This is a genomic window from Cupriavidus pauculus (assembly GCF_008693385.1).
Taxonomy (GTDB): domain Bacteria; phylum Pseudomonadota; class Gammaproteobacteria; order Burkholderiales; family Burkholderiaceae; genus Cupriavidus; species Cupriavidus pauculus_D.
This window is the reverse complement of sequence record NZ_CP044067.1, coordinates 1,299,864-1,357,534: the sequence shown is the minus strand read 5'-3', so window position 1 is coordinate 1,357,534 and position 57,671 is coordinate 1,299,864. Positions and strand designations below refer to the sequence as shown.

The 57,671-nt window shown below is 66.8% G+C and carries 24 protein-coding genes (2 of these 24 cut by a window edge); 11 read left to right on the top strand and 13 right to left on the bottom strand.

The annotated features are described in order from the left end of the window. The 3 genes in view from FOB72_RS24345 to FOB72_RS24335 are tightly spaced (at most 13 nt apart) and all read right to left on the bottom strand, a layout consistent with a single transcriptional unit that may run on beyond the window. Positions 1 to 424, bottom strand: the 5' portion of a protein-coding gene (locus FOB72_RS24345; protein WP_150375226.1) for a 4'-phosphopantetheinyl transferase family protein. The gene continues 329 nt to the left of window position 1, outside the view; only the first 424 of its 753 coding nucleotides appear in the window; it begins with the start codon at positions 422 to 424; its stop codon lies off the left edge, out of view. Continuing rightward, entirely contained in the window at positions 418 to 1,170 is a 753-nt protein-coding gene (locus FOB72_RS24340; protein ID WP_150375225.1) for a thioesterase II family protein, read from the bottom strand. Before FOB72_RS24340 ends, FOB72_RS24345 begins: the two co-directional genes overlap by 7 nt. A gap of 13 nt (positions 1,171 to 1,183) precedes the next feature. Continuing rightward, the gene (locus FOB72_RS24335) at positions 1,184 to 1,405 is read right to left on the bottom strand and encodes an MbtH family protein (RefSeq protein ID WP_150375224.1); all 222 of its coding nucleotides are present in this window, start codon (positions 1,403 to 1,405) and stop codon (positions 1,184 to 1,186) included. Between the two features lie 143 nt (positions 1,406 to 1,548). Between FOB72_RS24335 and FOB72_RS24330 the strand changes: the two genes are divergently transcribed. Beyond that, positions 1,549 to 2,937 carry a lysine N(6)-hydroxylase/L-ornithine N(5)-oxygenase family protein gene (locus FOB72_RS24330; RefSeq protein ID WP_223851785.1) on the top strand — a complete coding sequence of 463 codons (1,389 nt, stop codon included), beginning with the start codon at positions 1,549 to 1,551 and terminating at the stop codon, positions 2,935 to 2,937. A 57-nt stretch (positions 2,938 to 2,994) separates the two neighbouring features. On the opposite strand, the gene FOB72_RS24325 is transcribed toward FOB72_RS24330, so the two are convergent. After that, positions 2,995 to 4,053 (bottom strand): GNAT family N-acetyltransferase, encoded by a 1,059-nt coding sequence (locus tag FOB72_RS24325; RefSeq protein WP_150375223.1) that lies wholly within the window; start codon positions 4,051 to 4,053, stop codon positions 2,995 to 2,997. Positions 4,054 to 4,193: 140 nt separating this feature from the next. Here FOB72_RS24325 and FOB72_RS24320 point away from each other — a divergent pair, with 140 nt between their 5' ends. Together FOB72_RS24320 and FOB72_RS24315 are read left to right on the top strand one after the other, a co-directional pair. After that, entirely contained in the window at positions 4,194 to 5,354 is a 1,161-nt protein-coding gene (locus tag FOB72_RS24320) for a PepSY-associated TM helix domain-containing protein (RefSeq protein WP_150375222.1), read from the top strand. Further along, on the top strand, positions 5,351 to 5,617 hold the full coding sequence (locus tag FOB72_RS24315) for a hypothetical protein (RefSeq protein ID WP_150375221.1): 267 nt from the start codon (positions 5,351 to 5,353) through the stop codon (positions 5,615 to 5,617). Before FOB72_RS24320 ends, FOB72_RS24315 begins: the two co-directional genes overlap by 4 nt. Before the next feature lie 378 nt (positions 5,618 to 5,995). Here the strand turns inward: FOB72_RS24315 and FOB72_RS24310 are convergent, their stop codons facing one another. Genes FOB72_RS24310 through fhuF form a run of 5 tightly spaced genes read right to left on the bottom strand, consistent with a single transcriptional unit; the run spans position 5,996 to position 34,488 of the window. After that, positions 5,996 to 11,917, bottom strand: a complete 5,922-nt coding sequence (locus tag FOB72_RS24310; RefSeq protein ID WP_150375220.1) for a condensation domain-containing protein — start codon at positions 11,915 to 11,917, stop codon at positions 5,996 to 5,998. Between the two features lie 9 nt (positions 11,918 to 11,926). Next, the gene (locus FOB72_RS24305) at positions 11,927 to 16,495 is read right to left on the bottom strand and encodes a non-ribosomal peptide synthetase (RefSeq protein ID WP_150375219.1); all 4,569 of its coding nucleotides are present in this window, start codon (positions 16,493 to 16,495) and stop codon (positions 11,927 to 11,929) included. Beyond that, positions 16,492 to 24,273 (bottom strand): non-ribosomal peptide synthetase, encoded by a 7,782-nt coding sequence (locus FOB72_RS24300; protein WP_150375218.1) that lies wholly within the window; start codon positions 24,271 to 24,273, stop codon positions 16,492 to 16,494. Before FOB72_RS24300 ends, FOB72_RS24305 begins: the two co-directional genes overlap by 4 nt. Before the next feature lie 3 nt (positions 24,274 to 24,276). Continuing rightward, on the bottom strand, positions 24,277 to 33,690 hold the full coding sequence (locus FOB72_RS24295) for a non-ribosomal peptide synthetase (RefSeq protein ID WP_150375217.1): 9,414 nt from the start codon (positions 33,688 to 33,690) through the stop codon (positions 24,277 to 24,279). Between the two features lie 54 nt (positions 33,691 to 33,744). Continuing rightward, positions 33,745 to 34,488 carry a siderophore-iron reductase FhuF gene (fhuF, locus tag FOB72_RS24290; protein ID WP_150375216.1) on the bottom strand — a complete coding sequence of 248 codons (744 nt, stop codon included), beginning with the start codon at positions 34,486 to 34,488 and terminating at the stop codon, positions 33,745 to 33,747. Positions 34,489 to 34,728: 240 nt separating this feature from the next. On the opposite strand from fhuF, the gene FOB72_RS24285 reads away from it, so the two are divergent. The 4 genes from FOB72_RS24285 (at position 34,729) to FOB72_RS24270 (ending at position 40,037) form a co-directional block, all read left to right on the top strand. Further along, a complete protein-coding gene (locus FOB72_RS24285; RefSeq protein WP_150375215.1) occupies positions 34,729 to 36,966 on the top strand; it encodes a TonB-dependent siderophore receptor in 2,238 nt (745 codons plus the stop codon). Positions 36,967 to 37,096: 130 nt separating this feature from the next. After that, a complete protein-coding gene (locus FOB72_RS24280) occupies positions 37,097 to 38,854 on the top strand; it encodes a cyclic peptide export ABC transporter (RefSeq protein WP_150375214.1) in 1,758 nt (585 codons plus the stop codon). A gap of 117 nt (positions 38,855 to 38,971) precedes the next feature. Continuing rightward, the gene (locus tag FOB72_RS24275) at positions 38,972 to 39,229 is read left to right on the top strand and encodes a FecR/PupR family sigma factor regulator (protein ID WP_150375213.1); all 258 of its coding nucleotides are present in this window, start codon (positions 38,972 to 38,974) and stop codon (positions 39,227 to 39,229) included. 241 nt (positions 39,230 to 39,470) lie between these two features. Continuing rightward, positions 39,471 to 40,037, top strand: a complete 567-nt coding sequence (locus FOB72_RS24270; RefSeq protein ID WP_263364838.1) for an RNA polymerase factor sigma-70 — start codon at positions 39,471 to 39,473, stop codon at positions 40,035 to 40,037. Here FOB72_RS24270 and FOB72_RS24265 read toward each other — a convergent pair. From FOB72_RS24265 to FOB72_RS24250, 4 genes are all read right to left on the bottom strand, one after another. Then, on the bottom strand, positions 40,000 to 40,473 hold the full coding sequence (locus FOB72_RS24265; RefSeq protein ID WP_150377372.1) for a (2Fe-2S)-binding protein: 474 nt from the start codon (positions 40,471 to 40,473) through the stop codon (positions 40,000 to 40,002). The two genes, FOB72_RS24270 and FOB72_RS24265, sit on opposite strands and share 38 nt — an antisense overlap. Next, the gene (locus tag FOB72_RS24260; RefSeq protein ID WP_150375211.1) at positions 40,380 to 42,851 is read right to left on the bottom strand and encodes a xanthine dehydrogenase family protein molybdopterin-binding subunit; all 2,472 of its coding nucleotides are present in this window, start codon (positions 42,849 to 42,851) and stop codon (positions 40,380 to 40,382) included. Before FOB72_RS24260 ends, FOB72_RS24265 begins: the two co-directional genes overlap by 94 nt. An 88-nt stretch (positions 42,852 to 42,939) precedes the next feature. Continuing rightward, a complete protein-coding gene (locus FOB72_RS24255) occupies positions 42,940 to 44,214 on the bottom strand; it encodes an LLM class flavin-dependent oxidoreductase (RefSeq protein WP_150375210.1) in 1,275 nt (424 codons plus the stop codon). Between the two features lie 96 nt (positions 44,215 to 44,310). Further along, positions 44,311 to 45,315, bottom strand: a complete 1,005-nt coding sequence (locus FOB72_RS24250; protein ID WP_150375209.1) for a Bug family tripartite tricarboxylate transporter substrate binding protein — start codon at positions 45,313 to 45,315, stop codon at positions 44,311 to 44,313. Positions 45,316 to 45,482: 167 nt separating this feature from the next. Here FOB72_RS24250 and FOB72_RS24245 point away from each other — a divergent pair, with 167 nt between their 5' ends. The 4 genes from FOB72_RS24245 to FOB72_RS24230 all read left to right on the top strand — a co-directional run. After that, on the top strand, positions 45,483 to 46,754 hold the full coding sequence (locus FOB72_RS24245) for a DUF445 domain-containing protein (RefSeq protein WP_150377371.1): 1,272 nt from the start codon (positions 45,483 to 45,485) through the stop codon (positions 46,752 to 46,754). A gap of 364 nt (positions 46,755 to 47,118) precedes the next feature. Beyond that, entirely contained in the window at positions 47,119 to 56,580 is a 9,462-nt protein-coding gene (locus FOB72_RS24240) for a hemagglutinin repeat-containing protein (protein WP_150375208.1), read from the top strand. Positions 56,581 to 56,878: 298 nt separating this feature from the next. After that, on the top strand, positions 56,879 to 57,376 hold the full coding sequence (locus FOB72_RS24235; RefSeq protein WP_150375207.1) for a hypothetical protein: 498 nt from the start codon (positions 56,879 to 56,881) through the stop codon (positions 57,374 to 57,376). 216 nt (positions 57,377 to 57,592) lie between these two features. After that, positions 57,593 to 57,671, top strand: partial view of a hypothetical protein gene (locus tag FOB72_RS24230; protein WP_150375206.1) — the start only. 302 nt of this gene lie beyond the right edge of the window; 79 of the gene's 381 nt are visible here — the first part of the coding sequence; it begins with the start codon at positions 57,593 to 57,595; its stop codon lies beyond the right edge, outside the window.

The following is a 57,671-nucleotide window of genomic DNA, read 5'->3' as shown; positions in this document are numbered from 1 at the left end:
AGAACGTGACCTGCGCGAGCGGCAGCGGTGCAACGGGCGCGCACTGCTCGAGATCGATGCCCACGGCCTCGCATGCGGTGTCCGGCGCCATGGCAATCGCGCCCCATGCACCGCTGTGCGAGACGTTGAAGCACCATCCGCCCGCGCCGCGGCCGAGGCGTGGCTTGCCGCGCGCGCCGGTCTCGAATGGCACATCGCGCGGCGAGGTGCCGAGGCGGCTGGCCAGCAGCCTGCGCAACGTGCCGCGCACGGTGGCGAAGCGCGCGCGATCGGCGCGCTGCCGGTACTGGCGCAGACGCTGATGCTCCGCATCGCCGAGGTCGGCCAGCAGGTCGTCCGGCGGTTCGTGCGCGGTGGGAATATGCACGAGCCACCAACGCACCGCGTCTTCCTCCGTGCCTTGGAACGTGTTCTCGATCAGCATGGCGCGACGGCATCCGGCACGCGGCTGTCCGCAAGCAGGCGCGCCATGCGCGCGAGCAGGTCCGGCACGGCGTCGCGCACGAAGAAATGCCCGCCGTCGTACCACGTGACCGAGGTCGGCCCGGTGGACTCGCAACGCCAGCCGGTAATGGCCTGTCCGACCGCACGATCGTCGCGTCCGCCAAACGCATGCAGCGCGCACGCGAGTGGCGCCGTGGCACGCGGCCGATAGCTGGCGCACGCGCGATAGTCGGCGCGCAGGATCGGCAAGGCGATGGCCATCATCTCGGGATCGTCGAGCAGTTCGCGCGGCGTGCCGCCAAGCGCCCGCATCTGCGCGAGCAGGCTCGCGTCGTCGAGCGGCCCGGCAAACCGCGAGGGGTCGCGCAGCGCGGGTGCGGCGGCGCCCGCCACGAACAGCGCGCGCGGCGGATGCCGGTCACGCAGCCGGTGGGCGAGTTCGTGCGCGAGCAGCGCGCCCATGCTGTGCCCGAACAGTGCATAGGGCTGACCGGGCAAAAGCTGACGCGTCAGCGCGTGTTCGAGGTCGTCGCATAGCGCGCCGAAGTCCTCGCACAGCGGCTCGGCCGCGCGCGCGCCGCGTCCTGGCAACTCCAGCGGCGCAACCCGGAGCGCAGGCTCTGGCGGTTGCCCTGCCACGGCAGGCAGATGACGGCGCCAACCCGCGTAGAGCGCGGCACTGGCGCCCGCATTGGGCAGGCACCAGAGCGTCACGGGATCGTGCATCGTGCGGGGTCCGTCAGTGCGTGCCGGCGGCTGTGCCGTCCATCTGGGCGCGCAGGGTGGCCGGGCGCATGTCGGTCCAGTGCTCCTCGATATAGGCCAGGCACTGCGCGCGCGGCGCGGTGACGCCCACGGTCCGCCAGCCCGCGGGTACGGGGCGATAGGCGGGCCAGATCGAATATTGCTGCTCGTCGTTGATCACGACGTGGAAATCGATGGTGTCGCTGTCGATGCTCATGTTGTCGGTCTCCCGGTGTCGATATGGCATAGACGAACGGCCCCTGTGCGGATTTAGCACGGCGCCGGGGTAAATATCGCGCGCGCCGGTTCGTCACTGGGGGACAACCCCGTATCGGAACAGTCGGAGAAAGGTGCGACAGCATGAACAATCGAGCAATGGAATACGACTTTCTGGGCATCGGCTTCGGCCCGTCCAACGTGGCGCTCGCCATCGCCATGGAGGAGTACGCCGCCAGCCACGGCACGCGCGCCCAGTTCGCGTTCATCGAACGCAAGCCGTCGTTCGTCTGGCATGGGGGCATGCTGCTGGAAGACGCGGACATGCAGATCTCGTTCATGAAGGACCTCGTGACGCTGCGCAACCCGCGCAGTGCCTACTCGTTCATCAGTTATCTGCATGCGAAGGGGCGGCTGGAATCGTTCATCAACCTGAAGACGTTCTTTCCGTCGCGGCTCGAGTTCAATGACTACCTGTCGTGGGTGGCCGGTCATTTCGAGAACCGCTGCCATTACGGCGAAGACGTGGTCGAAATCCTCCCCGACTATGGCGTGGGGTCGGCCGCCGCCACGGCGGCCGGTACCGGTGGCGGGGTGCGCCGCCTGGTGGTGCGCTCGCGCGATGCGGATGGCCGTCTGCACGAGCGCTTTGCGCGGAACCTCGTCATCGGCGTGGGCGGGGAGCCTTTGGTGCCGGACGCGTTCGAGGGCGTGCGCGATGCGCGCATCGTCCATTCGTCACGTTACCTCGAGCATCTGCGCGCGAATCCGGGGCTGCGGCCGCGCCGCGTGGCGGTGATTGGCGGCGGGCAGAGCGCGGCCGAGGTCTATATGGACCTCGTGCAGCGCTTTGGCGAGGCGTCGGTCTCGCTGATCATGCGCGGCGGCGCGCTCAAGCCGTCCGACGACAGCCCGTTCGTGAACGAGATCTTCAACCCTGGCTTTACCGACTATATCTACTGGCAGCCCGACGAGCGCCGCCGCCGCATGCTCGAGGAGTTCCGCAACACCAACTATTCCGTGGTGGATCTGGATCTTATCGAACGCATCTATCAACTGCTGTACCAGCAGCGCGTACGCGGGCATGCCCAGCATGCGTTGCTGGCCAGCCGCGATATCGAGCTCGTGACGCCATCGGCCGACGGCATCGAATGTGTATTGCGCGATCGCGGGGAGGGCGGCACCGAGCGTCATGTCTATGACCTCGTCGTGGTGGCCACCGGCTATCGGCGCGATGCGTACCAGCGCATGCTCGCGCCGCTCGGCGCATTGCTGCCCGCGGAAGGGTTTGGCGTCGATCGGCGCTACCGGCTCAAGACGTGCGAGTCGTGCGAGCCGCAGATCTTCCTGCAGGGCGCCTGCGAGGACAGCCATGGGCTCAGCGATACGCTGCTGTCGGTGCTGTCGATCCGTTCGCAGGAGATCGTCGAGGCGCTGCATCAGGGCGCCGGCGACGGGGGGGCGCTGCCCGCGCTGGATGCCGTGTCCCGCGCGCAGGCATCGATGGCCGAACCGGTGCCGATGTCGCAATGACGATGCAGGCGGCCGGCTGTCGCCGGGCCGCCTGCTCGCGCGGCAATCAGGCGACGCTCAGGCCGCGGCCTCGGCGCGCGGCAGGTACAGGCCCTCGCCAAAGAAACGCTCGCGCAGCAGCATCACCAGCATCGCGCGCTTGTGCGGGAAATCGAACTCCTTGACCTTGGAGAAGCCGGCCTTGTCGAGGTTGGCGATCTGCCGGTGATGGTCGGCGCGCGGTTCGCCGACGATGCGTTGCGTGCGCGGATCGTCGAGGAACTGGAAATGCTGGATGGCCGGAAACCACGCGGTCAGGAACGACTTGCCGCGGAAGGCGGGCTCGCCGATCAGCACGTGCCAGCCACGGTCGTGATCGTGCGCGTCGTAGAACGGCGCCAGACGGTTCTCCTTGCCCCAGTAGATCTCGAAGTAGCCGAACGGAGAGTCGTCGAGGCTGACCACGAGCGGCAGCATGTGCGGGTCATCGACGAGCCCCTGCAGATAGCGGCGATGCTTGTCCTCGTCGCCTTCCTCCTGCCAGAAGTACGCCACGTCGGGATCGTTCATCCAGCGATGCAGCAGCGCGGTGTCGTCCTCTACCGTGGCGGCACGCAGCTTGAGCGTGCGGCCGAGCCAGGGAATGTAGCGCGCGTAGACGGTGCCGCCGGGTTTGGGGGCACGCACGGGATGCCGCTTCTCGCCGGTCATCGTGTAGCGCAGCGGATACGGCGTTTTCTCCGGCATCCACAGCGGCGCATGCTGCCACAGCATCTCGGCCCGGCATTGGTGCTGCGCGCGCGGCAGGCCATGTGCCGGTTCGGCGAGGCCCATGCGCGATAACGCATCGAGCGTGGCCGCGTGCTCGATATCGAGGCCGACCGTGCGCACGCCCCAGTGCGTCGTGATGGCCTCCAGTGCCGCGAGTGTGGCGTCGGTCAGCGGCTTGCCATCGAGGGTGGTGCTGGCCAGCCGCAGCACGGGCGTCTGCGCGGGCACGAGTACGAAGCTGGCCTCGGCTTCGGCGGCGCCCTGTGCGCGCACCGTCAGGCGGTCGGCGTCCGCGGCGACGAGGAGCGATCTGCCGCTGGCCTCGAAGGCGCGGAAGCCCTGGATGGGTGTGAATGCAGTCGACATGGTGTTTTCCCGGATCTGTTTGCACGGCCCCACACGGGGCCGATATCCGGGGAGACGCATTGGGCCGGGGCGAATTTAGGTAGCTGTTCGTCACCGCACTCGATTAAAATGCGAATCGTTCTCAAAACCGCCGGATCGCCATGCATATCCGCACGTTTCGAATCTGGTATCTGGTCCATAAATGGACCAGCCTCGTCTGCACCGTCTTCCTGCTCCTGCTGTGCCTGACCGGGCTGCCGCTCGTGTTCGGGCACGAGATCGACCATTGGTTCGGCAATGGCGTGGAAGCGCCGGAGATGCCCGCGGATACGGCGCGCATGCCGGTGGATCGCATCGTCGCTGACGCGCTCGAGCGGCGGCCGGGCTCGGCTGTGCGCTTTGTTACGGCGGACGACGAGGAGCCGGTGTGGTTCGTGTCGTTGTCCTCGCGCGAGTCGCCGCGCCAGGGCGGCGCGCTGCTGACCTACGACGCGCGCACGGGCGATCTGCTGCGCGATACGCCGCTGCGCTCGGGCTTCATGCTGATCATGGTCAAGCTCCATACCGATCTGTTCGCGGGGCTGCCGGGGACGCTGTTCCTCGGCTTCATGGGGCTGCTGTTCGTGGTGTCGATTGTGTCGGGCGTGGTCGTGTATGGCCCGCTGATGAAGAAGCTGCCGTTCGGCACGGTGCGCCGCGAACGTTCGCCGCGCCTCAAATGGCTCGACCTGCATAACGTGCTGGGCATGGCGACGCTCTCCTGGCTGACGGTGGTGGGCGTTACCGGTGTGCTGCTGACGCTGGCCAAGCCGACCTACGGCATCTGGCAATCGACGGAACTGAAGGCGATGGTCGCGCCGTTCGTGGGGCAGGGCGCGCCGCGCGCGCTGAGCTCGCTGGACAAGGCGATTGGCCTGGCACAGGCCGAGGAGCCGCATATGACGACGGCGTTTGTCGCGTTTCCGGGGACGCCGCTCGCGGGGCCGCGGCACTATGCGGTGTTCATGCGCGGCGATGCGCATATCACGTCGCGGCTGATCAAGCCGGTGCTCGTGGATGCGGAGTCTGGCGCGTTCGCCGCCAAGCGCGATATGCCGTGGTATGTGGCGGCGCTGCGGATCTCGGGGCCGCTGCATTTCGGGGATTATGGCGCGATGCCGCTCAAGGTGCTGTGGGCTGTGCTCGATGTGATTGCCATCGTGCTGCTTGGTAGTGGCCTGTATCTGTGGATTGGGCGCACACGGCAGATGCAGTCGCGCCTGCGCGATATCGAAGCCACGCATCGGGCGGCGGCACCGGCCAATGCGGGAGCCGCGCGATGAGCGGCGACCGCAAGGCGACGGGCACGTTTCTGTGGATCTACGGCGCACCGCTGTGGCTCGCGGCCATCGGCCTCGTGGGCCTGGCCGCGGCGCTGTTCGCCGATGGCATCTGGGACTGGATCTCGTGGATCGCGCTCGGGGCGATGACGGCGACGGGGCTCTGGTATGCGCTGAAGCCCGCCGCGAGGGCACGCGAGGCCGCGCCCAGTCGTGCGGCCACCCTGCCGGGCGCGGAGCGCGAGCCTCGTGCGGATGGGCGTTGATGGGGCGGGTGCGTGCCTCCCTTGCCCGGCGCGGCGCGCGAGCCTCGTGCGAGAGCGGTGCGCCGGCGATGGCCCGGCGCGAAGCACGAGCCTCGGACGAACGGTGCGCCGGCGATGACCCGGCGCGGCGCGCGAGCCCCGTGCGAACGGTGCGCCGGCGAGGGCCCGGCGCGGAGCACGAGCCCCGTGCGAACGGTGCGCCGGCGATGGCCCGGCGCGAAGCACGAGCCTCGGACGAACGGTGCGCCGGCGATGACCCGGCTTGGAGCGCGAGTCCCGTGCGAATGGTGCGCCGGCGATGGCCTGGCGCGGAGCGTGAGTCTCGGCCGAACGGTGCGCCGGCGATGGCCCAGCGCGGGGCAGGCGGCCGGCGCGGGATTAGCGTGCCAACGTCGCCACCTCGCCCTGCGCGACCTTTGCGCCGACCGCCGCGAGCCAGTCCGCCGCGCGGACGATGCCGAGGTGGGTCGCGTCGATACGCTGCGCCGCCGTGCACGACGGCAGTAGCGCGTGCATGCGGGCGATGTCGGTCGTCGCCCGGTCCGCGGTCCACCAGTTGTCCACCGCCACGCGTACAGGCGCGATCGTCACCGCACCAACCAGCGCGCGCAGGCGCGTCGCCGTGCCGAGCATACGCGTGACTTCCGCCTGAATGTCGGCATCCGGCGCACCGCCGGCCTGCGCGAACGCGGCGCGCACGATGCGTTCGACGCGCGCGGCCCCGTCGGCCTCCGCCCTCGCAGCTTCCACCTCTACCGCCAACGCGGCGCGGTCGAGCCCCGGCAATGCCTGCCCGAGATAATCGACCAGTTCCTCGATCGACCCGCGCGGCTGGCTCACGTGGTCCGCGGCCTTTGGCACATGACTGTCCACGAGACCAACGAAGGCAACCGTCTCGCCACGCTGTTCGAGCAGCGACGCGATGCGCGCCGCCAGCGCGCCACCGAGCGACCAGCCGAGCAGGTGATAGGGCCCGCGAGGCTGCGTACGGCATACAGCCTCGACATGGGCAAGCGCAAGTGCCTCGATGTCGTCGAAGCGTTCGACCGGCGGGCACGCCAGACCGTACACCGTGCGCTGCCCATCGAGCGCCTGTGCCAGCGCGGCATAGTCGGACACGGTACCGAACGAGGCATGCACGCAGAACAGCGGAGCAGCCCCGGCAACCGCGCGATTGAGCCGCACCGCATGGTCCCGCGCCTCGGGCTCCGCCTCGCCGCGCGAACGTCGATCGATGACCTCGCCAAGCGTGACGATCGACGGATACTGCATCAGATCGCGCAGTTCCACGTGCATGCCCGCAGCAGCGGAACGCAACTGCGCCAGCACCTGCAGGCACAGCAGCGAGTGCGCGCCAGCCTCGAACACATTGTCATGCACGCCGATGCGTGGCACGCCAAGCGCACGCGCCCACACATCCGCGAGCCAGCGCTGCGTCGGCGTACGCGGCGGGACATAGCCCGGCACCGAAGCCGGCCGCCCAGGCTCGGCCACCGGCGGCACCGCATCGGTAGCACCCAATGCCGCATCGGGCTGGCCGACCATGCGGGCGAGGATATCGAGATACAGATCGCGCCATTGCGCAATGGTCGCCGCATCGAACAGATCGGTGGCATAGCCCAGCATGCCCTGCAGCGCGCCGGTCTCGTCCTCCTGCGTGTCGAGCGACAGATCCATCTTGGTCCGCCGCGAGAGCCGTTCCACGGGTTCCACGGTCAGGCCGGCAATGCGCCGCGCCGCGCCGCGGTCGCGCCGCTGATGGTTCGCCATCGCCTGGAACAGCGGATTGCGCGACAGATCGCGCGCGGGCTGCAACGCTTCCACGAGCTGCTCGAACGGCAGGTCCTGATTGGCCTGCGCATCGGCCGCGGTCTGCCGCACCTGCGCAAGCAGTTCGCGATAGGTCATGGTGGGCGCCAGCCGCGCGCGCCACACCTGCGTATTGATAAACACCCCGACCACCTCCGCGGTTTCCGCGCGATGGCGATTGGCAATCGGCACGCCGATGCACGGCGACGTCTGCCCCGACACACGATAGAGCAGCGCCTGGAACGCGCCGAGCAGCACCGCGAACAGCGTCGTGTTGGACGACTGTGCAAGCCCCCGGAGTTGCGCGACCAGTGCCGGTGCGAAGTCAACGGGCACCACGTCGGCCCTATGCGACGGCGTGGCCGGACGCGCGCGATCGGTCGGCAGCGCCAGCACACGCGGCGCCCCATCCAGATGCGCGCGCCACCAGTCCAGCTGACGCGCGATGGCGGCCGTCTGCTCGGGACGCCGTTGCCACGCGGCGTGGTCCGCGTACTGCTGGGCCAGTGGCGCGAGGGTGACCGCATTGCCGGTGGCAAAGCCCGAATAGAGCCGCGCGAACTCGTCGATTACGATGCCCATCGACCAGCCGTCGGCGACGATATGGTGCAGCGTGACCAGCAGCACGTGATCGTCGTCGGCGAGCTGGAGCAGCCGCACGCGCAACAGCGGACCCTGGCGCAGATCGAATGGGGCCAGCGCCTCGGCATCGGCATGCACGGGCGCGGTGTCCGGCGCCGCGCGCAGATCGGTGATGGCGATATCGACGCGGGCGGGCGCGTGAATGCGTTGCCAGACCTCGCTGCCTTCCGCGTCGAACGTGGTGCGCAGCGCTTCGTGCCGCGCCACGAGCGCATCGAAGGTCCGTTGCAGCGCGTCGCGATCGAGCGTGCCGCGCAGACGGACCGCGCGCGGGATGTTGTAGGTGCCGCCCTGCGGATCGAGTTGCCACAGGAACCAGAGCCGCTGCTGCGTGAACGATAGCGCGAGCGGACGCGTGCGGTCGGCGAGGGAGACGGCTGCGGGCGCGGTCACCGCCTGAGTTGCCGCCGGCGTGGCAGCGGGTGTCGCGGCGTCGATGGCCGCGGCAAGGTCAGTCAGCACCGGAGACTCGAACACCTGCCTCGGCAGCAGACGCCGACCGCCCTTCTTGAGCCGCGCAATGATCTTGAGCGTCAGGATCGAATCGCCGCCCAGCGCAAAGAAATTGTCCGTGGCGCTGACCTGCGGCACACCGAGCACGTCCTGCCAGACCTGCGCGAGCGCAGTCTCCGTTTCGGTCCGCGGTGGAACGAACGCGTGGGCCGTCGCTTCGGGATCGGGCAATGCGTGGCGATCGAGCTTGCCATTGGCGGTTACCGGCAGCCTGTCCACCGGCACCACATGCGACGGCACCATATGGTCGGGCAGGGCACCCCGCAGCGCGGCACGCACGGCGTCCGCCGTCACGCCGTCGAGCACGCACCAGGCCACGAGCCGGCCATCGCGCACGAGCACGGCCGCATCGCGTACGCCCGCGATGGCGCGCACCGCATGCGCGACCTCGCCGGGCTCCACACGGTATCCGCGAATCTTGACCTGATCGTCGGCGCGGCCGATGTAGTGGATGCGGCCGGCTTCATCCTGCCGCACGCGATCGCCGGTGCGATACATGCGGCCGCCGGGCACGATCGGATCCGGCAAAAAGCGGCTCGCCGTGACGCCCGCCTGCCGCAGATAGCCACGCGCGACCTGCGGTCCGCCCACGTACAGCTCGCCGGCCACGCCGCGCGGCACGGGGTTTCCCGCGCGGTCGAGCACATGGACATGTGTGCCCGGCAGCGGCAGGCCCGTGGGCACGGCTGGGCCGCCGGCCGCGAACGCGTCAGCTTCCGCATGATGGGTCAGCACGCCGACCGTGGTCTCGGTGGGACCGTAGTGGTTGAACAGCTGCATCTCGGGACGCAGCGCATGCAGGCGCGCGGCAAGCTCCGCGGACGTGGCCTCGCCACCGAGCACGAGCGCGTGGGCCGGCAGCACATGGGCTGCGTCCTTCGCCTCCAGCAGTCCGCGCAGATGCGCGGGGACGATCTTGAGCGCGCCGACGCCGTGCAACGCCATGTATTCGGCGAACCGATCGGGATCGGTCGCGCGCCGCGCCGATATCAGGTGCAGCAGATGGCCGCCGCACAGTGCGCCGAACAGCATCGTATGACCGAGGTCGGCGGCCGGCGTCGAGACCATCGCCATGCTCGATGCCTGCGGGAGGGCGAGCCGCGCGAGAACGCCGGCCGTGTAGTGGGCGATTGCCCGATGGCTGACGACCACGCCCTTCGGTGCACCCGTCGATCCCGATGTGTAGATCAGGTAGGCGCCCTGATCGGGCCGCCACGGGTTGGCCGGCGCATCGGTCCGCGGCGTGGCCGTCATGGGATCGATGACGGGCAACGGCGTCGCGCCGACGGGTGTGCCCACGATGGCCATCGCCCCCGCATCGTGCGGCAATTGCCGAGGGCGCTCGGCGGGGGTGGCCGTCATGGGGTCGATGACGGGCAACGGCGTCGCGCCGACGGGTGTGCCCACGATGGCCATCGCCCCCGCATCGTGCGGCAATTGCCGAGGGCGCTCGGCAGGCGTGGCCGTCATGGGGTCGATGACGGACAACGGCGTCGCGCCGACGGGTGTGCCCACGATGGCGACCGCACCCGCATCGTGCAGCAATTGCCGAGGGCGCTCGGCAGGCGTGGCCGTCATGGGGTCGATGGCGGGCAACGGCGTCGCGCCGACGGGTGTGCCCACGATGGCCACCGCATCCGCATCGTGCAGCAACTGCCGAAGGCGCTCGGCGGGCTGGGCCGGATCGAGCGGCAGGCAGATGGCGCCCGCCTTCAGCACGCCGAGCCAGCCGACACCGAACGCCACCGATCGATCGATGCATAGCGCCACCACGCTTTCCGCGCCGACACCCTGTGCGCGCAGCGCATGGGCGATACCGTTGGCGAGCGCATCGGCCCGCGCGCGCGTAAGCACGGTGGCGTCGTCCTGCAGCGCCGGGGCGTCGGGATTGGCGGCCAGATGCTGTTGCCAGCGGTCCAGCACGCCGGGCGCCGGAGGCGCGGGTTCGCCGCGCACGATACCGTCCCGGTCCGAGGTGGGCAGCGCGAGGGCGCCCAACGGTTGCCCCGAGTCGTCGGCCATGGCCTGCAGCCCGGATTCCAGCTGACGCAGCAGCGTGGTCATGGCGTCGTCGTCGAACGCATCGCGCCGGTAGGCGAGCGTCAGATGCAGCTGCGCTTCGGCAACGGCGATCAGGCTCAGCGCGAAGTTGTTGCGGCCATGCGTGGTTACCGCCTCGCCGGTGCCCGTGGGCTGGCGCAGATCGAGCAGGCGGATCGCGAGGCCGTCGATCGGTTGCCGCAGCGCGGCATCGACCGGATAATTTTCGAACACCACGATGCTCTCGAACAGCGCGCCGCCGTCCGTACCGCCTTCGCGCAGACGCTGGATATCGGGCAAGGGCGTATGTTCATGCTGCTGATTGGAGACGGCCTGCCGCTGCACGGCCTGCCACCAATCGCGCACGGCCATATCGGCCGGCACCGGCACATACTGCGGCAGCGTGTTGATAAACAGGCCGACGGTCTGCTCGATGCCGGGCAACTCCCCCGAACGGCCCGAAACGGTCGTGCCGAACATCGCGCCATCGGTGCCGGCGTGGCGCGCGAGCAGCCAGCCCCATGCGGACTGAACGATCGTATTGAGCGTGACACCGGCGCCGCGCGCGCGATCGCGCAATGCGGCGCTGAGCGCGGGACCGCAACTGAGCTTCTGCTCCGCATAGCCCGCGCGTGCCGCGCGTTGCGCAATGCCCTCATACGGCATGGGCGTGCGCCCGTCGGCGAGATCGAGCACCGACTGCCAGTGCGCGAGCGAGCCGGCATGGTCGCGCTGGCCGAGCCATAGCAGATAGCTGCTGAACGGGCGCGACAGCGGTGGCAGCGCGTCGCCGCGATAGGCGCGCAGCACGTCGGACAGCGCAATGCCGACGCTCCAGCCATCCATCTGCACGTGGTGAAAGCTCCAGGCCAGCCACCATTGGTCCGCGCCGATCCGCATGAGCCGCAGCCGCAGATCGGCGGCACGGCGAAAGCCGAAGCCTTCCGCGCGTTGCACAGCGAGCCACGCCTCGAGCGCGGCACGCTGGCTCGTTGCATCCTGATCCCGCCAGTCGACCTGTTCGAGCGTGACGGGGCGGCGCTTGTAGATGACCTGCAGCGGGGTATCGCTTTCGCCGACGATATAGTCGGTGCGGAGGGCCTGATGGCGATCGGCGGCTTGCTGCCACGCCTGCTCGAAGCGCGGCACGGAGAGGTCGCCCTCCAGCACGAAGACGCGCTGGTAGTGATAGGGATCTTCGTGCCCGCGTTCGAGGGCGTGGAACAGTACCCCCTGTTGCAGCGGCGTGAGGGCCGCGATGGTTTCGATATCCTGCTTGCGTCGTTCCGAAGTCATGCGTATGTCCTACAACACGGTGTCGAGCAGCGCGTCCAGCGACGCCTGATCCATTGTCACGTTCACGAGGTCCGACGGCGTCATGCTCTGATGATGGGCGTCCGTGCCCTGCGCGACGCAGTGGTCGACCACGCCTTCGAGCGCGGCTTGCAACGCCTCTGCCAGCGGACGCAGGGTCGCGAACTGCGCCCGGCTGTAGCCGATGCGAAACTCCAGCACGCCGTCGAAGACCTGTCCGTTGATCGTGATCCAGTTGCCGAGCGGTGCATCGGGGCTGCGGCTGTCCCCCGATGGTTCGTTCGCACGCTCGAACAGCGCGCCCTGGTCCCGGGTGTTACCCTGATCGAACTGCCCCAGATAGTTGAACGTGATGCGGGGCAGCGTGCGGGCGGCCAATGCATGGCGAACGGCGTCAGGGCCGTCATGGCGCAGCAGGCCATAGCCGAGGCCTTGCGATGGCACGGCGCGCAGCGCCTCCTTGGCCTGGCGAATGCCGTCGCCGATGTCCGTGCCGACGGGCAGCACAAGCGGATAGATCGACGTGAACCAGCCAACGGTTCGCGACAAATCGACGTCCTCGAACAGCGACTCGCGTCCATGGCCTTCGAGCACGATGCCGATGCGCGAGTGGCCGGTCCACTGACCCGTGGCCGACGCGACCGCGGCAAGCAGGAGGTCGTTGATCCGCGTGCGATAGGCGGCGTGCGCGTCCTGTAGCAACTGCGCGGTGCGGTGGGGGTCGATCCGCACGGTCTCGTGCGCGGCATCGCGGGCGAGCGCGGGGACGTCGTGGTCGGGGACGGGTTGCGGGGCATCGGGCTGGCCGAGCCAGAATGCCGATTCGTCGGCCATCGTGGTGGATTGCGCGTGGTGCCGCAGCCTGCGGGACCACGCCTGATATGACGATGTTCGCGCGGGCAACGCTGCCTCGTCGCGGTACGCTTGCTGGAGGTCTTCCAGCAGGATGCGCCACGACACCCCATCGACCACGAGGTGGTGAATCGCAATGAGCAACCGTTGCGAGCCATCGGGCAACGTGAACAATGCCACGCGCAGCAGCGGGCCGTGTTCGAGGTTCAGTTCGTGTTGCGCGCGCGTGCAAGCGTCGGTCAGCGCGTCCTCGGTCACCGCATCGTGCGTCACGGTCGTGATCGCGGTGTCCGCATAGTGCTGCGTCCAGTCGCCGTCTCGCTCGGCAAACCGTAACCGCAACGCGTCGTGATGCGCGACGAGCCGATCGACCGCGGTTTGCAACCGTGCCACGTCGAGCGCTTGCGTCGGCCGCAGCAACACCGCCTGATTCCAGTGATGCCGGGAAGGAATCGGCGCTTCGAAGAACTCGCGCTGCACGGGTAGCAGCGGCACCTCGCCTGTGGGCATCGCCTCCCCGGCGCTCTGCGCGGACGTCACCACCTGTGCCAACGCCCGCACGGTCTGATGCAGAAACAGATCCTTCGGCGTAAAGCGCAGTCCTGCCTGCCGCGCGCGGCTGACCGCCTGAATCGAGAGGATCGAATCCCCACCGAGCTCGAAGAAGTTGTCGGTGACGCCCACACGCTCGACGCCGAGCACGTCCTGCCAGATCCGCACAAGCGCGGCTTCGATGTCGGTGGCAGCGGTCACATGCTCGGTCGCCTCGAAGACCGGTGCGGGCAGCGCGCGCCGGTCGAGCTTGCCGTTCGACGTAACGGGCAACCGGTCGAGCGCGACGATCTGCGCCGGGACCATATAGGCAGGCAGCGTGTCCTCGAGCAGGCGCCGCAACACCAGCGGGTCAGCCGCGCCAGAGACATACGCGACCAGTTGCGCGCCGATCGCGGTCTCCGCTGCGAGGACGGCGGCCTCCGCCACACCCGCACAGGCCCGTAGCCGAGCCTCGATCTCGCCCGGCTCGATCCGATACCCGCGAATCTTGACCTGATGATCGCGCCGCGAAACGTACTCGACATTGCCATCGGGCGCCTGCCTTACCAGATCGCCGGTACGGTACATGCGTGCACCGGCCACAAACGGATCGGGCAGGAACCGTTCAGCCGTCAGCGCGGGCCGATGGGCATACCCGCGTGCAAGCCCGAAGCCACCGATATACAGCTCGCCGATGGCGCCATACGGGACTGGGTTCAGATCGGCATCGAGCACATATGCATGCCGGGATCCCACCGGCCGGCCGATTGGCGCATAGGCCGCCGTGAATGGCGTGTCGGGATGGGCCACCCATGCCAGCGGCGACACCACGGCCTCGGTCGGTCCGTATCCATTGATGAGGGTCTTGACGCGGAATGCGCGACGAACATTGTTGAAGCTCTCACGCGAGATAGCCTCGCCGCCCATCGATAGCAACCGCAGCGTTGGGGGCTCGTCGGCGCTGGCCTGCGCGGCTTCGGCCAGGCGGGCCAGGTAGGCGGGCGGGAAGCCGCCGTTCGTGATGCGATGCGCGGCAAAGGCTTCGATGGTCCGCTCGGCGCTCCACAGTTCGTCATCGCGCAGCACGACCTCCGCGCCGGCAACGAGCGGCGCGAGCCAGCGCTCGTGCGCGCCATCGAAGCTGAAGGCAAGTAAGTGCAACTCGCGCTCGCCGGGGGCCATGCCGTATTGCTCGGCGGTCGCGTGGCAATGCATGGCGAGCGGGCCGTGCTCGACGGCGACGGCCTTGGGGGTGCCGGTCGAACCAGAGGTGTAGATCAGATAGGCTAGCTGGCCCGGCAGCACGGTGGGCAATGCTGCGTCGCTGTCGCCGACGCTCTCCATTTCCAGCACGGGCAGGGCAGTCTGCACACGCCCACGCAGCCGCTGCGAGGACAACAGTAGCTGCACGCGCGCGCCGTCGATCATCTCGGCAATACGGGCCGCTGGCAATTCCGGATCGATCGGCACATAGGCCGCCCCGGCCTTGAGCACGGCCAGCAGCCGGATGATCATGGCGGGGGTACGGTCGATGACGACACCGACTACTGGCTCGCCGCCCGCAAGGCGGTCGACCAGCGCGCGGGCGAGTCGGTCGGCCTCGCGGTCCAGTTGCGCGTAGGTCAGCGCAATCTCCCCGCATCGCACAGCAATCCCATCCGGCTGCACCGCCGCCTGCCAGGCAATCGCCGTATGTACCGGCACGGCATCGCGGAACCGAGGATCCTCATCCCGAGCCTCGGCATGCTCGAGCACGATGTCGGCCACCAATCCATCGGGCGCCCCCATCATCTGCCGCAACACCGCCACATAATGCCCCTGCAACCGCTCCACCGTCGCATGTTCGAACAGATCGCTCGCGTAGCCGAACACACCCTCGAGCCCGTCCTCATCCTCCTGTGTATCGAGCGCGAGATCCACCTTGGCCGCGCTGGCCGTGCGTGCCACGCGCTCTAGCGTGAGGCCCGGCAACTGCCGCAATGCCCGCAGATCCCGCCGCTGGTGGTTGAGCATGACCTGAAACAACGGGTTATGCGACAGGCTCCGCTCGGGCTGCAATGCCTCGACCAGTTGCTCGAACGGTAATTCCTGATGCGCCTGCGCCTGCTGCACGGACTCGCGTGCCTCGCCCAGCAAGCGCAACACACTACGCGAGCCATCGACGAGACCGCGCAACACCTGCGTGTTGACAAAGAACCCGACCGTACGAGCGGTCTCGGCACGATTGCGATTGGCGACTGGCACGCCGACGCGAATGTCCTGCTGCCCCGTATAGCGATAGAGCAGAATCTGGAACGCCGCGAGCAACACCGTGAACGTCGTGGTATCGGCCAGACGGGCCAGCTCGCCAAGCTGACGCACATCATCACGCCCAAGCGAGAACGAGACAAAGCCCCCGCGATGCGAAGGCACCGCAGGCCGAGCCCGATCGGCAGGGAGCTCGAGCACGACGGGGTCCGGACCCAGTGTCGCGTGCCAGTACGCGAGCTGCCGCTCCCGCTCCCCGGCCTCGAGCCAGTTCCGCTGCCACGCCGCATAGTCCGCATACTGCGCGTCCGGCAACGGCAGCGCCAAAGGCCGTCCTTGCGTGTGCGCGGTATAGAGCGCGGCAAACTCGTCGATGACCACGCCCATCGACCATCCGTCCGAGACGATATGGTGCATGGTCACGAGCAGCACGTGGTCATCGTCGGCCAGACGTAGCAGACGCACGCGCATCAGCGGCCCATGCTCGAGATCGAACGGTGCCTGGGCCTCCGCATCCACATGCGCGGTCAAGGAACCTTCCGTGACATCCACAACCGGAATCGTCACGGGCAGCACAGCATGGATCCGCTGCACCGCGACCCCGTCGCATTCATGAAACGTCGTCCGCAAACTCTCATGCCGTGCCACGAGCGCATCGAAGCTCGCCTGCAGCGCAACAAGATCGAGCCGACCCCGTAACCGCACCGCCCGCGGAATGTTGTAAAGCCCGGCGCCCCGGTCCATCTGCCACAAGAACCACAACCGCTGCTGCGCATACGACAACGCACTCTCCGCCTGCCCACGCGGCGGAATCGGCAGGCTGCCGAAGTCGAGCCCCCGCTGCCGCAGTTCGTAAAGAAAGCGTTCCTGCGCCGCCGGCGGCAGGCCGGCAAAACGTTGGGCAAGCCGCATCTTGTCAAGGCTCATGCCTGCGTCTCCAGATCATCCATCCAGTCTTCCATGTCCTGCCACGCCTCGGCATTGCCCGCGGCATCCGCGCTGCCGCCACCACGCGCGGCACGTTCGGCTTCGATATGCGCGGCCATCTCTGCAAGGTTCGCGGCGTCGAAATAGACCTTGAGCGGCAACGTCAGATCGAGCGCCACACCAAGCCGCCCGGCCAGGCGCGTAATCAGCAGCGAGTGCCCCCCGAGCGCAAAGAAGTTGTCGTGCACACCCACGCGCGGCACGTCGAGCAGCTCCTGCCAGAGCGTGGCCAGCATCGCCTCGGTGTCCGTGCGCGGCGCGACGTAGGACTCGGCATCGAATACCGGATCGGGCAGCGCGCGGCGGTCGAGCTTGCCATTGGCCGTGACGGGCACGCGATCGATCGCCACAATCTGCGCCGGCACCATGTAGTCGGGCAGCTGCGCCCTGGCCAGCGCCTTGAGCGTGTGGATATCGGTGCCGTCCAGCACGCACCACGCCACAAGTCGCTCCCCGCGCACGAGCACGACCGCATCGCGCACGCCTGGCTGCGCGCGCAGCCGCTCGGCCACTTCGCCGGGTTCGATGCGATAGCCGCGCACCTTCACCTGCTCGTCGGCACGCCCGAGGTAATGCAGCCGGCCTTCGCCATCGACATGCACGCGGTCGCCAGTGCGATACATGCGCTGACCGTCTGCGAACGGATCGGGCACAAAGCGCTCGGCCGTCATGCCGGGCTGCGCAAGATACCCGCGCGCGAGTTGCGCGCCGCGCAGGTAGAGATCGCCCGCAATGCCCGCCGGCAGCGGGTTCAGGTCGCTGTCCAGCACATGCGCGGTCATGCCAGGCAGCGGCCTGCCCAGCGGCAGGCCCCCTTGTTCGTCGGCGTGGCTCGCATGCGTCAGCACGCCAACCGTCGCCTCCGTCGGACCGTAATGGTTGAACAGGGCCATGTCGGGACGCAGCGCGCGGATCTGCGCGACGAGGTCCACCGGCGTGGGTTCGCCACCGACGATCAGCGCCGTATGCGGCAGGGCGTCAGCGGGTGTTGCCGCCTGCAACAGCGCCCGCAGATGACTGGGCACGATCTTGAGCACGCCCACGCGATGCGCGGCCATATACTCGGCAAAGCGATCGGGCGAGAAGCCACGCTCGCGCGACATCAGATGCAGCGTCCGGCCGCTGTAGAGCGCGCCGAACAACACGGTATGCCCAAGATCGGCCGCGGTGGTGGAGATCATGGCCATGCTGGCGTGCGCCGGCAACGCGAGCCGTGTCAGCACGCCATCGAGATACTGGCCGAGCGCACGGTGACTGACCAGCACACCTTTGGGCGTACCCGTGGAACCCGAGGTGAAAATGACATACGCGCCCTGGTCCGGATGCATCCGCACGTCCGGTGCCCGCGCGCACGGGGGCACCCGCGCGGGGTCGAGCGTGCCGACATCGGACAGCGTACCGATCGTCGCCCGCGCGTTGGCGGCATCGGCCAGTTGCCGCAGCCGGCCCTCGGGCTGCGACGCGTCGAGCGGAAGGCATACGGCGCCCGCCTTGAGAATGCCGAGCCAGCCGGCCACGAATGCGGGAGATCGCTCGAGGCAGAGCGCGACGACATCTTCGGTGCCGATGCCCTTGGCATGCAGGGCATGCGCAATGCCATTCGCTTGCGCATCGATCTCGGCCCGCGTCATGGCCTCCGCTTCGTACCGCACCGCGATTGCTTGCGGGTCGGCCTCGACATGCCGCGCCCATGCATCGAGCAGCAGCGTCGGCGTGCCCGGATCGCCGCCATCGATCGATGTCCCTGCCGTGCCGATCCCAAGCGTGCCGACATGGGCGTCGGGTGCGGCGGCCAGTTGCCCCAGCACCGCAACGAAGTGTTGCTGCAACTGGGCAATGCGGTCGGCCGAGAAGAGCCCGGTCGCATAGCTGAACGCAATGTCGAGCGTCTGGTTGCCCGCCACGACGAGCGTCAGCGGATAGTTCGTCGTGGCGGCATGGCGGATCTCGCCAATGTGCAGGCCGTGCTGCTCGCGCTCGCGCAGCGCGGCGTCGATCGGGTAGTTCTCGAACACGAGGATCGAATCGAACAGCGGCTGCCCGCCCTGATTGGCCCAGCGCTGGATCTCGTACAGGGGCACGTGTTCGTGCTCGCGCAGGGACAGGTTCTCCTGCTGCAATGCCTGCAACCACGCATCGATGCGCTGGTCGGGCGAAGGTGCCTGAATCACGGGCAATGTGTTAATAAACAGCCCGAGCATCGCATCGGCGCCGGGCAACGTCGCCGGGCGGCCCGCCACGGTGGCGCCGAATGCGACCGCACGCTGGCCCGTATAGCGTTGCAGCACGACGATCCATGCGGCCTGCAGCAACGTGTTCAAGGTCACGCGCTGCTGCTGTGCCGCGCGTTGCAGCGGCTGGGCATCGATGCGCACACGCTGCACGGCATGGCCCGTCATTGGCTCGGCCAGCGCGGGCAGCGCCTGCGCGAGCAGCGTGGGCGTCTCGAGCGCGGGCAGCCGTTGCTGCCAGAACGCCTCGCTGGCCGACGCATCCTGCGCCTGCAACCACGCGATATGGTCGCGATAGCGCGTGGCAACCGTCTCCACGGGCTGGCAGTGATACCGCTGCAGAACCTCGCCGATCAGCCGCGCGGTGCTCCAGCCATCGAGCAGCAGATGGTGGCTGGTCCAGATCATGCGGTGCCGTGACGCGCCCTGCGCGACCAGCCGCACGCGCATCAGCGGCGCCGTGTCGAGCGAGAACGGCCGCGTGCGATCCTGCAAGGCCAGTTCATCGGCATCGCCGGTCGCATCGATCCGCACAGGCGACGGCACATCACGGCGCACGACCTGCAAGGGCTCGCCATCGATATGGACAAATGCGGTACGCAGGATATCGTGCGCGGCAATCGTGTCGTTCCAGGCGCGGCGCATGCGCTCGGCGTCGAGTCCCGCCAGATCCACCGACATCTGGTTGATATACATGGCCGTGTCCGGCGCATAGAGCGCATGGAACAGCATCCCCTGCTGCATCGGCGCAAGCGGATAGATGTCCGCGATCTCCGCGCCCGGCAGTCGGTCGAGTTGAACCTGATCGAGCCCAGACAGCGGCACGTCCGATGGCGTGAGCGCGCCGGCCGGCATCGCGACACAATGCGCGACGACGGCTTCGAGCGCGCGCTGCAGCAGCGGCGCCAATGCCGAGTGGCCGGGCTCGGCAAACGCAAGATCGAACACGAGCGCGCCGTCGCGCACCATGCCATTGATGACGATGGCATTGCCAAGCCGGGCATCGGCACCGCGCGTCTCGCCCGCGGATTCCGCGGCGCGCGAGAACAGCGCGTTGGGTTGGCTGCCCTGCTCGAACTGCCCCAGGTAGTTGAACGTGATCGACGGTGGCGTCATGTCGCGCAGGCCGTCGCGTAGCAGGCCGAAGCCGATGCCATGCTGCGGCACGGCGCGCAGGGTTTCCTTGACGCGCTTGATATGCGTGCCGAGGTCGGCGTCGATGGGCAGCGCGACGGGGAACGTGCTCGTGAACCAGCCGATGGTGCGGGAGAGATCGATGTCGTCGAACAGCGCTTCCCGGCCGTGGCCTTCCAGAAGCACAGCGACGGTTTCGAAGCCTTGCCACTGGCCGACCGCGCGTGCGATGGCGGCCAACAGCAGATCGTTGATCTGCGTCCGGTAGGCGGCGTGCGCGTCGGTCAGCAACGCGCGGGTGGTCGCGGCGGGCAGCGATACCGTTGCTACCGTGGCGTTGCGCGCGGGCACGTCTTTCCGCGCGTTCAGCGTTGGACCCTGCTGGGTTCGCCAGAATGGCAGCTCGTGCGCGAGCGACGCGGCATGCTGTTGCAGTTTGCGCGCCCACGCTTGATACGACGATGTGCGCGCGGGCAGGGCTGCGTCATCGCGGTAGGCTTGCTGGAGGTCTTCCAGCAGGATGCGCCACGATACCCCATCGACCACGAGGTGGTGAATCGCAATGAGCAACCGTTGCGAGCCATCGGGCAGCGTGAACAATGCCACGCGCAGCAGCGGCCCGTGCTCGAGGTTCAGTCCCTGTTGCGCGCGCGTGCAGGCATCGGTCAGCGTGTCCTCTGTGATGGCATCGTGCGTCACGGTCGTGATTGCCGTGTCCGCGTAGTGCTGCGTCCAGTCGCCGTCACGCTCGGCGAACCGCAACCGCAACGCGTCATGATGCGCGACGAGCCGATCGACCGCGATCTGCAACCGTGCGACGTCGAGCGCTTGCGTCGGCCGCAGCAACACCGCCTGATTCCAGTGATGCCGGGAAGGAATCGGCGCTTCGAAGAACTCGCGCTGCACGGGTAGCAGCGGCACCTCGCCCGTGGGCATCGCTTCCCCGGCGCTCTGCGCGGACGTCACCACCTGTGCCAACGCCCGTACCGTCTGATGCAGGAACAGATCCTTCGGCGTAAAGCGCAGTCCCGCCTGCCGGGCCCGGCTCACGGCCTGAATCGAGAGGATCGAGTCCCCACCGAGCTCGAAGAAGTTGTCGGTGACGCCCACACGCTCGACGCCGAGCACGTCCTGCCAGATCCGCACAAGCGCGGCTTCGATGTCGGTGGCAGCGGCCACATGCTCGGTCGCCTCGAAGACCGGTGCGGGCAGCGCACGCCGGTCGAGCTTGCCGTTCGAGGTGACGGGCAACCGGTCGAGCGCGACGATCTGCGCCGGGACCATATAGGCGGGCAGCGTGTCCTCGAGCAGGCGCCGCAACACCAGCGGGTCAGCCGCGCCAGAGACATACGCGACCAGTTGCGCGCCGGTCGCGGTCTCCACTGCGAGTACGGCGGCCTCCGCCACACCCGCGCAGGCCCGAAGCCGCGCCTCGATCTCGCCCGGCTCGATACGATACCCGCGAATCTTGACCTGATGATCGCGCCGCGAGACGTACTCGACATTGCCATCGGGCGCCTGCCGCACGAGATCGCCGGTCCGGTACATGCGTGCACCGGCTGCAAACGGATCGGGCAGGAACCGTTCTGCGGTCAGCGCCGGCCGATGGGCATACCCGCGTGCAAGGCCGAAGCCACCGATATAGAGCTCGCCGATGGCGCCATACGGGACTGGGTTCAGATCGGCATCGAGCACGTACGCATGCCGCGAGCCCACGGGCCGGCCGATTGGCGCATAAGCTTGCCTGCAGTGCGCCTGCGCGTCCGTCACCCATGCCAGCGGCGTGACGACCGCTTCGGTCGGCCCATAGCCATTGATCAGCGTCTTCGCGCGGAAGGTATCCCGCACATGCGCAAAACTCTCGCGCGAGATGGCCTCGCCGCCGAAGGACAGCAGGCGCAATGCCGGGGCATTGCCACGGGCAGCCTCGACCAGGCGCATCAGATAGGCGGGCGGGAATCCGGCGTTGGTAATGCGGTAACGCGTGAATGCGTCCAGCGTTCGTTCCGCATCCCAGAGCTCGTCATCGCGCAGCACGACTTCGGCGCCGGCAACGAGGGGTGCGAGCCAGCGCTCGTGTGCGCCATCGAAGCTGAAGGCAAGGAAGTGCAACTCGCGCTCGCCGGGGGCCATGCCGTATTGCTCGGCGGTCGCGTGGCAATGCATGGCGAGCGGGCCGTGCTCGACGGCGACGGCCTTGGGCGCGCCGGTGGAACCCGAGGTGTAGATCAGGTAGGCGAGCTGGCCCGGCAGCACAGTGGGCAATGCTGCGTCGCTGTCGCCGACGCTCTCCATTTCCAGCACGGGCAGGGCAGTCTGCACGCGCCCACGCAGCCGCTGCGAGGAAAGCAGTAGCTGCACGCGCGCGCCGTCGGTCATCTCGGCAATACGGGCCGCCGGCAATTCCGGATCGATCGGCACATAGGCCGCCCCGGCCTTGAGCACGGCCAGCAGCCGGATGATCATGGCGGGGGTACGGTCGATGACGACCCCGACGACGGGCTCGCCACGCGTCTCGGGCGTCGTGCTCGCCCGGCCGGCGACCGGATCGTCGCCAGTCCCGCGCGTCGCGAGCGCGCGGCCGATGACCACGCCGTCCTCGGGCCCGCCACGAGCCGCGCGCGTCGCGAGCGCGCGGTCGATGGCCACGCCGTCCTCGAGCTCGTCACGAGCCGCGCGCGTCGCGGGCGCTACGCCGGGTCTAGTCTTGCCGCCCGTAAGGCGCGAGACCAACGTGCGGGCGAGCCGCTCGGCTTGGCCATCGAGCTCCCGATAGCTCAGCGTATCCACGCCGCATCGCACAGCAATCCCATCCGGCTGCACCACCGCCTGCCGGGCGATGGCCATATGCACAGGCATGGCCTCCCGGAACCGAGGATCCTCATCCCGAGCGTCGGCATGCTCGAGCACGATGTCGGCCACCAATCCATCGGGCGTTGCCATCATCTGCCGCAACACCGCCACATAATGCCCCTGCAACCGCTCCACCGTCGCATGCTCGAACAGATCGCTCGCGTAGCCGAACACACCCTCGATCCCGTCCTCATCCTCCTGTGTATCGAGCGCCAGATCCACCTTGGCCGCACTCGCCGTCCGCGCCACGCGCTCTAGCGTGAGGCCCGGCAACTGCCGCAATGCCCGCAGATCCCGTCGCTGGTGGTTGAGCATCACCTGAAACAGCGGGTTATGCGACAGGCTCCGCTCGGGCTGCAATGCCTCGACCAGTTGCTCGAACGGGAGCTCCTGATGCGCCTGCGCCTGCTGCACGGATTCACGTGCCTCGCCCAGCAAGCGCAACACACTACGCGAGCCATCGACGAGACCGCGCAACACCTGCGTGTTGACAAAGAACCCGACCGTCCGAGCGGTCTCGGCACGATTGCGATTGGCGACCGGCACGCCGACGCGAATATCCTGCTGCCCCGTATAGCGATAGAGCAGAATCTGGAACGCCGCGAGCAACACCGTGAACGTCGTGGTATCGGCCAGACGGGCCAGCTCGCCAAGCTGACGCACATCATCACGCCCAAGCGAGAACGAGACAAAGCCCCCGCGATGCGAAGGCACCGCAGGCCGAGCCCGATCGGCAGGGAGCTCGAGCACGACGGGGTCCGGACCCAGTGTCGCGTGCCAGTACGCGAGCTGCCGCTCCCGCTCCCCGGCCTCGAGCCAGTTCCGCTGCCACGCCGCATAGTCCGCATACTGCGCGTCCGGCAACGGCAGCGCCAAAGGCCGTCCTTGCGTGTGCGCGGTATAGAGCGCGGCAAACTCGTCGATGACCACGCCCATCGACCATCCGTCCGAGACGATATGGTGCATGGTCACGAGCAGCACGTGGTCGTCGTCGGCCAGACGTAGCAGCCGCACGCGCATCAGCGGCCCATGCTCGAGATCGAACGGTGCCTGGGCCTCCGCATCCACATGCGCGGTCAAGGAACCTTCCGTGACATCCACAACCGGAATCGTCACGGGCAGCACAGCATGGATCCGCTGCACCGCGACCCCGTCGGATTCATGAAACGTCGTCCGCAAACTCTCATGCCGTGCCACGAGCGCATCGAAGCTCGCCTGCAGCGCAACAAGATCGAGCCGACCTCGTAACCGCAACATCCCCGCCAGATGATAGGCACTCCCCAAAGGATCCAGCTTCCACAGAAACCACATCCGCTGCTGCGCGGCCGAAAGCGGTAGCGCCTGCGCATCCGCCGCCGTCCCACGCCAGTCCGCGGTAATCGGCAAAATCGAGAAATCGATGCCCTGCGCGCGCAGCCGTTCGAGCAGCACGCCCCGCTTGTCCCGCGGCAGCGCGACATAACGCCGGACGAGGTCACGGCCTTGTTGTGGATCGATCATCAATCAGGAAGCCTCCAAATCTGCCATCAGGTCGTCCAGCGCGGCAAGCTGCCGCGCGGTCTCTTGGCGTGCATCGGGACGCGCATCGATCCACGCGCCCAGCTGCGCGACCGTGGGATGTGCCATCGCGTCGCGCAGGCTCAGCGTGAGCCCCATCTCGCGATGTAGCCGCGAGACCAGCTGCGTCAGCAACAGCGAGTGCCCGCCAAGCTCGAAGAAGTTGTCGTGGATGCCGACGCGCTCGACGCCGAGCAGCGATTGCCAGATGCCAGCCAGCGCCTGTTCGCGTTCCGTGCGCGGTGCCACGTGGTCATGGCTCGCGAACACCGGCGCCGGCAGCGCGTGGCGATCGAGCTTGCCGTTGACCGTGACGGGCCACTGCGCCATGCCGACGATCTGCGCGGGCACCATATAGGGCGGGAGCGCGGCCGCGAGCATCGCGCGCAGGCTGTCCGTATCGGGCGTCGTGTCGCCGTCGCCCGCCACATAGGCAACGAGCTGAGATCCCTGCGGTGTCGGCACCGCCAGCACCGCCGCCGCATACACACCCGCCGCCGCACGCAGACGCGCCTCGATCTCGCCCGGCTCGATGCGATACCCGCGAATCTTGATCTGATGGTCGCGGCGCGACACATATTCGATGGCGCCATCGGGACCCTGGCGTACGAGATCGCCGGTGCGATACATGCGCGCGCCGGGCACGAACGGATCTGGCAGGAACAACTCGGCGGTGAGCCCCGGGCGCTGCGCATAGCCGCGCGCAAGGCCATAGCCCCCGATATAGAGCTCGCCAATCACCCCCTGCGGCACCCGATGCAGATCCGCGTCCAGCAGATACACATGGCGCGAGCCGACGGGCCGGCCGATCGGCGCGTAGGCGGGCGTGCAGGGCGTATCGGCGTCGGCCACCCACGCGAGCGGCGTGACCACGGCTTCGGTCGGACCGTAGCCATTGATCAGCGTGCGCGGGCGGAACGTCTTGCGTACGCGCGCAAAGCTCTCGCGCGAAATCGCCTCCCCGCCGAACGACAGCAGTCGCAGCGGCGGCGCATCCGGATCGGCCGCCTCGGTCAGCCGCATCAGATAGGCCGGCGGGAACCCCGCATTGGTAATGCCGTGGAGCGTAAAGGCGGCGAGCGTCCGTTCCGCGCTCCACAGTTCGTCGTCGCGCAGCACGACCTCCGCGCCGGCCACGAGCGGCACGATCCAGCGCTCGTGGGCACCGTCGAAGCTGAACGACAGGAAGTGCAGCTCGCGCTCGCCCGGCGCCATGCCGTATTGCTCGGCCGTTGCGTGGCAATGCATGGCCAACGGTCCGTGCTCGACGGCCACGGCCTTGGCCTTGCCGGTGGAGCCCGAGGTGTAGATCAGATAAGCCAGCTGCTGGCGCGAGACCTCGGGCAGCGACCCGGGGGAAGGCACAAGACACTCGGCGTCCTCCATGTCGAGCCATGGCACCTTCGCATCGAGGCGCGGACGCAGCGCCCGCGAGCCAAGCAGCAGCTGCACGCGGGCGCCGTCGATCATTTCGTCGATCCGTGCCTGCGGGAGTTCGGGATCGATCGGCAGATACGCGGCACCGGCCCTGAGCACGGCCAGCAGCCGCACGATCATGCCGGGCGTGCGATCGATCACGACGCCGATCACGGGTTCGTGCGCGGTCACCCGCGAGCGCAGTGCCAGCGCCAGCGCGCCCGATGCGGCATCGAGCCCGGCATAGGTCAGCGTCTGCTCGCCACAGCGCACGGCCACGGCGTCGGGCTGGCTGGCAGCCCGCATTGCGATGGCGACATGCACGGGCGGGGCGTCGCGAAAGCGATCGTCTTCGTCGGTGACGGCGTCCGGCTGTTCGAGCACCAGATCCGCGATGCGCTGGTCCGGCTGCGCGGCGATCCGCTCCAGCGTCGCGACGAAGTGCCGCTGCAACTGCGCGATGCGATCCGCCTCGAACAGCTCGGTCGCATAGTTGAACATCACGTCCAGCGTCTGGTTGCCCGTAATGACCAGCGTCAACGGATAGTTGGTCGTCGAGGCATGATCGACGTCGCCAATGCGCAGACCGTGCTGCTCCCGCTCGCGCAGCGCGGCGTCGATCGGGTAGTTCTCGAACACGAGGATCGAGTCGAACAGCGGCTGGCCACCCTGATGGGCCCAGCGCTGGATCTCGTACAGCGGCACGTGTTCGTGCTCGCGCAGCGAGAGGTTCTCCTGCTGCAAGGCCTGCAACCACGCGTCGATGCGCTGGTCGGGGGCCGGTGCCTGGATCACAGGCAGTGTGTTGATAAACAGCCCGAGCATCGTGTCGGCGCCGGACAACGTCGCCGGGCGGCCCGCCACGGTGGCGCCGAACGCGACCGCACGCTGGCCAGTATAGCGTTGCAGCACGACGATCCATGCGGACTGCAGCAGCGTGTTGAGCGTGACGCGCTGCTGCTGCGCGGCACGTTGCAGGGAGATGGCATCGATGCGCACACGCTGCACGGCATGGCCCGTCATAGGCTCGGCCGGCGCGGGCAGCGCCTGCGCAAGCAGCGTCGGCGTCTCGAGCGCGGGCAGCCGCTGCTGCCAGAACGCCTCGCTGGCCGACGCATCCTGCGCCTGCAACCAAGCGATATGGTCGCGATAGCGCGTAGCGACGGCCTCCACGGGCTGGCCGTGATACCGCTGCAGAACCTCGCCAATCAGCCGCGCCGTGCTCCAGCCATCGAGCAGCAGATGGTGGCTGGTCCAAATCATGCGGTGCCGCGACGCGCCCTGCGCGACCAGCCGCACGCGCATCAGCGGCGCCGTGTCGAGCGAGAACGGACGCGCGCGATCGTGCAGCGCCAGCGCTTCCACATCGCCGTGCGATTCGATCAGAACCGGTGACGGCACGCTGTGCATCACGGCCTGCAGCGGCTTGCCATCGACATGCAGGAAGGCCGTGCGCAGGATATCGTGCGCGGCAATCGTGTCGTTCCAGGCACGACGCATGCGGTCGGCATCGAGCCCCTCCAGATCCACCGCGATCTGGTTCACATACATCCCCGCATCGGGCGTGTAGAGGGCATGGAACAACATCCCCTGCTGCATCGACGTCAGCGGATAGATATCGGCGATGGCCGCGCCGGCGAGCGGATCGAGTTGAGCCTGCGTCAGACCGGACAGCGGTACGTCAGACGGCGTCAGCGCGCCGGCGGGTGCCTGCAGGCAATGCGCGACAATGTCTTCGAGCGCCCCGCGCAGCCGCCCGGCAAACGGCGTGAACGCAGGGTCCGCCAGCGTCAGCGTGAACGCCAGCTCGCCATCGCGGACCATGCCGTCGATGACGATCGCATTGCCGACCGGTGCATCGGGATCTCGGCTATCGCCGGCCGGTTCCTGCGCGTGGGCAAACATGCCGCCGTCACGCGCATCGAACTGCCCAAGATAGTTGAAGGTAATCGACGGCCGCGCCACGTCGTGCAATGCGTCGCGCAGCAGGCCAAAACCGATGCCGTTCCGCGGCACCGCACGCACGGCTTCCTTGACGCGCTTGATATGCACGCCGAGGTCGTCGTCGATGGGCAGCGCGACCGGGAACAGGCTTGTGAACCAGCCGACCGTGCGCGAGAGATCGATATCGTCGAACAGCGCTTCCCGGCCATGCCCTTCGAGCAGGACCGCGGCCGTATCGAATCCCTGCCATTGCCCGACCGCGCGTGCCACCGCGGCGAGCAGCAGGTCGTTGATCTGCGTCCGGTAGGCGCCATGCGCATCGGTCAGCAACGCACGCGTGGCCGCGGCGGGCAGCGATACCGTTGCCACGGTCGCGTCGCGCAGTCGCACATCGCGGGGCGCGGCAACGGCGGGCCCCTGCTGGGTGCGCCAGAATGAGAGCTCGTGTGCGAGCGAAGCGGCCTGGTGCTGCAACTTGCGGGACCATGTCTGGTACGACGAGGTGCGCGCGGGCAGGGCTGCGTCATCGCGGTAGGCTTGCTGGAGGTCTTCCAGCAGAATGCGCCACGACACGCCATCCACCACGAGGTGGTGAATCGCAATGAGCAACCGTTGCGAGCCATCGGGCAACGTGAACAAAGCCACGCGTAACAGCGGGCCGTGCTCCAGATCGAGGCCCCGTTGCGCGCGCGTGCAAGCGTCGGTCAGCGCGTCCTCGGTCACCGCGTCGTGCGTCACGGTCGTGATCGCTGTGTCCGCATACTGCTGGGTCCAGACCCCATCGCGCCCGGCAAACCGCAACCGCAACGCGTCATGATGCGCAACAAGCCGATCCACCGCCGTCTGGAGACGTACGACGTCGAGCGATTGCATTGGCCGCAATAGCACCGCCTGGTTCCAGTGATGCCGCGCGGGAACGTGCGTCTCGAAGAACGCGCGCTGCACCGGCAGTAGCGGCACCTCGCCGCCCGGCGCATCGGACTTCACGGGGGCGGACTGCACGCGGGTGACCACCGCGGCAAGCGCGCGTACCGTCTGATGCAGGAACAGATCCTTGGGCGTGAACCGTAGCCCCACACGCCGTGCACGACTGACGGCCTGGATCGACAGGATCGAATCGCCACCGAGTTCGAAGAAATTATCCGTCACGCCGACGCGTTCGATGCCAAGCACGTCCTGCCAGATCCGCGCGAGCGCCATCTCGGTCTCGTTCGCGGCTTCCGCATGTCCGGCGGCTTCGAACACGGGCGCCGGCAGCGCGCGGCGATCGAGCTTTCCATTCGACGTCACGGGCAGGCGATCCATCGCCACGACCTGCGCCGGCACCATATAGGCGGGCAGCCGCGCCGCGGCAATGCGCAGTACGTCGGTGCTCTCCATCGACGGTGCCAGCACGGCGTACGCGATCAGCCGCTCGTCGTGCACGATGACGGCGGCATCCATCACGCCTTCCATTGTCCGCAGCATCCGCGCCACCTCGGCGGGCTCGACGCGATAGCCCCGGATCTTGACCTGCTCGTCGGCGCGCCCAAGATAATGCAGCCGGCCATGCCGGCGCCGCACGCGATCGCCGGTGCGGTACATGCGCGCGCCGTGCACGTACGGATCGGGCAGAAAGCGTTCCGCGGTCTGCGCGGGCGCATCGCGATAACCGCGCGCGAGCTGCAAGCCGCCAATGTAGAGCTCGCCCGCGATGCCTTCGGGTAACGGCGACAGACCGGCGTCGAGCACATACGCACGCACGCCGGGCAGCGGCTCGCCGAGCGGCAGGATCGTTTCATCGTCGCCCAGCGCATGGGTCAGCACGCCAACCGTGGTCTCCGTCGGTCCATAGTGATTGAAGATGCGGCAACCCGGCCGCAGCGCCCGCACCTGCGCGATGAGCTCGGCCGGCGCGGCCTCGCCGCCGAGGATCAGTGCCGCATGCGGCAGCACGTCGGCGCCACGCTCGGCATGCAACAGGGCACGCAGATGGCTCGGCACGATCTTGAGCGCGCCGACGCGGTAGCGGGCCATGTATTCGGCAAAGCGGTCGCCGTCCGTCGCGCGCGACGGGGCGATCAGATGCAAGCAGTGCCCGGCATATAGCGCGCCGAAAAGTACGGTGTGGCCGAGATCGGCCCCGGGCGTCGATACCATCGCCATGCTGGTGCCGGCGGGCAGCGACAGACGCGACAGTACGCCAGCGACATAGTGTGCGAGCGCCTGCCGGCTGACGATCACGCCCTTTGGCGTGCCCGTGGAGCCCGAGGTAAAGATCTGGTATGCGCCCTGCTGCGGCAACACCGGTACGCCCGTGAAGCGTTCGCTTGGGGACACGGTCGCGATATCGAGGCCATCGACGCCGAGGTCCGCGTTGCCGATGACGACGCGCGCGTTGGCGGCATCGACGAGTTGCCGGCGGCGTTCCACCGGTTGCGCAATATCGAGCGGCAGCGCCACGGCACCGGCCTTGAGCGTGCCGATCAGCGCCACGACGAATGGCACCGACCGTTCGAGGTCGATGGCGACCACATCCTCGCGGCCGATGCCGCGTGCCTGCAAGGCGAGCGCCACGCCATTGGCCAGCGCATCGGCCTCGGCGCGGGTCAGCGTTCGCGTGTCGTCGCACAGCGCGACCGCCTGCGCATCGCGATGGAGCGCGGCGCTCCACGCGGCCATCACGTCCATGGGGGCGTCCGGCAGCGGCCCCGCAACCAGCGCGGGGGTATCGTCGCCGAGCGGCAGCAGCGCGATGGCCGTCTCGGGCGCCGCCGCCACGTGCGCAAGCACGGACAGATAGTGCCGCATCATGCGTTCGACGGTCGCGCGGTCGAACAGATCGGTGGCAAAGGCAAGACGTCCCGCCAGTGCATCGCTGCCATCGATGATATCCAGCGCGAGATCGAAACGCGTCACGTCGCCTTCGATCTGCATGGCCAGCAACGTGTCGCCCGCCAGTGTGGCCGGTGCCGCGACGGGAAGCCCCAGGTTGAACTTGACCTGGAACAGGGGATTGTGGGCAAGCGTGCGGTCGGGCTGCAGCGCGTCCACGACCTCTTCGAACGGCAACGCGAGGTAAGGCTGCACCGCGCGGACTGCGCCGCTCACCTGCCGCAGCAGCGCTTCGAACGGTTGCGCGCCCTCTACCGTGGCGCGAATCGTCTGCGTGCTGATGAAGTACCCGACCGCGCGCTCGGCCGCGACGCTGTCGCGCAGTGCAAACGGCACGCCGACGCGAATATCGCGTTGGCCGGCGTAGCGATGTAGCAGCGCGTGCCAGGCGGCCAGCAGCACCGTGAACAGCGTCGTCTGCTGCCGGGCCGCCATCTGCCGCAGCCCGGAGGCGAGCGTGGCGTCGATCGAGAAGTCCAGTGCGTCGCCGTGTCCGCTCGGTTGCGCCGGGCGCGGGCGGTCCGTTGGCAGTTCGAGTACCACGGGATCCTTGCCCAGCGTGCGCGTCCAGTAGTCGATGGCATCGGTCCGGCACGCGGCAAGCGCGCGTGCATGGCCGGCGGCGATCTCGGTATGTTGCGTCGCGGGCGGCAGCGCGCCGCGTCGCTCGTACAGCGCGCAGAACTCGTCGACCATCACGTTCATCGACCATCCGTCCACGAACAGATGGTGGACGCAGAGGGCAACCCACTCCGTGCCTTCCACGACGACACGCAGCACACGAAACGCGGCCTGCGCGGTCAGCGCAAAGGGCTGCTCGCTCCAGCGCCTCACGGCCTGCTCGGCTTCGGCGCGGGTCGCGCAATGCCGGACGTCGATCGGGACGGACGACGCGGGCAGCACGCGCTGCAACGGCTGCGAGCTGCGCTCGACGACGATCCGCGTGCGCAAGGCCACATGGCGTTCGGCGAGCGTATCGATGGCGGTCTGCAGGGCCGCGGTGTCGAAGGGGCCCGAGCGCTGCATGACGCCGCACACGTTGTAGGCGCCGCTTTCGGGGGCCAGGCACCAGAGCACCCATAGTCCGCGTTGGATCGGGGAGAGCGCTGCGTCGGCGTCCGCGCCGCCCACGACGCCCACGTCGGACCGCAGACTATCGGCCGCCGCCTCCATCGCATCGATCGCCCCGGCGCAAGCCGCGAGCGTGGGGTGCGCAAACAGCAGTGCCAGCGAGAAACCCGCGTGCAGCCGCTCCCGCACGCGCGCCACGATCTGCGCGGCCTGCACGGAATTGCCACCCAGTGCAAAGAGACTGTCATCGGCGCCGGGCCGCATGCCGAGCACTTCCCGCCAGATATCGGCAAGCCTGGCCTCCGTCGCCGTGAGGTCTCGCGTTTCGCCAGCGGGAGTGAGGAAGGCCGCGTCACCCTCGAACACCGCCCAGGTATCGAGGTCCCCGGCCCGCCATGCGGGCACGCATCGCGAACGCTGGAGCTTGCCGCTGGTCGTGCGCGGCAGTTCGCCGGGCTGAAGCAGCAGCACCAGTGCCGGCGGCTCGCCGCAGTCCTCGGCGACCACCGCACGGATGGCCTGGGCAATCGCCGCTGCCGAGGCGGCATCGTCGCCGCCGCGCATGGCAGTGCGCGCCACTTCCGCCGCAATGCCGATCGACTCGATGCCGTTGTACACATATGGAAACGCCGCGACGCGCCCGCGCCGCACGGCATCGACCGCACCCTCCACGGTCATCTCGACATCCTGCGGGTACACGTTGACGCCGCGCACGATGATCAGATCCTTGCGGCGCCCCGCGACATAGAGCCGGCCGTCGGCGCGGAAGCCCAGGTCGCCGCTGCGTAGCGCACCATCGGCGAAGAACGCCTCGGCGGTGGCATCGGGCCGCTGCCAGTAACCGCGCATGACGCTTGGGCCCTGAATGCAGATTTCGCCGACAGTGCCGTCGGGCAGAGACTGTCCGGTCGTCACGTCGCGGATGTCGACGAGATGGCGGGACGGCGCGAAGCCGCTGGCGACGAGCGCGCTCGCGTCCGCATCGGCGCCCGGCTGCGCGCGGCCCTGCGCCAGTGCGTCCGCATCGAATCGCGCGATATGCGCGCCCGAACCCGCGCGCGATCCCGTGACCAGCAGTGTCGCCTCCGCCATGCCATAGCACGGATACAGCGCGCCAGCCGCAAAACCGGAAGCAGCAAACCGCTCGGCGAACCGCGTCATCGTCTCGGCGCGAATCGGCTCGGCACCGCAGAACGCCAGACGCCAGCAGGACAGGTCCAGCGCGTCGCCGGGCGTCCGGCGAATGCGGTCGACGCACAGGCGGTACGCGAAATCGGGACCGCCGCTGATGGTCGCGCGAAAGCGCGAGATCGCGTCGAGCCAGCGGCGCGGATGGCGCAGGAAGTCACCGGGCGACATCAGCACGAGCCGCGTGCCCGTGTAGAGCGGGTGCATAAGGCCGCCGATCAGGCCCATGTCGTGATACAGCGGCAGCCAGCTCAGCATGACATCGTCGGCGCGCGTGCCGAACGATTCCGCAATCGCGGCCTCGTTGGCCATGATGTTCGCGTGCGAGACCATCACGCCCTTGGGCGTGGCGGTGGAGCCCGATGTGTACTGCAGGAAAGCGATGTCGTCGGCATGGATGGCGTCGAGCGCGTCGGGCAGCGTCGCCGCGACATCGGCGCTGCACGCCACGTCGAGCATGGCAAGCCGCGCGGATTGGCCAGCCCAGGCGTTGGCAAATTCGCCCTCGGTCACCGCCACCCGCGCATCGCAGTCGGCGAGTATGGCGTCGAGCCGCGCCAGATGCTGCGGGCGCAACGACTCGGGCGGAAACGCGGGCACCGCGATCATGCGCGCGAGCAGGCAGCCGAAGAATGCGCTGACGTAGTGGATGCCGGTGTCGAGCACGAGCATCACGCGGTCGCCCGGCTGTGCCATGCCCGCCAGGACGCGCGCGTGGCCTGCGGCGCGTTGCATCAGTTCGCGATAGCTGTAGTCGATGCCATCGGGGTTCGCGTCGTCCACGATCGTGAGCGCGGGCGCGTCGGGGCGCGTCGTCGCCAGATCCAGCAAATGATGAAGCAGCGTCTCGCGCGTCTTGCCAGCCATTGCAGCTCTTCCAGTGAATGCGTCATCTGGTAGACGAGGGAGGGCGGTTTGAATTTAGGCGGGATGCGTGTCTGTCGTGTTGGCGCGCGATTTGGCGCAGGTCAGCGGGCAGACGCCGCAATAGTCTTCGTCGGGCAGCCGGTAGTTGAGGCAGCAGACGCGGCGCACGCGGCGCGCATGGCCGTCGCCGCCATCGGCCACGGCAATCGGAGGCAGGTGCCGATAGGCCGGGCCGAGCGCGCCCGCGTTGGCCAGCCAGTGCGCAAGCGCCTCGCGCCGCGCAGGGTCCACGGCCGGGTGGCCACAGAGCACCTGTCCCACGGTCTGCACGAACTCGGCGGCATGGCTCCACAGCACGCGCGGCGACGCGCGCAGCGGCGCCATCGCCTGAAAGAGCGGGGCAAGGTTGTGACGGACCAGCAGGTCGATGGCTACCACAAAGTCATGGCCGACGACCGTACGCGCGTGCCCAATATGGATACGTTCTGCCCGATAGTCGCGCGCAAGCGACACCTCGATGTCGTCGAGCGCCACCGGCAATGCGCGTTCCAGCACCACCGCGGCGACGAGCACGGGCGGCACGATGGCGAGGCAGTAGCGACGCGTCCACCACGATGCCAGCGCCGGCATATCGGTGGCGCCAAGCACCTTGCCGTAGCCGCGCACGAGTTCGGCAATGCCGTCGATTTCCGCGAGACGCGCGCCAGGCGTGGCTTTCGGCGGCGCTGGCAATGCCGTCAGCCCCTCGCCATAGGCGCGGAGCGGGCCGGGAAAGAACGGTGCGAGTTCTGGCAGCAAGCAAATCTCCGGACGATTGGCGCGGCGCGCCACGCGCACGCACTACTGGTGACGTTTTGGCGCGCCGGAAATTTAGTTGCCGCTAAAAACCCCGCGTCTCCCAAGGGAAAGTGTGTTGCCTGTGCCTGACGCTATACGTAATAATGCGAATTATTCGTATTAACGTTTGCGTTTAGAAAATAATTGGCGCGTTTCTGGTCCTTTTCTAATTTTTCGCACAACAAAGCAGGGGAGCTTTTCATGGGAGCCAAGGTGTCTTGCGCGCGCCGGACGGAAGTCGGGCGCGCGGTCATCGTATTGTTCGCGCTGGCGGGCGGTGCCGCTCACGCGCAGGAAGCGGGCAATGCCGCCAATGCCGCCAATGCCGCCGGTGCGGCCGGGGCCGCGCCCGCCGCGAGCGTGCTGCCACAAGTCACGGTGCGCGCGCCGGTGGAAACGCCGACCGGCCCGCTGGCGGGTTACGTGGCCAAGCGCAGTGCCACGGCGACCAAGACGGACACCACCCTGCTGGAAACGCCGCAGTCCATCAGCGTGATCACGCGCGACCAGATGGAAGACCGTGGCGTGCAGAACCTGTCGGACGCCTTTGCGTACACGGCCGGCATCATCGGCGACAACGTTGCCGAGGGCCGCTACGACAAGCCGGTGATCCGCGGCTTTGCGGCGCGCCAGTATATGGACGGCCTGTACGTCAACTACTACGCCAGCGGCTACCTGATGCCGCGCGTGGAGACCTATGGCCTCGAGCGCGTGGAAATTCTGCGCGGGCCGAGCTCCGTGCTGTACGGCGCCAATGCGCCGGGCGGACTCGTGAACCTGGTCAGCAAGCGCCCGACCGCCGATCCGCTGCGCGAGATCAACCTCCAGTACGGCTCGTACGACCGCAAGCAGGCGAGTTTCGATATCGGCGGGGCGGTGGACGAGAACAAGACCGTCATGTATCGCCTGACCGGCCTGTTCCGCAAGTCCGATACGCAGGTGGACTGGGCCGACGACGATCGCATCTTCATCGCGCCGTCGCTGACCATCCGGCCGAGCGCCGACACCACGTTCACGCTGCTGACCCACTACCAGCACGACAAGCAGGGCACGGCCATCAACTTCCTGCCGCGGCAGGGTTCGGTCACGGATACGGTCGGCGGCCGCCGCATCTCCACGTCGTTCTTCACGGGCGAACCGTCGTTCAATACGTTCGACCGCGAGGAATATGCCATCGGCTACGAGTTCGAGCATCGCTTCAACGACACGTTCCGCGTGCGCCAGAGCGCGCGCTACATGCACTCGAACCTGTTCTACACCGGCGTGTATGCGGTGGGCTGGAACAACGCGGCCCAGACGCTGCTGAATCGCGGCTCGCTGAGCGCGGGCGGTTCGCTCGACACGATCGGCCTGGATACCAACCTCGAGGCCAAGTTCTCCACCGGTCCGATTCGCCATACCGCGATCGTCGGCGTGGACTACCAGCACGGCAGCTTCGACGACCGCCAGGGCTTCGGCACCGTCGGCACGCCGCCGCTGGGGCTGATCAATCCGTTCAATCCCGTCTACGGCGCGACGATCAACCCCATCGCCACCTACACGCTGGTGGACCAGTCGCAGCGCCAGCTCGGCCTCTATTTCCAGGACCAGATGAAGCTGACCGAGCGCCTGACCTTCGTGGCGGGCGGCCGCCAGGACTGGGCCAACGCGAGTACCAACACGCGCCGGCAGACCGCGGCCACGGGCGCGACCACCACGCCGACAAACGCCGGTATCGACCAGAACGACTTCACGTACCGCTTCGGCCTCGTCTATGAGACGCCGGTCGGCCTGGCGCCTTACGCGAGCTATTCCACGTCGTTCCAGCCGCAGGCCGGCGTGAGCGCGCAGGGCACGCCGTTCCAGCCGACCACCGGCAAGCAGACCGAAGTCGGCGTGAAGTTCCAGCCCACCGGCTTCAACAGCTTTGTCACCGCGTCGCTATACGACCTGCGCCAGCAGAACGTGCTGACGCGCGATCCGGCCAACACGCTGTTCCAGATCCAGACGGGCGAGATCCGTTCGCGCGGCTTCGAAATCGACGGTACGTTCGATTTCAACAATGGCTTCAAGGCACTGGCCGCGTACACGTACATGGATCAGGAAGTCACCAAGAGCAACAACACGGACCTCGGCAAGACGCCGACCAACCGTCCGCGCCATGTCGCCTCCCTGTGGGTGGACTACACCCAGCGCACGGGCTGGGCCAAGGGCCTGGGCGGCGGCGTCGGCGTGCGCTATATCGGCAAGAGCTACGGCGACGCGCTCAATACGTTCGAGGTGCCCGAGGTCTGGCTGATGGACGCCGCGCTCCATTACACGCTGGACCAGCACTGGCGCTTCTCGATCACCGCGAACAACCTGCTCGACAAGGAATATGTCGGCCAGTGCGGGAGCGCGACCACCTGCTACTACGGTTATCGCCGCAACGTGATCGGCACGGCGACCTATCGTTTCTGATGTTGCTGATCGTAATACGCTGAAATACGCGTCGTCAGGCGCGGAAATGGGAGGAAAGGGCAGGGAAGGGGTAATTCGCGGCCGGTGTCGTTCGTCATCCCAGATAACGAACGCCATCACGGACCCGCGCATGACCGCTTCCCCTGCTTCCGCCTCGTCGTCTCCGCCCTCCACCGCGCCGACCGCGCCCGCCGCGCCTGACGCCCCATCGGCATCGGCGCGATTGTCGCTCCGGCACGTGCTGTTCCAGGCGTCCGGCCGGCTGCTCGTGCTCGGCACCGTCGCCAGCCTCGGCGGCGGCGCGGCGGCCGTCGGACTGGTCGCGACCATCAACGCGGCATTGCGCACGCCGCCCGACGCGCTGGCCGCGCTGGGCCTGCGCTTCGCCGCGCTCGCGGTGCTCGTGCTGGTTTGCCGCACGGTCTCGCTGATGCTGTTCGTCCGACTGAACCAGACCGTGCTCGCGCGCCTGCGCGAACATGTCGGCGCGCGCCTGCTGGCCGCGCCGTATCGCGATCTGGAACGTCTGGGCGGCGGCAAGGGCATGGCGTTGCTGGGCGAGGACACCAATCAGGTGGCCACGCTGCTTGTTGCCATGCCATTCATCGTGATGAACGGCACCATCGTCGTGGGCTGCCTGAGCTACCTCGCATGGCTGTCGTGGCAGGTGTTCCTGCTGTCGCTGGTGGCCGTGTTCGGCGGGTCGCTGTGTTACCGCGCCAGCCGCAAGCGTTCCCAGCGCGCGCTGCGCGAAGCCGCGCAATGGCAGGATGTGCTGACCGGACATTTCAGCGCGATCTTCAGCGGTGCCAAGGAACTCAAGCTCAATCGCGCACGCGCCGCGGCGTTTCTGGGCGGCCCGCTGGCCGATGCCATCGACCGCGTGCGCGCGCATCGCACGGCGGGCCTGTCGCTGCTATATCTGTCGCTGACCATCGGCAGCACGCTGTTCTTCGTGGTCATCGGTATCATCCTGTTCGTGCTGCAACGCCCGCTGGGCGCCGATGCGGCCGTGGCCAGCGGCTACACGCTGGTGTTCCTCTACATGATGGCGCCGCTGGAAGGGCTGCTCAACAGCCTGCCGCAGATGAACCTGGCGCGCGTGGCGTGCCAGCGCATCGAGCAGGCCGCGGCATCGCTCGATGCCGATCATGCGGCGCCGATGCAGGCCACGGTGAATGGCGCCATCGAACCGTTCCGCGAGCTCGCCCTGCATGGCGTCACCCATCGCTATCACCGCGAAGCGGAGGACGCCTCGTTCCTGCTCGGCCCCATCGACATGTCGCTGCGCGCGGGCGAAGTGGTGTTTCTCGTCGGCGGCAATGGCAGCGGCAAGACCACGCTGGCGAAGCTGCTCGTAGGCCTGTACGCGCCCGAGGGCGGTCATGTCAGCGTGAACGGCCGAACGTTATCGGGCAGCGTCGGCGCCGCCATGCACCGTGAGCAATGCACGGCCGTGTTCTCCGACTTCCATCTGTTCGACAGCCTCGTCGGGCTTGCGGGCGAGGGCATCGACGCGCGCGCCAACCGGCTTATCGCGCGGCTGCAGCTGCAGCACAAGGTGTCGGTCGCCAACGGCATGTTCTCCACGCGGGCGCTCTCGCAGGGCCAGCGCAAGCGGCTCGCGCTCGTGGCGGCCTGCCTCGAGGACCGTCCGGTGATCGTGCTCGACGAATGGGCCGCCGACCAGGACCCCGCCTTCAAGGCCATCTTCTATCGCGAGATCCTTGGCGAACTGCGGGCGCAGGGCAAGGCCGTGCTCGTGATCTCGCACGACGACCGCTACTTCGACGCCGCGGACCGCATGGTCTGGATCGAGAACGGCCGGCTGACCGATACACCGCCCGCCACCGGCGCGGACACGCACGCGAACGCGCGTGTCGCCTGAACGAATGTTTGCAATCGCTAGCCGGATAAACGCCGCCACATCACGGCGTGTGAGTACAATGACACGACAAGTGCCAGCCTTGAGGCCGGTGTTGGAACGGGTAATTGGGAGTCATTCGTGGGAGAACTGCACAAGACGGGCAACGATCCCGTTTGGGATGCGGCGCTTGGCTGGGTCATGTTGATGCGTGACCAGCAACTGGACGCCACGGCCGAACAACGGCTGCTGGAATGGCTGGGGACATCGCCCCGCCATGCGGAGCAATTCAGGCAGGCCCTCGTGGTCTGGCAGGTCACGGGGAAGCTGTCGCCCGAACTGACCGCGGCCCTCGATCCGCAACGCCCCGCGCAGGGGAACGATGCCGCGGCGCGCTAGGCCGTCGCTCGGAAGTTTTCTGCCGCTTTTCCGATAAGCCGGGGCACGGTCAGCCCCGTTTCCGACGCTCTTTGCGCCGTCATACCCCCGTCATCGAAATGACCCTATGCTGCAAATGCATTGCGAATGATTCGCATTTCACGTAGCATATTTGACGAATTTCTCCCGGGGGTATCGCATGAGCGAGAAGTCGATGGAGCTAGGGAATGTCGCGGACGCAAGGGGTGCGGAGCCCGTGCGGATGAACCAGGAATTGTATGGGGTGTTCATCAGCTATCGCCGCGCGTTGATCGAGGCTGCGGCACGTATCGTGGGCTCTCGCGAGAGCGCCGAAGACGTGGTGCAGGACACGTTCGTCAAACTGTTCGACCAGGAAAAGGCCATCGTCGTGCGCTATCCGGTCAGCTATCTGTTTCAGACCGTTCGCAATCTTGCGATCGACAGGCATCGTCATAACGAGGTGGAAAACCGCCACGTCGGTGGCGAGGAAGAGGGCCTGCTCGTGACGAGCGAGGCCGCGTCGCCCGAGAACGTCATGCTGGGCCAGCAGGCGCTCGGCTCGGTCATGCAGGCGCTGGCATCGCTCCCGGAACGCACGCAATGGGCATTCGAGATGTATCGCTTTCGCGGGGTGCCGCAGAAGGACATCGCCGTCATGCTCAACGTGTCGCCGACGCTGGTGAACTTCATGATCCGCGACGCGCTGACCTGCTGTCGCGACGCGCTGTTCGGCGCGGACAACACCCTCGACGCCAGCGGCGCCACTGACGTCAGCGGCCGCGGCCCAGCTGGGTCACTGCCTGTCTGATCGCCTTGAGAATGCGCGGATACGTGCCGCAACGGCACAACACGCGGCTCATGGCCTCCTTGATGGCATCGTCCGAAGGATTGCGCGCATGCCCGAGCAGCTGCGCGGCCGCCATCAGTTGCGCACTCTGGCAGTAACCGCATTGCACGACATCGCAATCGATCCACGCCTGCCGCAGGGCGGCGGCAACGGGGCCGGACAGGCCCTCGATGGTCGTGATGTGCCGGGCGCCGCGTTGCCGCAGCTGACCGAGCGTCAACTGGCACGCATACTCGGCCTCGTCGTCGACGATCACCGTGCACGCGCCGCAGACGCTGACCCCGCAGCCGAACTTCGTGCCTGTCAGGTGCTTGTCGCACCGAAGGGCCCAAAGCAGGGGAGTGGCGGCTTCGGCGTGGAACTCGGTGGGTTGTCCGTTGAGATCGATCTGCACCACGTGCTCCATTTGTCTTCTCCCTCCGCAGGTTTCGGCGGCGCCAGCAGCGGCAGCGCGCGATGCCGTCTGCCTGTGAGTGCGAACAGCGCATTTGCGACGGCGGGTGCGATGGGCGGTGTGCCCGATTCCCCTACGCCTTCCGGCGGGGCGTCACTCGCAAGCACCTTGACGATGATCTCCGGGCATGTCGCCATGCAGACCATCGGGTAGTCGGTGTAGTAGCGCTGCTGCACTACGCCGTCACGCACGGTAATGGCCTGTCCCAACGCGGCCGACAGGCCGAAGACGATGCCGCTCTCCATCTGCTGTGCGACGAGGCTGGGGTTGATTGCCCGGCCGCAGTCGACGGCGCAGAACACGCGCGTTACGGTGAAACCTTCCTGTTGCCCGCGGCGTTCCCGCCGGATTTCCGCTACCTGCGCTACCACGCTGCCGAACGATTCGTGCAGCGCCACGCCGCGGGCGTAATCTTTGCCCCCCGCGTTGCCCCCCGCGTTGCTCCCCGCATCCGCACCCTCTCGCCAGCGATGCGGCGCGCGCCAGCCGGCCAGCGTCGCCACCGCGCGCAGCACGGCCGCGTGCCGCGCGTGCGCGCGCTGTGTCAGCATGCCGAGCCGAAACGCGATTGGATCCTTGCCGGCCGCCGTCGCCATCTCGTCGATAAAACTCTCGACGAAGAAGGCCTGGTGGGAATGCCCGACCGAACGCCAGTAACCCACGGGGAAGGGCAGGTCCACGCGATGATGCCTGACGGATATATTGCTGCATTCGTACGGCTGGTCGAACGCCCCTTCCGCCATCGACGCGTCCGGCATCAGCCGCGCGAACCACTCGGGCTGGCCAAACGCGCGCGGCAATACCTGCGCGGCGATCGACTGGCTTGCCGAAGCGCTACGCCACGCCACCAGTTCGCCGCGGGCATTGAGTCCACCCGTGAATCGCGCCACGCATGCGGGGCGATAGAAATCGTGCGTGGTGTCCTGCGCGCGCGACCAGATCGTTTGCACGGGCCGCGGCGTGGCGTGCCGCGCGATGACCGCGGCCTGCGCGATGAAATCGACTTCGAGCCGCCGGCCGAACGAACCGCCGAGCAGCTGCTCGTGGATATGCACATCGCGCTCGCGCAGGCGGAGCACATCGGCGACCGCGCGTCGGGCATCCATGGGCACCTGCGTGGAGACCCACACGTGTGCGACATCGCGCTCGACCTGCACCGTGCAGTTCACGGGCTCCAGCGCGCCGTGGGCGAGGTAGGGTACCTCGTATGTCATCTCCGCGACGGTCTTCAGCTGCTTCAGCGCCGCGTCGGGATAGCCCGTCTTGTAAAAGCTATGGACGTTGTCGTCATCGTCATCGAGCGACTTCAGCAACGTATCGCGAATGGCCGCGGTATCGAGTTCCGCGGCGGGGCCCGGATGCCATTCGACCGGCAGCTCGCTCAGCGCGCGCATGGCAATGAATGGATTGGCGGCAATCACGGCGATGCCGGCGGTGCCGCCGTTGTAGCCGTCGATGGGATAGAAACCCTGCACGCCTTCGGTATGGGTGACGGCCGACCTGTCGAATCGCTTCAGCGTGCCGCCGAGCGAGGGGTTCATCATCACGCTCGCGTACAGCATGTCGTCGAACTGCACGTCGATGCCGAACCGCGCGCAGCCGTTCAGCTTGGATTGCGCTTCGCGCGCGAGCCGATTGACGGGCTTGCCGATCAGCGTGAATCGGCCCTCGGTCCTCAATACCGGATCGCGCGGCGGCGTTTCGTCCTTCGCGGCCAGTGCCAGTTCGCCGAAGGTCAGCGAGCGGCCCGAGGTGTCGAAGACCTTGCCATCCTTCGTATCGCATTGGCCGACGGGAACGTCCCAGCGTCTGGCCGCCGCCGCGCACAGCATCGCGCGTGCGGACGCGCCCGCTTCGCGCATCGGCGTCCACAGGTCGGCGATGCTGGTCGAGCCGCCCGTCGCCATCGATCCCGCCAGCGGCGCCACGCGGCGCACCGTGCGTCTGAGTGTGCGGGCCACTACGCCGTTATCGTCGGGCCGGAACGGCAGGCTGGCGGGAAGGATCTCGCGATTGATGTACAGCGAATCGATGGGGGCCTGTATCACGCGGACGCGGGACCAGTCGGCGCCGAGCTCGTCGGCCAGGATCATGGCGGCACCGGTATGGATGCCCTGGCCCATCTCGGCCTTGCACATGACCACGGTGACGTTGTCGTCGGCGTCGATCATGACCCAGCCGTTGAGCGGCACGTCGCCACGCGCGGGTCTGGCGGGCGTGGCCTTGCCGGTCAGCCGGCGGTCCGGAGACCAGACCACCCAGCCGATGGCGAGCGCCACCGCTCCCGTGCTGCCCAGAACGAACGATCTGCGATTCAGCATGACATCGACAAGTCCCGTTGCCCTTGCAGTGACCTATATTAGTCAATGTCACTCCGGGGCGCGAGGAGGATTGTCGATGGCGTCGCGGTCAGCGGGGCAGAGGCAGCCCCAGGTTGCCGCGCAGCGTGTCGGCTTCGTACTCGCGGCGGAATTCGCCGCGTGTCTGCAGGATGGGGACGACCTCGTTCAGAAATTCCTCGAGGCCGCCCGGGAAGTACGCCGGCATGATGTTGAAGCCGTCGGCCGCGCCCGCGCGCACCCAGTCGATCATGTGCTGGGCGACCTGTTCCGCGGTGCCCACGACGATCTGATGGCCACGCGCGCTCGCGCACAGGTGGTAGAGCTGGCGCAGCGTGAGGTTGCGCGCGCGGGCCAGCTTGATCAGCAGCGCACTGCGGCTGTGCACGACGATGTCGGTGGGGAGCGGCGGCAGCGGTTCGTCCAGCGCGTACGCCGACACATCCATGCCCAGCTGCTCGTTGAGGATCGCCAGGGCATTTGACTGGTCAGTGAACGATTGCAGCTGCGCGAGTTTCTCGTGGGCTTCCGCTTCCGTCCGGCCGATAATCGGCATCAGCCCCGGCATGATCAGGCAGTGGCGCGGATCGCGGCCGGCATCGCGGACCTGTGCCTTCAGTCCCTGCGCGAAGGCCTGCGCGGCCTCGAGGTCCTGCTGCGCGGTGAACACGACCTCGGCGTGGCGCGCCGCGAGCGCCTGCCCCGGACCGGACGAGCCGGCCTGGATCAGCACCGGGTGTCCCTGCGGGCTGTTGGTGACGTTGAGCGGCCCTGCTACCGAGAAATGCTTGCCCTCGTGGTGGAGCGCATGCATCTTGTTCACGTCGACGTAGATGCCGGCCTGCTTGTCCTGCACGTAGGGATCCTTGTCCCACGAGCGCCACAGGCCTTTCACCACGCTGACATGCTCCTCCGCGATCTCGTAACGCTCGTCGTGATCGGGGTGCCGCGAACGGCTGAAGTTGATGGAGCCGTCGGCGAACGTCGTCACGATGTTCCACGCGGCGCGCCCGCGCGACAGCGTGTCCACGGTGGCGAGCGTGCGGGCGAGATTGAACGGCTCGGTGTACGTGGTGGAGGCCGTCGCGGCCAGTCCAATCCGCGTGGTCACCATCGACAGCGCGGCGAGCATGGCGAGCGGATCGGGCCGCGTGATCATCGACGGATGCGAGTCGGGGGTCGTCAGCAGGCGATCGCCGAAGAACACCATATCGAACGTCGCGCGCTCGGCGGCTTGCGTCATGCGGACGACGAGGTCGATGTTTTCGGTGCCGGATTCCGCGTCGGGGTGTCGCCAGCCGGCGGCATGATGGCCTGCGGCGAGCAGGAAGAGACCGAGTTTCATCTGGGGGAATGAAGAAGGTGGGAAGGAAACCGCTCGCCATCTGCGCGGCGAGCGGGCGGTAGTCAAAAACCAGGCGGAACCCCGGCGGGGGACTGGTCAGTTCGCCGCCAGCGCACCGCTGGTGGCAACCCGCGCGGCAATGTCATGCACCTGCCGGATCCGTTGCGACGTCTGTTCCGGCGTCAGGCGTTGCACATCGACCTGCACGCGTGCGAGCGCGGCCCGCGTGTCGGGCTCGTCGAGAATCTCACCGATCAGCTGCCGCAATTTCGCGAGCACCTCGGGCGGCACGCCGCGCGGCGCGGTGATGAAGAACGCGCCGGCGAGCGAATCTTCCCAATCCTTCACGCCCGACTCACGGATCGACGGCACGTTGGGCATGTCGGGTGCGCGGCTGCCGCCAAAATAGGCGAGCGCGCGCAATTTCCCCTGCCGGATAAACTGCGCGCTCAGCGGATCGAACACGATATCCACGTGCCCCGCGACCACATCGGCCACAGCAGGCGCGCTGCCCTTGTATGGCACGTGCCGGATATCGATATTGGCCGTCTGCTTGAGCAGCTCGCCGGCAAGGTGGCCCGGCGTGCCATTGCCGGAGCTGGAGAACGTCAGTTGCCCCGGATGCGCGCGCGCATAGGCAATCAACTGCGGCAGCGTTTGCGCGGGCACATGCGGATTCACCGCGACCGTCGCCAGCGAGTTGCCGATATAGGCCACAGGCACGAGGTCCCGGAACGGATCGAACTTCACGGGCATCAGCTGCGGCGCAATCGCAAGATTGCCAATCGACGTGTTCAGCAACGTATAGCCATCGGGCGCGGCCGCCGCGACGAAGCCCGCGCCGAGCGTGCCGCCCGCACCGGGTTTGTACTCGAGCACGACCGGCTGCCCGGTCTTCTCCGACAACCGCTTGGTGACGATGCGCGCCACATTGTCATTGGTGCCGCCGGGCGTGTAGGGCACGACCCAGGTGATCGGCTTCTGCGGATACACACCCTCCGCATGCGCGGAGACGTTGGCAAGGATGGACAGCGACAGCGTGGCGGCAATCGTAGGGACGAGCAGCGCCGCGCGTCGCGAAAGAATGCGAGCGATGGACATGATGTACGGGCGAGAGGCGAGCCTTGCATCCTACGGCTGCGCGCCTGCATCCCGAACTGACCATTTGGCATGTGAATAGGCGGTTTCGCTATATGGCTCGTGAGCCTGCTCCGCGAATGGACGACAATAGCCCCATGCAGACCCCTCACGCACACGACACGAATGCGATGACGCAGGCGCAGGAACTGGGCAAGGCCAAGCGCCGCGCCACCGCCCTGTTGCTCGCCGCGGCCGGCATATTCGCCGCCACCCTGTTCATGCCGCATAGCCTGGCCACCGACTGGATACGCGCGGCCGCGGAAGCCGCCATGGTCGGCGGGCTCGCCGACTGGTTCGCCGTGGCCGCGCTGTTCCGCCGTATTCCGATTCCGGGCCTGTCCGGCCACACGAACATCATCATCCGCAAGCGCGACGACATTGCCGATGGCCTCGCGGTGTTCGTGAAAGAGAAATTCCTCGACAAGGATTCGGTCGTCGCGCTGATCGACCGGCATAACCCGGCACAGGCCGTAGCGGACTGGCTCCAGTCCGCCGAGAACACACGCAGGATTGGCGACGCGGTGGCGAAGTTCCTGCGCGGCATGCTGGACCTGCTCGATGAAGACGACATGCGCAAGTTCGCGCGCGATGCCATCAACGCGGTGCTACGCCGCATCGACCTGACGCAGGCCGCGGCGGACGTGCTCGACATGCTCACGCGCGACAACCGCCATCAGGTGCTGCTCAAGGAGTCGATCACGCATCTGGTCGCGCTGCTCAACGAGCCCAACACACGCATGCTCATCGCGGCGCGTATCGTCGAATGGCTCAAGGCCGAGCATCCTGCCAAGGAAAAGGTGCTGCCGACCGAATGGATCGGTAATCGCGGCGCGGACATGATCTCCGCCGCGCTGCTGCGCATTCTCACGCAGGTAGAGCAGGACGACAGCCACGCGCTGCGCAAGAAGTTCGACGAGGTGACGCAGGACCTGATTCGCCGGCTGCGCGACGATGCCGCGTTCCACGCGAAGGCCAACGATATCAAGCGCTATCTGCAGGAACATCCGGCGCTGCACGCGTATATCGGCGAGCTGTGGAACGACTGGCGTGAACGGCTCAAGGAAGACCTGACGCGCGAGGACTCGTCCGTCTATCAACGCGTTGTTGCCGCGGGGCAATGGGTCGGCGACGAACTCGCGCGCAACGCATCGCTCCGGCAATCGATCAACCAGCACCTGCGCGACGCCGCGGGGCAAATGGCGCCCGATTTCGCGGACTTCATCACGCGGCATATCAGCGGCACGGTACGCGGCTGGGACGCGCGCGACATGTCGCGGCAGATCGAACTGAACGTCGGCAGGGACCTCCAGTACATCCGCATGAACGGCACGATCGTCGGGGGCCTGATTGGCGCGACGCTATATCTCGTTGCCCAGTTGCCGGGGTGGCTTGCGCAGTAGAAATCGTTGCGCCGATCGTACATTTAAATCTGATGTAAATATCTTTTATATCAGGAGACAGCGGTTATCTCGAACGCCGGAAAATGGCTGTAATGCCATATCCAGCGCGGTTGCACAGCCGTATGCTCTTGCGGGCGTTGAGGACTTGTGAATCAAAACAGACTTGAGCTAGCCAAAAAGTAGGGTGTAAATCCCTTTACACATCCTCTACGCTGCGCCCCGTCAGTGTCGTTACAAATGGTTACAGCTGTAGTTGCGCGCGGTACGAAGGGTAGTGCGTTGGTGTTTTGCCCCGAGGTTGCAGCGGATTCCCAGCATGTCGCCGTGTGATGCGCCAAGCGACACGCCATGCATCCGGGGTCCCATGAATCGCCTTTGTTACCGCATCGTCTTCAACCGCACGCGCGCCATCCCAATGGCCGTGGCGGAGACAGCCAGCAGCACCGGAACAGGCCGGCACAGTGCCGCCCTGGGCAGGGCGCAGCGCGGCACGCTGCCCGGGGCGGCCGTGCATCGCTTCGCGATCTCAACGATCGGGGCTATCCGTCTCGCGGTATGGATCGCCCTCGGGGCCTGCATGGGTGTGCCGATGACGGCAGCGGCGCAGATCGTCGCCGACCCGAACGCGGGCGCCAACCGCCCCACGGTCATCGCGACCCCCAACGGTTTGCCTCAGGTCAATATCACCCGTCCCTCCGCCGCGGGCGTCTCAACGAACCACTACAACCAATTCGACGTCAACCGCGGCGGCGCCATCCTCAATAACTCGCCTGGCATCGTCAACACGCAGCAGGCCGGCTTGATCAACGGCAACCCGAACCTGCTGCCCGGCGGCTCCGCGCGCATCATCGTCAACCAGGTCAACAGCATGTCCCCGAGCCAGTTGCGCGGCTATGTGGAAGTGGCTGGCCCCGGCGCGCAGGTGGTCATCTCGAACCCGAACGGCATCTTCGTGGACGGCGCGGGTTTTATCAACACGCCGCGCGCGACGCTGACGACGGGCACGCCGATCTACGGCGGCAGCGGCAGCCTCGACGCGTTCCGCGTGACCGGTGGCCAGATCAGTTTCGAGGGCGCGGGTCTCAACGCCGCCAACGTCGACCAGGTGGATGTGATCGCGCGCGCGGTCAAGGCCAACGCGGCGCTCTACGCCAACCGCCTCAACGTGGTGGCCGGCGCCAACCAGGTCAACTACAACACGCTCGAAGCGAACGCCATCGCGGGCAATGGCCCCGCGCCGTCCGCCGGCATCGACGTCAGCCAGCTCGGCGGCATGTACGCCAACAAGATCCTGCTGGCATCCACGGAACTCGGCGTCGGCGTCTCGCTCCGCGGCATCGCGGCCGCGCAGGCCGGCGACATGACGCTGACCGCGCAGGGCAAGCTCGTGCTGGCGGGGCAGACGAGCGCGAGCACCAATCTCTCGGTGTCCGCGCGCGATGGCATCGACAACAGTGGCACGACATATGCCGTCGGTGCAGTAGACGTCCGTACCGAGGGCACGCTCACGAACGGCGGCACGCTGGCCGCGCAGCAGTGGCTCGGCGTCAACGCGCAGAGCGTCGCGTCAACCGGCACACTTGCCGCAGGCATGATGCCCGATGGTGCCACCGCCGGGTCCGCCGACCTCACGGTCAACGCCACGGGCGCCGTCACGGCCACGGGCCGTAATTCCGCCAGCGGCAATGCCACGCTGCGGGGTGGCAGCCTGAACCTTGCGGGTAGCCAGACCGCGGCCAATGGCAACCTGACGCTGTCGGGCGGCGCCATGGACCTGTCCGGCGCAACCGTCCAGGCAGCTGGCGCACTGACGACCCACGCAGACGCGCTGAGCACGCGCCAGAGCACCGTCTCGGCGACCAGCGTTGCCATCACGGCCCAGTCCCTCGACAACACTTCCGGCCAGATCGAGGGCACGCAACTCGCCATCCAGACGACGGGCGACCTGATCAACCGCGCTGGCTCGCTGAAGCAGACCGGCGCTACCGATACAGCGATCACCGCCGGCGGCGCACTCGACAACACCGGTGGCACCATTGCCGCCAACGCGCAGAACCTGACCGTCAACGCGGTGACGCTGACCAACGACGCGGGCCAGATCTCCCACGCCGGCACCGGCGCACTCGCGGTCACGACGCAGGGCGCAGTGAGCAACGCCACCGGCACGCTCCAGACCAATGGCGACTTCACCGCACGCCTTGGGTCGCTCAACAGCACCGGCGGCACGGTGTCATCGCAGAAGGCCCTCACCGTCACGACAGACGGCCCCCTCGACAACACCAACGCGACGCTCCACGCCGAAACCGGCCTCACGTTGCACGCCAACGGCCAGCTCACCAACACCGGTGGCCGCATCGAGTCAGCGAGTGGCACCCTGACGGCAGCCGCCGCGCGCGTCGACAACACCGACGGCCGCATCGCCAACGCAGGCGACGGCCTGACGCAAGTCACCGCGCAACAGGCCATCGTCAACGCCAACACGGGCCTGATCGGCGGCAACGGCGCCATGAAGCTCGACGCCGGCACGACGATCATCAATGCGGGCACCATCACCTCGCGCGGCAACGCAACGCTCAACGCGCAAACGATCGACAACGACACCGGCAGCCTGACCGCCAGCGGCAATCTGCAGCTGACGAGCACGGGCGCCACCACGAACCGCGACGGCGAAATCTCGGCCGCCAGCACCACCATCACCGCGGCGTCTGTCGGCAACGCCGGCGGCTGGCTCGATGGCGACCGCGTAACGGTCACCACCACCGGCGATCTCTCGAACCGCGGCGGCACGATCCAGCAATACGGCCAGGGGGCCACGACGCTGTCGGCAGGGGGCACGCTCGACAACACCGGCGGCACTATCGTCGCCAACGGCGCGAGCCTCTCGATCGACGGCAGCAGTGTCGTCAACGACAGCGGCACGGTATCTCACGCGGGTACGGGCGATCTCTCGGTCACGAGCCGGCAGACGCTTTCCAATGCGAGCGGCGTCATCCAGACCAACGGCAACCTCGCCGCGCAGGCCACGACGCTCGACAACGCCAGCGGTACGCTGTCCGCGCAGGGCAAGACCACCGCTATCACGAGCGGCAACCTGTCGAACCGGCGGGGCAAGGTCTTCGGCAACACCGGCCTCACGCTTGCGAGCGGCGGCAGCATCGACAACACCGCGGGCTCGGCCCAGACCGCCGGCAATCTGTCCGTCGGGGCTACCGGCGCCCTTATCAATACCGATGGCACGCTGGCCGCCAACGGGGCGACGACCACGGCAATCGTCACCGCCACGAGTATCGACAACACGCGTGGCGCGCTCGTCAACGCCGGCGATGGCGCCACGAAGATCACGGCCACCAACGCGCTGACCAACACGTCGGGCAAGATCGGCGCCAACGGCGACATCACGATCGCCGCGCAAACGCTCGCCAATGACACCGGCGCCCAGATCGCCGCCGGGCGCGCGCTCGACCTGCAGATCCGCTCGCAACTCGACAACCGCAATGGCACCCTCTACGGCCAGATCCTGACGCTGAACCAGACCGCCACCACGCTCGACAACGCCAGTGGCCAGATCCTCGCCGGCAAGGACGTCAGCCTCAACATCGCATCCGTGTCGAACCTCGGTGGCGCGGTCAAAGCCAATCAGGACGTCGCCGTCGCAGGCGCGCTATCGGGCAGTGGCACCATGATCGCCGGCCGCGACCTCACGCTGAACGTCGCGGGCGACTACACCAACGACGCTGCCAATCAAGTCCACGCCAACGGCAACCTGAGCGTCAATGCCACGGGCACCCTGACCAACACCGGCACGCTCGCCTCCGCAGGCGCTGTCACGGTGACAGGCACCAACGTGGTCAACGCCAACTCCGCAGACATCAACGCCACGACCACCACGGTCACGGCCACCAACGTTGTCGCCAACGCCGGCCGTATCGAGGGCGATGCCGTCAAGGTCACGGGCCCGACGGTCAGCAATACCGGGACGGTCATCGGCAACAACGTGCAGGTGCAGGGCACGGATATTCTCAACAACGGCCCCTCGGCCCTGATGGCCGCCGTGCAGAACCTGAACCTGTACGCGACCAACTCGGTCCAGAACCTCGATGGTGCGACGCTGTATAGCGCGGGCAACCTGCAGATCGCCCGCGACGGCACGCGTGACGCAAGTACGGGCCTGCTCGTCAACCAGACGAACACGCTTGTCAACCGCTCGGCCAATATCGAGGCCGACGGCGATATCGACATCGCCGCCAATCAGCTCAGCAACACGCGTACGAGCATCGTCACCACGGCCGGCACGCCGACGCAGACCGCGTCGCAGACGCTGACGTTGTGGCAGGCGGGACTCTCGGGCATCGATCTGGCCATCCATACCAGCCTGACGTTCCCCCAGTGGAACTGGAACACCCAGAGCGCGCAGGTCAGCACGCCACAAACCAACGCGCTGCGTGGCCCGATCACGGTGACCGTCGACAAGGCCGATATCAAGAACCTCGACACGACGAACAAGACGCTGTCGTTCGTGAAGTCTCCCATCGAGGAGTACATCGACCAGATCGCCACGCCGAGTTCCCCGTGCGACCAGACCACGGGCATCTGCACGCGCGAGATCGCTACGCGGCCCACGCAGTATTACCAGTCGATCACAGACAACGGCACGACCTACAGCATCACGCTATGGCCCGACTGGGACCCGAACCTGCACATCCGCCCGGACGAGGTGAAACAGGCTAACTTCGGTCACGACTACAACGAGATCAGCCGTACCACGGTGACGACGACCGCGACGGACCAGCTCGTCAGCGCGACGGACGCGGCGAAGATCCAGGCATCGGGCAGCATCCGCATCAATAGCAACAACGGCAATATCCTGAATCAGTCGTCGACGATGGCGGCCGGTGGCAACCTGATCCGCGCGGCCGCGAACGGGACGATTCAGGACGTTGGCACGGTGCTCCAGCAAACGGTCACGACGCAGGACACCTCCACCTACTACTGGCACCAGCGCACGGGCAGCAGTTCGGACACGCAGGTCGTCGCCTACCCGAGCGCGCCGCAGGCACCCACCACGACGTCGGCGCTCGCCGCAGTGGCCACTGCGAACCAGAACGTCCAGACCACGGCGCAGAACGTGACCGTGGCCTCGGTGAACACCGTCGGCGCCGCGGTGACGGGCGCGACGGTCTCCGGCGGCGGTGCCACCGGTACGCAGGCCGCCGGTGCCACGGGCAATGCAGGGCAGGCCGGCGCAGTCGGGACCAGCACCGTCAAGGGCGTAGTGCAGACGCTGGGCACGCCGCAAGGCGGCATCCCCAACCTCACGCTGCCCACCAACGGCCTCTACCGCTTCCGCACTGCCCCCGGCGACACCTACCTTGTCGCCACGGACCCGCGCTTCACGCAGTACACGAACTTCATCTCGAGCGACTACATGCTGGGCGCGCTCGGTCTCGATCCGCAGAAGACCCAGAGGCGCCTCGGCGACGGCTTCTACGAAGAGAAACTGGTCCGCGACCAGATTACGCAACTGACGGGCAAGACCTTCCTCACGGGCTATACGGACCAGCTGGAGGAGTACAAGGCGCTGATGAACAACGGCGTCACCTATGCCAAGGCCTTCGACCTGACCCCGGGCGTCGGTCTCACGGACGAGCAGATGCGCCAGCTCACCACCGACATGGTATGGATGGTGTCGCAGGACGTCACGCTGCCGGACGGCACCACCCAGTCGGTGCTCGTGCCAAAGGTCTATCTGGCCCAAGGCAACGGCCTTGACCTGAACAGCACCGGCGCATTGGTCGCGGGCAATACCGTCTCCATCGACGCGTCCGGCACCGTGGACAACAGCGGCTCGATTGTCGGCAACCTTGCCACGCAGATCGTCGGTACCGACATCGTCAACCGGGGCAGCATCGGCAGCAGCGGCACGACCGTCGTGTCAGCGACGCAGGACGTCCGCAACCTGGGCGGCCGCATCGGCGGCCAGGATGTCGTCGTCGCCGCCGGCCGCGACATCGTCAACCAGTCGCAGACGATCACCAACACGACGACGCTGGCCAACGGCAACCGCGCAAGCGCCACCGGCATCGGCGCGGTGGCCACCATCGAAGGTACCGGTAATGTCGCCATGCTGGCCGGCCGCGACATCACGATCGCTGGCGGTACGGTGGACGCAGGCAACAACGCGATGCTGGCTGCGGGGCGAGACCTGAACATCGGGACGGTACAACTCGGCACGACGCAGGATGCGACCGCGCATGGCGGGAAGGACTACCTGCGCGAAGAGACCACCGTGAATGCCGGCAGCACAGTGAAGACCGGCGGCAGCATGACTGCGGTGGCGGGACGTGATGCGACGCTGACGGGCTCGTCCATCGACGCCGGCGGCGACGCCGCGCTGGTGGCCGGCCGCAACACGACCGTAACGGCTACCATGGACACGCACACGCAGGCCGCCGGTGCGATGAGCAACAAGGCCTCCCAGTTCACGCAATCCGCGTACGACGAAAGCACCCGCGCCGCCACCATCGACGCGGGCGGCAATGTCACGCTTGGCGCGGGGCAGACCGCCGTTGTCAATCAGATCCTGCAGGGCAACGGTATTGCTGCCGCGCAGTCCGACGGCACTGGCAATGTGGCGATCCTCGGCTCGGGCGTGTCGAGCACGGACGGCGCCGTCAAGCTGGTTGCCACCGGCGACGTGACCATCGGTACGGCGACCGAGCAACATCGCAGCGACAGCTGGTCCCATACCGAAAGCTCGGGCTTCATGTCGAAGAAGGAAACGACAACGACATCGAGCACGCGCGACAGCGTGGCCGTCGGCTCGGTCGTGTCGGGCGACACCATCACCGGCAGCGCCGGCCGCGATATGACCATCGCCGGCTCGACCGTCGCCGGCACGCACGATCTCAGCCTCGAAGCGGGTCGCAACCTGACCATCACCACGGCTGAAAGCACTAGCGAAAGCCAGACGTATTCCCATACGAAGGCCACCGGCTTCGGTGCCACCGGCGGCGGTCTGTCCTACGGCATGCGCGACCAGAAGGACACGACGCATGACAGCTCGGTCACACAGACCGGCAGCCTCGTCGGCAGCACCGACGGCAGCGTCAGCCTGAAAGCAGGCAGCACGCTGCAGATCACCGGCAGTCAGGTCATCGCGGCGAAGGACCTGACCGGCGTGGGCGCCGATGTCATCATCGAGGCCGCCAAAGGCAGCGAGCACCACGACGAGACCCATGAGATCAAGCAGACGGGCTTCACGCTCGGTGTGAGCGGCGGGGCCATCGGCGCGGCGATCAATGCCGGCCAGAAGATCAACGCGAGCACGAAGAGCGAAGATGGGCGCGCGTCGGCGTTGTGGGGCATCGCAGCAGGTCGGGACGCCTATGACGCGGCCGCTGGTGCAGGCGCCGCCTATGACGCCCTGAAAGCGGGAGAGGGACCGCAGGGCGCGGCCATCACGCTGTCCTTCGGCACCAGCCAGAGCAAGAACACGCTCACGCAGGACAGTACGACCCATACGGGATCGAATATTCAGGCGGGCGGCACCGCCACGTTCATCGCAACGGGCGTGGATGCCGACGGCAACAAGACCGCCGGCAACCTGAACATCATCGGCTCCGACGTCTCGGCCACCAAAGTGGGTCTGGGCGCCAGGGGCGACGTCAATATCGTCTCGGCCACCGATACCTACGAAACCCATTCCACGAACAAGTCGAGCGGCGGCAGCATCGGCGTCTCCTACGGCGCGCAGGGCTTCGGCGTGTCGGTGTCCGGCCAGATGAGCAAAGGCAATAGCGATACGGTCGGCACCACGCAGGTAAATAGCCACGTGAATGGCAGCGAGTCGGTCACGATCGTATCGGGCAACGACACCAATATCCTCGGCGGGGTGGTCAGCGGCGGCAAGGTGTCGGCCGATATTGGCGGCAACCTGAATATCGCCAGCCGTCAGGACACGGAAGTCAGCCACGCCGAGCAGAAGAGCATGGGCGGCGGCCTGAGCATCAGCCAGGGCGGCGCGGGTGGTTCGTTCTCGGCGTCAAAAGGCAAGGCCGACAGCAACTACGCCAACGTGACGGAACAATCCGGCATCCGCGCGGGCGACGATGGGTTCGATATCAACGTCAAGGGCAACACGGACCTCAAGGGCGCCATCATTGCGAGCACGGCCGACGAGGACAAGAACAAGCTCACGACCGGCACGCTTACCTGGAGCGATATCGAGAACAAGTCGGACTACAGCGGCACGTCGATGGGCCTGACAGGAGGGCTCACCTTCGGGCAGAAGGTCATCGACAAGAAGTCGGGCCAGACGGCAGGGTACAACACGGGCGGTGTGAGCCCTTTCATCCCGCAAAGCGAAAGCGGCAGCCAGAGCGGCGTCAGCCAGGCGGGCATCGCAGCCGGCACGATCACGATCACCGATCAGGCCAACCAGAATCGGGATGTGGCGACACTGAACCGTGACCTGAGCAACACGAACACCACGGTCGGCAAGGGCCCGGACCTGGACGACGTACTGAGCAAGCAGGCCGACATGATGGCGGCGGCGCAGGCGGCTGGGGAGGCGGTTGGGAGGACGGTCGGGGATATTGCGGATGCGAAGCGCAAGGAAGCGACCGACGCGCAAAAGGCCGCGCAGATCGCTTACGACGCGAATCCGTCCGAAGAGAACCGCGCAACGCTCGATCAAGCCAAGGCAGACGTCGAAGGCTGGAAGGAAGGCGGCGCCTACCGCGCAGCCCTCCACGCCGCAGGCGGCGCCATGATCGCCGCCCTCGGCGGCGGCAACGCCCTCGCCGGCGCGACAGGCGCGGGCCTGTCATCGCTCGCGGCAGAACAGCTCGCCGCGCTGGGCAAAGCCGTGGCGGACAGCGCCAACACCGGTAACAAGGATCTGGACAAAGCCATCGGCAACCTGGCGGCGAACCTCGCGGCGGGAGGCATCGGCGCTGTTGCTGGCGGTGGCTCAGGTGCAGCGACTGCGGCGAATGCGGATCGGTTTAATCGGCAGTTGCATCCGGATGAGAAGGCGCTGGCGAAGCGGATGGCGGAGAACAGCGGAGGCCTCTACACCGTCGAACAAATCGAAGCCCAGATGCGATTGTCTAGTTTGGTAGACATGAACGGGAACGTACTGGAGTCCGGCAATCGAGACGTGATTGATGCGGCGACATCCAAACCAACAGACGGTAGCGTGGAATGGACGTCGCTTGCAGGGACTACCCGCATTCAAGAGGTCCAAGCGAAGCCGGACACCGCAATCATGGCGTACATTCAATCGCAACAGAAAGCTATCCTCGGTGATATTCCTTATGAACATCGCCAGGACTACAGCAGCGTGCCGCGTTTCACTAGTTCTCCGGGGGCGCTTCCGACATCAAGGTGTGGCGCGGGACAAGCCGATTGCGTGGCGGGAGTTCCGCCCCCCTACACTGATAAGGAGATACAGCAGCGTGCGACTGATGTGGCGAACATCGCAAGTTCTCTAAGTACGCAAACGGGGCGTGCCAGCGCTATCGCCGCAGCGGTGGGAGCAACGAATCCCACGGTCGCGATTCCGGCGGATGCAATATCGCTCTTTTTCGGAGGCGCGAGTTGGGCGCTAGGCGGTCTTGAGCAGCTTGCTCGGCCTGACGTCGGGCAGTACGTGGGTGAGAGTGTCCTTGGTGCTGAGATCGGAGCGCTGAGTGTCAAAGTGCCGGTTGCGGGACCATTTCTGAACGAATTTGGCGAAACCATTAAAGGTACAGTCTCGATGGATGAAATCAAGCGGCAAATGAATCAGCTCTGGCGGAAGATTATAAATGGGGCGGAGAAATGAATCGATTTTTTAAGAATGGAAATTTTACGGGGCTAGCACAATCGTTGATGTGCGTCATTGGTTTTTTAATGATATGTGGTGTTCTATGGATTCAAGTCCGGTCGCGATGGCTAGCTTTCACTCTCCTTATAACTGGATTCTTACTGACGTTGGTGGGATTTTTTTCCGCGCGTGCACAGCTGTCCGGGCTATGGGTTTTCGGAGAGCCAGATTGGAAAAAGGCCAAGCGGACATATCAGGATAATAATGAAAAGACGCAGAAAGCACCCGCAGCAAACTCCGGTAAAGATAAAGGCTGATGTCGAAACGTTCTGAGGCTCAAAGAGGGAAAGGTGTTATCGCAACGCCTGGAACGTGGGAAGCCACATTGCGCAGCTTTTGTTCGATTTTGCTTTCGACTGTTTTTATTATTGTTTTAATATGTATAGGATATTCGTTCAAGTCGAATCCGTCTCTTGCAGAGACAAGATCGGCTCGTCAGATGATGCGGCATGACATGGACATCATCCGCAGTGAAAATGTAAAGATTCTCGATTTTGATGATGACAAGAAAACAAAAATAAGCAGCGCTACGCTAAGGCTTACGGTTTCGTCCGATGCATGGTCTGCAGTTTTGATGAAAAAATATAAGGAGACATTGAATTCGTTGGGGTGGATAACATCGAAGGATTATGGCGAAAAAATATTCTTATGTAAGGGTGGTGCCTCTGCTCTCATCATGCTTGATGACGATACGCGCAATGGATACCTGTACATGACGTATCCATCCGAGCGGCGCGCGGCATGCGTGGATTAGGTGGGCGCCGAAAATATATCGGGCTTGAACTGGATCAATTGGATACGGTGACAATAGATCGTGCTGATCCCAACACTGCGACGGTTGAAATTAATAATGCATCTATTCGAGGGCTGAATAAAGGTAGGCCGGCTAAAATAGAATTTCCTTCTAGTTAATATGAAAATTCGGTTTTTCTCTCCTATATCTTATCAACGGCAATTGATATACGCAGCCTTGGATGACTTCACTCCTATTTCGGCGTTATCTGATTACGCGGGCGGGCCATTTGGTGATAATTCCATAAAATGGAGGC

What these genes read in the sequence shown, in the direction of transcription:
- FOB72_RS24340 (WP_150375225.1), bottom strand. Translation starts at nt 1,170, where the DNA reads ATGCACGATCCCGTGACGCTCTGGTGCCTGCCCAATGCGGGCGCCAGT.
- FOB72_RS24335 (WP_150375224.1), bottom strand. Translation starts at nt 1,405, where the DNA reads ATGAGCATCGACAGCGACACCATCGATTTCCACGTCGTGATCAACGAC.
- FOB72_RS24330 (WP_223851785.1), top strand. Translation starts at nt 1,549, where the DNA reads ATGAACAATCGAGCAATGGAATACGACTTTCTGGGCATCGGCTTCGGC.
- FOB72_RS24325 (WP_150375223.1), bottom strand. Translation starts at nt 4,053, where the DNA reads ATGTCGACTGCATTCACACCCATCCAGGGCTTCCGCGCCTTCGAGGCC.
- FOB72_RS24320 (WP_150375222.1), top strand. Translation starts at nt 4,194, where the DNA reads ATGCATATCCGCACGTTTCGAATCTGGTATCTGGTCCATAAATGGACC.
- FOB72_RS24315 (WP_150375221.1), top strand. Translation starts at nt 5,351, where the DNA reads ATGAGCGGCGACCGCAAGGCGACGGGCACGTTTCTGTGGATCTACGGC.
- FOB72_RS24310 (WP_150375220.1), bottom strand. Translation starts at nt 11,917, where the DNA reads ATGACTTCGGAACGACGCAAGCAGGATATCGAAACCATCGCGGCCCTC.
- FOB72_RS24305 (WP_150375219.1), bottom strand. Translation starts at nt 16,495, where the DNA reads ATGAGCCTTGACAAGATGCGGCTTGCCCAACGTTTTGCCGGCCTGCCG.
- FOB72_RS24300 (WP_150375218.1), bottom strand. Translation starts at nt 24,273, where the DNA reads ATGATCGATCCACAACAAGGCCGTGACCTCGTCCGGCGTTATGTCGCG.
- FOB72_RS24295 (WP_150375217.1), bottom strand. Translation starts at nt 33,690, where the DNA reads ATGGCTGGCAAGACGCGCGAGACGCTGCTTCATCATTTGCTGGATCTG.
- FOB72_RS24285 (WP_150375215.1), top strand. Translation starts at nt 34,729, where the DNA reads ATGGGAGCCAAGGTGTCTTGCGCGCGCCGGACGGAAGTCGGGCGCGCG.
- FOB72_RS24280 (WP_150375214.1), top strand. Translation starts at nt 37,097, where the DNA reads ATGACCGCTTCCCCTGCTTCCGCCTCGTCGTCTCCGCCCTCCACCGCG.
- FOB72_RS24270 (WP_263364838.1), top strand. Translation starts at nt 39,471, where the DNA reads ATGAACCAGGAATTGTATGGGGTGTTCATCAGCTATCGCCGCGCGTTG.
- FOB72_RS24260 (WP_150375211.1), bottom strand. Translation starts at nt 42,851, where the DNA reads ATGCTGAATCGCAGATCGTTCGTTCTGGGCAGCACGGGAGCGGTGGCG.
- FOB72_RS24255 (WP_150375210.1), bottom strand. Translation starts at nt 44,214, where the DNA reads ATGAAACTCGGTCTCTTCCTGCTCGCCGCAGGCCATCATGCCGCCGGC.
- FOB72_RS24250 (WP_150375209.1), bottom strand. Translation starts at nt 45,315, where the DNA reads ATGTCCATCGCTCGCATTCTTTCGCGACGCGCGGCGCTGCTCGTCCCT.
- FOB72_RS24245 (WP_150377371.1), top strand. Translation starts at nt 45,483, where the DNA reads ATGACGCAGGCGCAGGAACTGGGCAAGGCCAAGCGCCGCGCCACCGCC.
- FOB72_RS24240 (WP_150375208.1), top strand. Translation starts at nt 47,119, where the DNA reads ATGAATCGCCTTTGTTACCGCATCGTCTTCAACCGCACGCGCGCCATC.
- FOB72_RS24235 (WP_150375207.1), top strand. Translation starts at nt 56,879, where the DNA reads ATGTCGAAACGTTCTGAGGCTCAAAGAGGGAAAGGTGTTATCGCAACG.